The organism is Microcoleus sp. Pol11C2 (genome assembly GCF_036701505.1).
In the GTDB taxonomy this organism is placed as follows: Bacteria; Cyanobacteriota; Cyanobacteriia; order Cyanobacteriales; family Microcoleaceae; genus Microcoleus.
Window position 1 is genome coordinate 11,646 of the sequence record NZ_JAUBQX010000030.1, and the last position, 57,671, is coordinate 69,316.

Below are 57,671 nucleotides of genomic sequence, written 5' to 3' on the forward strand. Positions count from 1 at the left end.
ACTCCGACTTCGACAACAACTCCGACTTCGACAACAACTCCGACTTCGACAACAACTCCGACTTCGACAACAACTCCGACTCCGACTCCCACCCCAACTCCGACTCCAACGCCAACTCCGACTCCGACTCCCACCCCAACTCCAGATACTCCCGGTGTCATTATCATTCAACCACTTGGCAGTACCAACGTACTCGAAAGCTTGGGCAGCGATATATACAAAGTGCGACTAAATACTCAACCAACTGCTAATGTCACCGTCACCATTACCCCTGAAACTCAGGTTACTGTCAGCATACCTGCCCTTACTTTTACTCCCGCAAATTGGAATGTCGCCCAAACGGTAACGGTGACTGCGGTTGACGATGCGGTTGTTGAGGGCGATCGTGTAAGTTCAATTAGCCACGCCACTACCAGCAATGACACATTGTATAATAATCTCGTCGCCCCTCTCACAGTCAATATCAGCGATAACGATAACTTAGGCGATGTCAAAACCTTGTTGAACAAGTCAGTAATCGGTTTGACAGATAAGGACGATCGCGTCACAGGATCGGCATTAAACGACATTATCCACGCACGCCCCGGCAATGACTATCTTCATGGCAAAGCAGGAGATGACTTGCTTTACGGACAAAAAGGGGATGACGGCATCAGGGGCGGTGATGGCAATGACATTATTTTTGGCGGCCAAGGGAGTGAATTTATTCAGGGTGACGGCGGTATTGACTTGATTTACTCAGGTAAGGAAAACGATCGCATTTACAGTGGCGATGGCGACGATATATTGTTTGGCGACGGGGGCAATGACTACTTATTTGGAGAAATTGGTGCCGACACTCTCACAGGCGGATTGGGTTTTGATGTGTTTGCGATCGATACTGGTGGAACAGACTTAGCCGCTGCTGATGTGATTACTGATTTTACCCTCAATCAAGACAAAATTGATTTAATTAGCCCCCTGGCTTTTAACGAGTTAAATATTTTTCAAGGAACAGGCGCTTTTGTTAGCGATACTATCATTCAGTATCAGGTAACAGGGGAATATTTAGCTATTTTGAAAGGAGTCACTGCCAGCAGTATAGTTCAGGCAGTAACTTTTTAGACTTCGTATGTTGTTGCGCTAAAGCGCTTTAGCGCAACAACATACGTGCTCGATTTCGATCGCCTAGTTTGTAGGGTGCCTCAGCAGTCGATCGCACTTTTGCTTTGATTTTCAGGTATAGCAACCGCTTAATGTAAATTGTGTAGCCTGTCTTTGATTTTTGTGCGAGTCACCAATGCAGACTCACAGCGTTCCCAGTACATTTTAGCAACGCGATCGCCCGGATTCTGACGCCAACACTCGGAAAACAGCCGCGTCGCTTCAAATAACTTCCCTTCCGAGTAAAGTACCCTAGCTTCGGCAAACAATTCCAGCGTACCTAACTTGACCTGTTTAATTTCTGGCGGATCTGCATCAAACACCTCATAAATCGTCACAGCTTCGGATTTTCCCTTGACTTTTACCGTGTCTAGAGTACGGATTGTGTACTGAGATGGATTTTTCAGGCGCGCATAAGTTGGCTGAGTAATTAACAGCGAAACCCCATAGTTTTTTGTCAAACTTTCCACACGAGAAGCTAAATTCACTGCATCGCTGATTACCGTCCCGTCCATGCGATTTGGTCCCCCCACAGTTCCCAGCATCAAAGAACCCGTATTAATCCCAATCCCAATCTGAATCGGCGCACAGCCAGCGTTAGCGCAGTATTCATTGTATTCAGCGAGACGGTGCAGCATAGCAATTCCCGCTTTCACCGCATTATCCGCCTCACCACTAAATAGCGCCATAATCGCATCGCCAATATATTTGTCGATAAACCCCTTATTTTCATTAATGACGGGTTCCATGCGACTGAGATAAGAATTGATAAATTTGAAATTATCCTCCGGCGTCATAGTTTCCGAAAGCGTGGTGAAGTCGCGAATATCGGAAAACAACACCGACATTTCTAACTGCACTTGGTCGCCCAGTTCCACATCAATGATGCTTGATTTCTCTAAAAACTGGAGGAATTGATGGGGAACAAATCGCTCGTAAGCTTTGTTGAGTTGAGCCAGCCTGCTTTCATTTTCGCGTACTTCTGTATAAAGCTTAGAATTTTGAATCGAGATCGCCGCTTGTCCAGATAAAACTTTTAATATTTCCACTCTTTCTGGCGTAAAAGCTCCCGCTGTCAAATTATTTTCTAGGTAGACAATACTAATGATTTGAGATTGATTAATCAGCGGCACACATAAAATTGATTTGGGCTGATGCTTTCGGATGTGGCGGTCGTTGGTAAATTGTCCCGATCGCGCAGCATCATCTAATACCACGCTTTCTTGAGTGCGGCTCACATAATTGACAATTGCGGAGGAAAGGTCTTGACAGGTTTCAACGGGGATTGACTGCAACACGGTGACGAGTTCGTCATCGATTGTCCCTTCAGCTTCAATGAACAGTTGTCCCTGGCTTAACAAAATCAGATAGCCTCGTTGCGCCCCTGCATTTTCCATCAAAATTTTCATCAAGCTAGACAGTAGCTTATCTAGCATAATTTCTCCAGAAATCGCCTGAGAAGCCTTCATGACTGCGGTGATATCTAGGTGATTCCCCGAACCAGTCGTTGTCATTGCTACGGTAGTTTGAGTATTTTTCCTTCCCGGTTGAGTTACGGCGAATAATTGGGGATATCGCGTTTCTAAATCCGTTACCTTAGCAGTGGCTCCCCATTCAACATAACAATAATACGCCTCAAAGATGTAGGCTTGAGCCACTTTTGTTTTGCCCCATTCCCCGTAGAATTTGGCTGCTAGTTCGTTGGCCAGGGCTTCTTCATTAACATATTTGTTTTCTTGGGCTCCAGAAATAGCGCGATCGTACATTTCAATCGCCTCGGCTTTATTACCCAACACCCGTTGCCGTTCTGCTTCCACTAAATACCATTTATGCAGATTATTCATGGGAGCATTTTGCGCCCACTGTTGCAGCGTGCTTTGATGGCTTTTGACTAAGGCAATAATTTCAGTCTGCTCAATTGCTGGCTGTGCGGGAAAAATTGCCAGGTGCGTCAGGGCGGCATAAAAATGAAAAATTGGAACAAAAGCCGATCCAGATACTCCCATCAAATACTGTTTGACTTGGGAAATGTGGTCTAGGGCAGCCGTGTAATTGCCATAGCAGTAAGCAAGCAGCAGTTTGTAGATGCAGGCACAAGCGATCGCCGTGAATTCATTATCCTGATAGTGCTTGGGAATCATCACCGTTTCATCGTAGGCAGAGCCTATTAACAAATCCGGTCGAATACGGGTTTCCCTCAAGTTTTGCACCGTCTGCTGAATCATATCCAAATAAACCCGAGCAGAAGATTGTTTCAACTGCGCCATGACAGCCCTGTAACTTGGTATTTCTGGTTCCCAAGTGTCTAGTTCTACCCCAGCGAATAAATAAGTATAAAAACAAATATATATGTTGTAGCCAGCGTTTACAAAGTCGCCTGTTTCCATGCCCAACCTATAGCCCTCTTTCAGCGTTGGTATCGTTGCCAAAAGAGATTCTTGGCGATGCTGAATCCAGCCACCAAACAAAAGTAGAACTGTGGACTTGAATTCGGGTACATTGAACCTATCGAGCAATGAGAGTGCCAATTGCCCAAAGTCATAGCCCGTTTCCACCTCTTGTAAAAAGGCACAGAACACCATTCCGTGCATCGCATACCCCACCGTCGATGCGGGTGCATTCCCAAAAGAGAGCGATAAACTCACCATCGTGGAGCTCAGCAGGGGGAGCAAACCGGGCATTCCCTGGAAAATGGGTGGAAACAACATACCAGACAGTTGCATAGCTGCCTGAGTCTGTGGGTTTGTCATCACAGGTAGGTCAACCAATTCCTCAATCTTTCTGCCACTTAGTTGGCCCGCAAGACTTTGTAGCGCTTTGCCAATCTTGGCTTCATCAGGTTCGGCAGGGAGTTCAATCCCCAATTGTAAGAGTGCGTCTCTTGCTACTGCGATCGTTTCTAAAACTTTGCTCTGGGCTGTCTGAGCGGCAATTTGAATTTCGTAAATTTTAACTCGCTCTAAAATTGTTTGGGCTTCTTGCAAAACCAGTGCTGCCATCTGTTCCATACCATCAAAGTCACCATTTAAATAAGCAATTTCAGCAGCAGCAACATAAAGATTTAGCGCCAATTCATATTGAGTTTGCCAGCATTGAGGTGTCAGTAGGTCAATCCCTGTTTGTAGATAGATATTTGCCGCAGCGTAGGCGGTAGAATTTCTAGCCTTACATCCCGCTTCTAAGTTGAGTTGGGCTAAGGCTGAGCGTTCACTTAATTGAGGGATTAACTCAATTCCTTGATTTAAATGCCCGACAATATCAAAGAGTTTTTCCTCTCTTTCTATCTCGGAAGAACTTTGTAGCAGTAACTGTCCAATTTTGAGATGAGTGGCTTGTTTTTGGTCGTCAGGAATCAATGAATAAGCCGCTTGCTGGACGCGATCGTGCAAGAACTTATAAGTGGGATTAGCAACAGACTGATTGGGGGATTGAGCATCTGGTTGAATGAAGTTATAGCCTTCGGAAATCACTAAAATGAGTCCTTCTTGCAAGGCTTTCCACAGCGCTGATGCCGTTTGTTCTGGTAATTCTTCGCTGACTATTGCCAATGTCTCTAAATCAAACTGCGCCCCAATGCAGGCAGCAAGTTTGAGAACATCCTGAGTTTCGGCAGGCAACTTCTGCAATTGCGCCGCCATAAACTCCACCACATCCGAGGCGTCGGCAAATTTAACTCGATCGATATTGTACTGCCACCCCCCTTTGCTGCCGCCCTTACTAATAGGGGATTGAGGGGGGTTAAAAATAATTTGACCATCTTCATACAAGGCTTTGAGGAATTGAGTCGAGAAAAAGGGATTACCTTGGGTTTTTTGATAAACCAATTCTGTCAGGGGCCCGGCTAAAGATAAATCGCAAATCAGCGTATCTGCTACCAACTGATTGAGATCTCCTTGGCTCAACGGTTGCAGGGTAATCGTATTCACCGTGGCTCCCGACTTCACAATCTCATCCACCGTCAACATAAACGGATGAGCCGATGATACCTCATTATCCCGATAAGCACCCAATACTAACAGATGCCCCGTATCCTCCATCAACACTTGTAGCAATTTCAGCGATGCCGAATCTGCCCACTGCAAATCGTCCAGAAACATCACTAAGGGATGTTCTGCTTGGGTAAATACTTGCACAAATTTCTGCATTAGCAGATTGAAGCGATTTTGGGCGGCACTCCCCGACAATTCTAATGCAGCCGGTTGAGCGCCAATGATGTGTTCTAATTCAGGAATTACGTCAATCAAGACTTGTCCACTCTCGCCTACTGCGGTGAGAATCAGGGTTTTCCATCTGTGTAACTGAGCGTCACTTTCTGATAATAATTGTCCCATCAATTCCCGAAATGCTTGCACAAATGCACTGAAAGGGATATTGCGCTGGAATTGGTCATATTTGCCTTTGATAAAATAGCCGCGCTGTCGGGCGATCGGCTTATGTACTTCATTCACTACTGCGGTTTTACCAATGCCCGATAAGCCAGCTACTAGCATCATTTCGGCACTAGCATTACGAACTCTTTCAAAGGCCGTTAATAGATGAAAAACTTCTGTTTCTCTACCGTATAACTTTTCGGGAATCAGGAAATGGTCTGTAAGATCCAGCGTTCCCAAGTCAAATTCTTCTATGCTATCGGTTTCTTGTAATTGAACCAGACACATTTCTAAATCCTGCTTGAGACCCAATGCAGTTTGATAGCGATTTTCGGCGTTCTTCGCCATCAGCTTGCTGACAATTTGCGAGACAATTAGGGGAATTTCTGGCTTGATTTCGTGCGCGGGAACTGGTTGTCGGGCAATGTGGCAGTGAACTAGCTCTAAAGCGTCTTCTGTCTCAAAAGGCAGTTTTCCACTCAGCAATTCGTAGAAGGTGACGCCGAGGGAGTAAAAGTCAGTGCGGTAATCGATAGAGCGATTCATCCTGCCAGTTTGTTCCGGGGAGATGTAAGCGAGGGTTCCTTCTAAAACGTTGGGATTTTTCAGGGTTGGCATTTCTCGCGTTAGTTGAGTGGAAATGCCAAAGTCGATAATTTTAAGCTGTCCCGTTTCCGGGTTGTAAACAATATTTGAGGGGTTAATATCTTTGTGGATGATATTGGCGCTGTGAATTTGCCCTAAAGTTTCAGTGGCTGCGATCGCCAGGAGAAGAAACTCCTTGAGGCTAAACTTTCGCTGCTGCATCCATATTTTCAAGGATTCCCCGCCAAAGTCCTCCACAAAAATCACGAGGCTATTTTGGTATTTTTGCAAGTCATAAACTTGCACGACTCCCGCCTCTTTCAGCTCTCGGGTGATACGGTATTCGGTGCGGTAGCGTAGCAATTCTTGAGGTGTGGGGTAGCTTTCTTTGAGCAATTTGAGGATAAGTGGTTGGTGATCCGCTTCCCGGATGGCGCGGTATACCAGAGAGTTGGCACTTTCATAGAGAAGTGTCTGGACGGCAATGCCTGGAATGGAGAGCATATTTATTTTTTTTATAAAAATTAAAGCGAAGTCAAAACGCACCGGGTTCGTTGTGTCGAGAATAGCGCTTTAAAAAGGAACAAATTATGTTTTTATAACACACTCTTAGTTTTTCGGCAGCGAAGTGGCTTTCAGGTGGTCTGGCAGAGTAAGGGTAAGGAGTTATAGTGCGACGTATCTCAGCCTTGTTAATTCTCAACTCCATGAATTGTCCCCGTTTCGGTTCTCCAAACATCGTTAAAAATTGTCCCACCTCCAGCGCTAAGCAAAACTTTAAATGTATATAGTGTTATAGGCAGTTTCTTTAAAACCGCAGACATCAAAGGATTTGAGAGATCAGCTTTTATTAGAAAAAATATCTTGAGTCGCGATTATCAAAGTCACGAGGGTGTCTCCTCGCTGGTTCCAATACTATTTGTTTTTCAACAATTAGCATCAGTCCCCCGGAAAGTTCAAGTAAAGTCAAAAAAACAAGCCAAGCTAACGATCCAACATGATGAAATGTAGTCGTTTGTAGGCAATAAGGGGAAGCAGTGGAAAGAGCTGCCGATTGATGCCTTAACCCAAAAAATTTTCGGGGTGTATATAGGAAGTCGAGATGAAAGGGGTGCTAAAGGTTTTTGGGATTCCCTCCCAGTAGTTGACAGACAATGTGCCGTCTATTATACAGATTTTTGGGCAGGCTCTAAAAAAAATCCTTCCCCAGCGACACAAATCTCTGGGGAAAGATACTGGCAAAACTTCTGATATCGAAAGATTCAATAACACCCTTGTGCAGAGGATATCTCGTTTGATGAGAAGGAGTCAGAAGACAGAATTCTGAAGTCTGAATTCTGTCTTCTGAATACCCCATGCCTGAAGTCAGGGGTAACGGTCACGGAAAGAATTTTTTATGCTCCACAATTAAAAGTGGGGGCTTTAAACCTCAATTCTCCATCCTGTCGCACAGAATCCATTCTAGATTCTGGCTCATCTATCTATAAAGATATCCAATAATGGGGGTGCCTTCTGGTATTTTATCCATCATTACAACGCTTCTTTATCCCTAAGAGTGTTTAGGATTTTGCCTTGCTATGCAGAACTACCAGACTTTGTTCTCATGATTTTGGAGAGTCATTTATCTACTTCCCCTTACCCTTCCGGGCTACAAACTCCCGCAGCCGGAGTAAACTAGCCGTTTGCCCCAAATTCAGCGGCAACAACGACACTCCCTCCAACCGAGACTGCACCCAACCATCGCCCCAATACCACTCGTGAAATCCGTCAATTCCCTGACTCAATAACAGCCGCAGACAATTGTGCTCAGCAATATCAACGTGATGCTGAACTGCCACGGGGCCTAGCCAACTTGTAAAGGTCAAACCTTGAGCAAATTCTTCCGGCAAACCGGTAGACAACTGCTGCGGCCACAGCCACTGCTGCAATTGACTCGGACGCAACAAGCTGTCTCTAATCGCTGTTTCGGAAGCTTCAAGCTCAATCCGCAGGTTGCTTTGTTGAAAATTACCGAGCATAAGAATTTTAGATATAAGTGCAAGTAACTTTAATGTAACTTATTGGGCTGGTTCTAACCTCTTAGCGGCGGGCAAGATGCCCACCCCACAAGCAGAAAATTCATCTGTTGTGGAACAGGCCCGAAAGCTTGTTCAGCCTAGAAACCCACCCCACAAGCAGAAAATTCATCTGTTGTGGAACAAGCCCGAAAGCTTGTTCAGCCTAGAAACCCACCCCACAAGCAGAAAATTCATCTGTTGTGGAACAGGCCCGAAAGCTTGTTCTTAGAAGTTTGATCGCACACCAGGACACACTGCACATCAGGGCACTTCCGCGTTCATCTGCTGTTAAAGATTTAAGATCTTCGATCGCACCTACTGCCCGAAACCCGATTTTCGTATCGAACTGTTAAGCTCTGTTTCATTTCATTGAAATCTCCCCTGCTTCACCCCACCGCATCCAAACTCCGTGATACCATCACACCTGAGTAATGCCTATAGAAAAAAACTGGAGAGAAAAGCTTTGACACTAAGGGTTGCAGTAGTAGGTTCAGGCCCTGCGGGTTCTTCCGCCGCCGAAACATTGGTAAAAGCAGGCATCGAAACATACCTATTCGAGCGTAAATTAGACAACGCCAAACCCTGCGGTGGGGCGATTCCCCTGTGCATGGTCAGCGAATTTGACTTGCCGCAAAGTATTATTGACCGCCAAGTCAGAAAAATGAAAATGATCTCCCCCTCCAACGTCGAGGTGGACATCAATATTGAAAACGCACATGAATACATCGGTATGTGCCGCCGCGAAGTGCTCGACGGCTTCATGCGCGATCGGGCCGCTTCGTTGGGTGCAAAACTGATTAACGGCACCGTTCACAAATTAGAAATTCCCGGCAACAATACAGACCCCTATACTCTCCACTATGCCGACCACTCCGACGGCAGCGCAATGGGAATTCAGAAAACTCTGAAAGTCGATTTGGTAATCGGGGCTGACGGCGCTAACTCCCGCGTAGCAAAGGCGATCGACGCTGGCGACTACAATTATGCGATCGCCTTCCAAGAGCGCATCCGCCTGCCAGAAGATAAAATGGCTTACTACGAAGACTTAGCCGAAATGTACGTCGGCGACGACGTATCTACCGACTTCTACGCTTGGGTGTTCCCCAAATACGACCACGTAGCCGTCGGTACCGGCACGATGAAAGTCAATCAAGCCAGCATCAAAAAGCTGCAAGCAGGAGTCCGCGCCCGCGCTGCCAAAAAACTGATGGGCGGTGAGATTATCAAAGTGGAAGCTCACCCCATCCCGGAACATCCGCGCCCCCGCCGGGTTGTCGGCCGAGTTGCTCTCGTAGGCGATGCAGCAGGTTACGTTACCAAGTCTTCAGGCGAAGGTATCTATTTTGCCGCCAAGTCTGGCCGGATGTGCGCCGAAACTATTGTGGAGATTTCCAATAAAGGCGCGCGCATTCCGACTGAAGAGGAAATTAAGATTTACTTGAAGCGGTGGGATAAAGCCTACGGCATTACTTACAAAGTTCTCGACATTTTGCAGCGCGTGTTCTACCGTTCCGACGCTACTCGCGAAGCTTTTGTGGAAATGTGTGCCGATCGCGATGTGCAGAAACTCACATTCGATAGCTACTTGTATAAGACAGTAGTACCAGCAAATCCTTTCATCCAGATGAAGATTACTGCGAAAACTATTGGTAGCTTGTTGCGCGGCAATGCTTTAGCGCCTTAATTCCCTGCGGGTCAAACGCACTTTGTATAAAAAAAGCGGGCAGTCACAAAACTGCTCGCTTTTTTTTTGATCTAAGATAACGAACCCCGAAGGCGCGAAGGGCGCGAAGGAAGAGGAAGAAGAAGAATTGTTAGTTCAAGTTCAACTGCACTAAGGTATCGGGGGCGAGGAAGTGAGAAATGTGATAAGCCCGCTCTTCTGTTTTTAGCAGGATTTTTTCGTAGAGGTAGCGCGTAGCTCGATCGCCCAAACTTTCTGCTTGTCCTGCTTGACGCCGCAGCAAACCGAGGATAGCTTGCTCCGCAATTAAATCGTGTTCTAGCATTTGGCGGCAGGAATATACGCCGTCGGCTTCCGGCTCAAAACAGCACAGCTCGGCTAACTTGCTAAAGCTAGCTGCCGGTATGCCGCCCAACCCGTTTAACCGTTCGCCCAACTCGTGGACGCTATCTTGAGCTTCTCCGTAGCTTTCTTCAAAGAATTTGTGCAAGGAGTAAAATTCTGCCCCTTCCACCACAAAATGATGTTTTTGATATTGCAGGTATAGAGCCTGAAAACTGGCCAGCAGCGCGTTCATCCCTTCACAAATCGGTGCTGTGACTGAATGTTCCAGTAGAACTGGGTTTTCGGCTATGTGCCCAAACGGTCTCAATGCACTCTGAGTCTCAGCCATGTGTGTTCTCCTCTCAATAGGCAGTTTTGTTGCCAATAGAGTCAGTCTAGCACCGTAAATTTACCAGTCAAGCAGCGTCTGCCTCGATAGTAGAAGATTTTATAGAGTAGGAAATTTTTTTTGTAAACCTATTGAGAATTATTAGCAGTTGGGTTATGCTTGAACAAGATCCTCGTTCTAAAGGCTTCCTGAAAGTGGGGCGAACCTTCTGAAGGCAGAAGGCAGAGGACAAAAGGCAGAATTTTTTAGGAAGAGCTTTCGATCATCTTTGATGTTCTGCTCAAATCTGGCTTTTAACTTCTACCCGCTACCATTCAGGGTAAAAATTAATGCAAATTATTACTGTTGTTAAAAAATGAATCCAGCAGATCCAGAATTAGAAGTTTGTGACATTGTGCAAGTAAGTTGGCTAGATAGGTGGCAAGTTTACAAACGCTTGCAAGAACTAGAAATTCCCTGCTGGTGTGCGGTTGATCAACCTTTGCGGGCAAAAGTCAACACAGCTAAACAAGCGGCTCAGTTAATGAGCGTGTTGAGGCAAGTCAGTGCCCCTCGGGACGAACTGGTGGAATGGCTGGAGTGCTGCTGGCAACGGGGCTAAAGGTAGAACGAAGTTCGGCAACGAGCAATGTACAAGATGTAACGGATGTAACGGATTTAAAGGAGTCATAACAATGTATAAGTCTGGCAAGCAAGTTTCCGAATTCAGTTTAGAGGGAGAAATCCTCGGCCTGATTATTGAAGATGGCTGCAAACTTAAATATTTGCGAATTAGCAATGATCGGGGAGTAGAATATCTTGTTAAACTGTGCAAGGAATTGCGGTCATTTCTGTTACCTGTTTTGACGCCCGGTTTGAAAGTTGAAGTTGTAGGTGAGAAAGAAATCAACTTGAAAAACGGTAAAATAAAACTTAAAGCTCGCAGCCTCAAGCTGGCTCAAGGTCAAAATGATCGATCGCACGAACACCTTGACTCCACCAATGGGCCTGTTGCGGTATTGACATCCGACGATCGCGCGCTCGGCAAAAGCGAAGTCACCTCTCCCACAGCAGCTCAAACTGTAAAATCTCCGGCAAAAACCCAAACCAAAATATTAGTATGTCAAAAATCAGACTGCCTGAAGCGGGGCGCTGGAGGAGTCTGTAAAGCTTTAGAAAATGCTTTGAATGCGCGCGGTTTAGAAGACAAAGTGACAGTACAGGGAACCGGATGTCTCAAACAGTGTAAAGCGGGCCCAAATATAGTTGTGATGCCGGACAAAACTCGCTACAGCCGCATTGCGCCGGCAGAAGTTCCAGCAATCATTGACAAACATTGTGCAGTTGTTAAAGCTTAAGTGATCGCACGCATACCGAAACAGTGCGTTAGACCTCAGGAAAAATTATTTTGATAGGACTCGGTACCAAAAACTCACGTCTGTAGGGTGCTCACAGGCGCATCTTACGCCTGAATTTGAGTTCGGGTTGTAGTTCGATCGCGCCACTCGATTCAGAGGTTAGGGTCGCAAAAAACCGGAAAAATGCCAAAACTATCACTTAGGGGCTTCCTTCTGTAGAATCTCTAAGGATAGACTGTATCTGAGACCCTGTGAGTATTGGGATAAAAAGCCATGTCAGAAGCTGATCTTCGAGCCCATCAGCACCAACCGCACCCTGCTGTTCCATCCGATACCGAACCATTGCAGTCTGATTTTGCTGCTGCTGGGGGTTTTGAGCCGATCGCCCCCGATGCGACAGACCCTCCCGCAACGGTTCCCCAACAGCCAGAAGAAGACTGGCAAACAGTAGATTTTCCCAACGCCATCAGCGTAGATGCAATTCCCACAAAACCGGAAACAAAAAATTCGCTATCTCCGACACAGCCGGCGGAGGCGGGCTCGCCCCCGATTTCAGAGAATCTAAAAAATATGCTTGGGAATGCCGAACAGGCCAAGGGCAAAGGATCAACCCCAGTCACCCTCATGCAAGCGCTGCACGAATGCAACCGCGACCTTTTACAGCGCATCGCCCAGCTAGAAACAGCTCTTGAAGAGTCCCAAAAAACATTGCAGAATCGCGAAACTTTGCTAGAACAGCGGACTGCAGAACTCGAAAAGACTCAAGAACAATTGACGCGGCTGTTTGGCAAAGTGGAAGTTTCCCATCAAACCCTCCAAAGTCAAGAAATTTTAGTCGAAAATTTAAGAAGTCAGTTGGCAACCAGCCAAGTCAGGCTAGCGACTGTTGAGCGAGAATGTGCCTCTACTGTGCAGCGCTACAACGAACAGTTACACCAGTTAGTAGCCACAGAAAATATTTGCAGGGAATTGCGAGCCCGCTTGCACCGCCAGCAGCGCCACACTCTGCAATTCAAAGCTGCCTTGGAAAGAAGTTTGGACAGGCCGCAGGTAAAGTCGCCGAGGAACGAGCAGCCTGACAATAATCTGGACACCGCCAGCGCACAATTAGAATCTTTGCTCGCGGCGGTCAAAAGCTCTCAAGTTCCGCTGCCGCCAGCTTTCAACGCTTCCCCTGTCCAACCTTGGTCGGAACCAGAAGAGGTTCCAGAGGTAGCCCCTGCTGCCGAGGCGATCGAGCCTGAATCCCCAGCCCCTCTAGAACTCAACAAATTAGCCGAAGTATCCGGCATTCAATTGCAGGAGAGCGAAACCTACCAGCCTGATGAGCCGGCCACTGACTTGGCCGAACCGGTTGCGGAACCTGAACTGCCGGTGGCTGAGTCTGAGCCCGAAACAGCTACCAAAGTGGACGCCCAAGAATTGGCCAGGGCTTTTCAAATTTTGAACTCTGTTGAAACCTTTGGCATTCAAGAAGTGCGATCGAGTGTGGCAAAACCTACAGCAGTCGCCCAACCAGACTGGCTGAGCTTGATTGCCAGTCCGCTGCGGGCTTCTAAAAAACGCCGATCGCTAGCTGAAATTGAATTGCCGAGTTTTCGATAGCGAACTGAAGTTGCTAGTTTTGAGTTAAAACTCAAAACTCAACACTCAACACTCTTTTCTCCCCTTTCCCATGCCGTATGTGAGAGCATAGCTGGTAGCCAACAGCCACAGCCAAACAGCCGGATATCGGGGCTCCAACCAAGGTTGTACCCTGCGAGCGAAGCTGGGAAGCCATCCGAACAGCAAACTGGCCAAAGCCAGCAGAGTAAAATTCACGTAACTTCCCAGCCAGCGCCAAATATCCCTCAAGGTGACAAAATCTAAAATCCACAAGAGGAGAGAAGGATTTTTTCCGGCTGCTTCGAGCGCCAGTCGATTGAAAGTTAGCCAGTCGATTCTGTCTTTAATAAAAGTTTCGGCTACGGTGAGTTTTTGTGCTGCCAAAATACCGAAAAAAGTATTTAGAATTGAATTAATTCTTTGAGGTGGCAAACTGCTCCCGGTAGGAACCATCATGCCTTTAGAAAATAGCCAAGTTACGGAAACATTGCTCTGGTAGGCGCGAATTTGGTTTAAGTGATTTGCCGTCAACAAATTGTGCTTTAACGCTGTATCCAAAAGGTCTGTTAAGCGGAAAAGATTGCGGACAAGAGAGCCGAAACCTGTGAAAACGAGGGGAGATTGCAATGATGCTGCGTCGCCGATCGAGATTAGGCGATCGATCGCCACGGAGCGATCGCTGCTGTTGCTGCTAAAATGCCCCGGAATATAACCAAAGGTCGGTTTTTTCCACACCAATTTATCGACATCGCAGCGGCGGTATTCCGGTAAAATTGCGAAAAAATCCTCGTACATTTCCAGCAAAGAACCGGGATTCTCTGGATGTACTTGGTGGTAGTGAAATAGATAAACTGTCAGTTCTGTGCCGGCGCCGGGAAACAACTCCCAGATGAGCTGGCGCCCCCGGGAAATGTCCCCGTGAGTGTAGAGTACATCCCCGTAATCGGAATCCCATACTCCCGGCTCAAATCCTGCGTCGATGACTGCTCCCACTGTCGGACAAACGCTGTCAAAAGTCCGCCCTTCGTTCAATTGCCAAGCGATGGGAGAAGCCGAGCCCATTGCATCCACCAGCAGCCGTCCTAATGCAGTGCGATCGGCTTTTGTCGGCAAGTGGCGGCCCTGAAATACTACTTTTTCCGCTTCAACATCGGCTCTGATAAACTCAGTTTCGTCCCAGATTTCCCCACCAGCTTCTGTTAGCTTAACTCCCGCTAAATTTAGCAATTTCTCGCCGTCCAAAGCTACATTGAGTACCTTTGGTGTGTGCAGAACTGGCGCTTGAGCAACGGGCGGATTGTTAGCATCAAAAAACTTGTTGTAGCCATCTTTGTATTCTCTGGCAATCAAAGTTTCTATTTCTGCAGCAGTAAATAAACCCAAATCAATTAAGCTTTGAATTTCATCCCGCGAAATATTCCACTCGCGATTCATTCGCCCGAAAGGCATTCGTTCAACTAGCAGCACCCGGTAGCCCAATCTCGCCATGACTGCGGCGTGAATCACTCCCAAGGCCCCGCCAATATAAATTAAGTCATAAAAAGTATCGCCAGAATCAGACACCGAAATTGTGCCTTCTGCCTTCTCCCCTGTTCCCTCTTCCTTCTTCCCCCTTCCCTCTTCCTTCAAAAACACTACTTGTTTTGGCTTTTGAGGATTGCGAGTGCTTTCGCGCCAACGTTGCTCCCACCAGTAGACGCGCTTGAGGTCGTATTCGCCTTGAGGCATTTTTTGGAAGTATTTGACGGTCAGGGGGTAATAGGGGGCAAGAGCCTCAAAAATTGACTGTTTGGAGAGGTCTATGACAGGAGGTTCCGGGTAGCGATCGGGAAACTTGTTTTTCACAGCAAGATTCAGAGCTTCCAGGAACTTTCTTTCTCCTGCAGGCGCCTCTTCTAAACGAAAGACTTTTAAATAAGTGGTGCGTTGCAGTGACCAGACAAAGGTGGAAAGTTCTGTCGATCGCCAATTTTGGTTTCCTGAATTGGGGTCAGCCAAGGCGGGTTTTGGATTGGCATTTTGAGTTCCAGACTTGAGAACCTCGGCTGTTGTGGCTGGTGAAAGCAGGCGAAAGCCGTCAGCAGTAATAATTTTTTCTCCGATTCCGGGATCGAATTCGTGCTGCAACCAAGTGCAGACGGCTGCTGTATCCGGTGTCGGGACTTCTAGATAAAGAATTTCTTGCATGATTAGGGTGTCAATTCTGAATAAATTAATAAAGATGGGGGAGTTGACAAGGGAGCAAAGTAGGCTATACTCCCGAATACTTATTTAGTTTTAAATAAGTTTACAATGTTCTCAGATTTTTAGGTTTTCGATCGCTCTTGCTCTCGGTGGGGGCGCAACGGCTGAATATCTACTCCTTTCGGTATGCACTCTTATGAATTATCCCATTCCTACGAATCCTCAAGAAATGATTGCTTTGCGACAGCAGCCGCTGAATGAAGAATTGGTGGCGTCGGCGATCGCGGGTGTGATTCAAATAGCTCGATCGCGATCTCAGTCTTTGGATGAATTGAAGGCTGAGGTACTCGCCGACGACAATCTGCTCGATTTTGCTCAGAGGCTATGGCTGAGCGACATTGTGGCTCAAGCTTGGAACAATTTGCCTTAGACTAGACTGCGGCTAAAATATCTATCTAATTAAAGGTGAAGTTAAAATGGTTAAAACAACATTAAAACCTTTAAATTTAGAAGAGTTTCTCCAACTACCAGAAACCAAACCTGCCAGCGAATACATTGATAATCAAATTATTCAGAAACCACTGCCACAAGGAAAACACAGTGCGATTCAATGTGAACTAATTATTTTCATTGACTCTATATTAAAACCCAAAAAAGTTGCACGAGCTTTTCCAGAACTCCGGTGTACCTTGGACGGAAGGTCAACAGTGCCTGATGTTTCAGTATTTGTCTGGAACAGAATTCCCACAGATGATAACGGCGAAATTGCTAATGTCTTTCCCATAGCTCCTGATTGGACAATAGAGATTTTGTCGCCGGAACAAAGTCAAACTAAAGTTACTAAAAATATTCTCCACTGTTTAAATCATCAAAGTCAGATGGGCTGGCTGATCGATCCCGACGAACAATGCGTTTTTGTTTATGTTCCCCAGCAACAGACAGCAGTATTTGATGAACCAGAAATGCTGCTACCCGTGCCGTCCTTCGCTAGCGAACTGCGGTTGAGTGTCGGAGAATTATTTGGGTGGCTGTTGAAATAACCTTCGGAAGGAAGAAGGAAGAGAGTTATTTTGACACGGATACACGAATTAAATGCAGTCAACAGTCAACAGTCCACAGTCAACGGACTAACGCAACTCAACTTCTCGCTTAACTTCTGTTAAAACTCGATCGCCCCGCGTCAACCGATATTCGGCCCGCCAAACTCCGGGAGTCAGAGGAGAATTGGTACTGTTTCTTTTGCCGACATAACCCAACCAAGTGCGGCTGGGGGCTTTAATTTCATTGGTCTGGTCAGCGATGGTTGTGCCGTTGGGTGCAAATAATTTGTATTGTTCGCGATCGCCCTTGATCACTCCGTAACTTTGCACCCAAAACAACAAAGCTGGACTGTTTGCAGGGAGTTGAGTCTCGGAAAATTGTCCTTCCCAGACAGCGTTGATATCGGGTGGCTTATTAGCAAAACCGGCCCGAATTAAACCTGTGGAAATATAGTCTAGAGGCTTGTCCCAAATTGGATTGCGGGCGATGTTGCAGCCTAATTGGGCATCGGGGCCGACAAAGGGATCTACGGGCTTGCCTTGATAGCGATAAGTTACGTGTACGTGGGGGAAAGATGCCATCCCAGAGTTTCCCACCATGCCCAAAACAGTGCCTTTTTGTACCTGCGTACCCGGTTTGACGGCAACGCTGCCTTTGCGGAGGTGGCAGTATTGGGCTTCCCAGCCACCGCCGTGGTCGATTACCATGCCGTTGCCGCATTCTGTGCCTGCGATGCTGGCTTTGTCTGTATCGTTCTGTAAACGCCGATCGACTACACCATCTCGCGATCGCAAAACTTTGCCTGCTGCGGAGGCAATAACTGGCACTCCTTTTGCCATTGCTTTGGCGTCGGGAATCGCAAAATCTGTGCCGTCGTGGCCGTCGTAGGTTTGGCGCCCGCAGCCAAAATCGACGGCGGTGGGGCCGGGTTCTCGATCGAAATACAGCAATACAAAACAGTCTTTTCCTAGGGTACAGTCGATCGGCTGACCGAATTGCGGGTTGTTGGGCTTTTGGGCGACTGCGGTCGAGACGAGACGCTGGGCGATCGTGTTTGCTTCGGCGATAGGCGCATTGACTCCTGTTTTGTTATCACAGCTAGAAAGACTTGTCAACCCCAATGTCAACAAAATTGCAGAAATGTATTTTGTGGAGAGTATAGTCATTCGCCGATTGGATGTAAAAGCTGAGGTGGGTAGTGAAAAATCAATTAATCATTCAGAATATAGTTGCTCAAGAATCTAGACGATGGGTAAGGCGTTTTCGTTTCCGATAGTTGTGGTATTATTTTGAGTTGGAAATTTTAAAATTTTAATTAATTCAAGAATGGGTTCTAAAATTCGATCGCTCATTTCGATAATTCGGCTGGCCGGACTTGCTGTTGCGGCTTTGGCGATGTGGGGATTTGCCACTATTGCCGAAGACGTGTTGGAAAAAGAAAGTTACGCTTTCGATAGCTCTATTTTACTAGCTCTGAGGGAATTGCACACTCCGCTGCGCGATCAAATAATGCTGGGCTTTACCTTTTTGGGCGAGCCGAAGTTGCTGCTAGTGATTTGTCTGATTTTGGGTATTGTTTTGCTAGGGCGCAATCACCGCTCGGAAGCTGCAACTATTGCGTTCGCCGGTGGGGGAGCGATCGGTTTAAATTTACTGTTAAAAAAACTTTTTGCCCGTGATCGACCTCAACTTTGGGAACGCGTTGTTAATGTAACATTTTACAGTTTTCCTAGCGGACACGCAATGATTTCAATGGTTATTTACGGTTTACTAGGATATTTTTTGGGTGTACGCTTTCCCAAGCAGCGCTGGTCGATTTACGGCTTGACAGTTGTATTAATTGCTGCTATTGGTTTGAGCCGGCTTTACCTAGGAGTTCACTGGCCTACCGATGTTATTGCTGGTTATACTGCTGGTTTGGTGTGGCTGATTACCTGTATTATCACTTTGGAAATATGGAAGGAATTGCGTTCTTTGACTACGGCTTCTAAAGAGGAGTTTTTGTCACAGGGCAATTCTCGAGAATAATTTTGAAATTTTCACTCAATACTGACTATTTGCTTTTGGGTAAAACACATGGCAATTCCTTTTTCGTAGTAAGCAGCCTCGTTAATGAAAATGGGATAAACGGTTGATTTACCTTCATACAATACCGACTCACCATCAAAGGTCAAAAACATCGGTTCGCCTGGATTCAGGGCTTGATAATCTCTGGATTGCAGATGAGGATGAATCATTGCCTCAATTTCTCTGTTCTCGTTTCTGGGATAGTCGATCGCCCCAATGGTGTGATAAATAGTCAGGGGCTTCTTGGTAGCAGGCATTGTGCCTTGATTGTAGGCTTCTACGCAGTCTAAAATTCGGCACACAACTTGCTCAGTTTGCTGAAATAAAGACGCATCCAAGACGCCTTGCGGCACTGCACCAACTTCCAGCGTACCGCCTAATTCGGAAAGCGATCGCAGCAAAGGAATATCATGATTCTTGGTTGTAGAAGCGAGTACCTTGAGGTGGGGATACACAGAGGTTAAATAAGCGGCTAGTTGCAGGTTAAATGGATGATGGCTGGCGAGAATAAATGTTAGCCCCATGTTGGATGTCGTGCTGTGCAAATCGATAATTAACTTGGGCAGATGAGTATTTTTTAAACTAAAAATGTGGTAAATTTCTTTCGCCCGCTGCGCTTCATAGCTGGAGAGATGGGGATTTTCTAAATCTTGCTTTCTAAAGCAGCGGTTGAGGTCGATATCGATGTAGCGTGTCCCGATTTCGCAAGCTTTGGGATTGGCTAGCAGGGTGATAGTTTCAAAAGTCGATCGCCCAATTAACTCTGGCGCGCGATCGAATTTCTTCACCAGGTAAATTCCTGTGAGTTCGTTTCCGTGGGTTCCTCCCACTATGGCAACACGTTTAATTTGGTTCATAGACAAATAACTTCCTATTCCAAGCGTACCACCATTTGTCATCTGTTGGTAAAAAACATCAGATTGAGGTTTATTAAGTGTTTATATTTAGATTAGCTAAAGTTTAAGTATAGCCTTTCTCAAAAAGGTGAGGTACGATTTTTGACCTGGAAAGCTTGACAATACAGGGTTTTTGTATACCTCATTTATCTGAGAACCGCTATAAATAGGTATCCTACGCAGAACTGAGAAACCCGGTTTCTCTGGGTATTTATCGTCACTAAACCAAAAACTCATTACGATCGCCACCGCGAAGAAATCGATCGCATTCTAGTTTCTCATCAAACCGATGATTAAATGGATTAAGTTTAAGAAAACCAGTTTTCGATTGCCAAGTCTTGAAAGTTTGCATAATCAGCAACATTTCGTGTCACCAGAATCAGATTATTGACTTTAGCGATCGCTGCAATTTGCCCATCAGCATAAGACGGTGTAAGCCCGATCGGGATGAGTCTTGCTCGTTCTTTAGCGAACCACTCAGCGGCTTCTTGGGTGTAGGGCAAAATCGGTAATTTTACTTTCACTTCTTCCTGAAGATAAGCTTCGATCGCACTGCGACGCTTAGAATCTGGCATTCGATAACAGCCCAGCAGAACTTCATGCCAAACGATAGAGGCGATCGCAACTGTGGATTTTGCCTCAATTAGTTTAGTCATCACATTCGCATTCGGAACAGGACGAAGAGGTTCGGAGATAATGTTGGTATCGAGTAAATAACGCAGCGTCATTCAAAGATGACCTCGCGTCCTGCAAAAGTTCGATCGCGAACTTCTCCCCAAATTTCATCAGGATTTAAACCGAGTTCGTGCAGTTGATATTTTTCACGAAATGCACTGAGAGATTCTCCAAAGCTAAGTTCGAGATTCTGTGGCTGTTTGCGGCGTTGAATGTATTCGCGCAAGGCGATTTCAACTAGAGTCTCGCACTCAATTTCTCCCTCAAGTTCGATCGCCTCTTGCAGCAGTGCCGTATCCACATTCAGGCTCGTCACCATTGGCTTTCCTCTTTTAACCGTTATTTTATTATAGTTGTGATGCCTCGCTCAGAAACCGGGTTTTTGCCCAGAAGACGCATGACAGTGTAGAAACAAAAAAAAACCCGGTTTCTTTGATTGTGACGCGCGGGAAACTCCCCACCAAGCGAAAATTCCTGTCACAATAAAATCAATCCTACCGAGAGACAAAGGGCATGACGCGAGAGGAAGCAGTGCGGCGAATTGACCAAGCAGCCGAGGAAAAATTGACCCAACTGGATTTGGCGGGGCTGGAATTGGAGGAATTGCCGCCGGAGATTGGCAAGTGCACGCAGCTTGAGACGTTGGTGTTGGGGAAGTGGGAAAAATGGGAAATGGTTGATTGTCTATGGAATTCGCAACTAATCACCAATCAATTAAGCACACTGCCAGAGGAATTGCGCTCGCTGGGAAATTTGCGATCGATTAACCTTAGTGGCAATCCATTCGGAAGGATTCCAGAATTGCTGCTGGAAATGAAGCAATTAGAGAGTTTAGATTTAACCAGCATTGGTTTAAGAGAAATACCAGAGGATCTCGGCCAACTGTCCAACCTGAAAAAGCTTGACCTCAGTGACAATCAGATTACCGTCATCCCAGGAAATCTCGGCCAACTGTCAAATCTGACACGGCTTGACCTCAGTGACAATCAGATTACCGTCATCCCAGAGGATCTCGGCCAACTGTCCAACCTGAAAAAGCTTGACCTCAGTGACAATCAGATTACCGTCATCCCAGAGGATCTCGGGCAACTGTCAAATCTGACAGAGCTTGACCTGAGTCGCAATCAGATTACCTCCATCCCAGAGGATCTCGGGCAACTGTCGAATCTGACACAGCTTAACCTCATTAGCAATAAGATTACCTCCATCCCCGAAGTGATCGCTCAATTATCCAATCTGATAGGGCTTTTCCTCGGTGATAATCAGATTAGTCAAATCCCAGATGCGATCGGGCAACTTTCCAATTTGAGACAGCTTTCCCTGTTTAGAAATCAGATTAGCCAAATCCCAGAAGTGCTCGGCCAACTATCCAATCTAACAGGGCTTTTCCTCAGTAATAATCAAATTACCCAAATCCCTGATTCGATAGTTCAACTGCCCAATATGACACGCCTTTACCTTTGGGAAAATCAGATTACCCAAATTCCAGAGGCGATCGCCCAATTATCCAATCTGACAGAACTTAACCTCAGAAATAATCAGATTGAAAAGATTCCTGAATGCTTAGAAACACTGCCAAAACTTGAAAAACTCGACCTCCGCCACAATCCCCTACCCATTTCTCCAGAAATTCTAGGCAACAAAAACCCCGGTACTCCCGCCGCCATCTTCAACTACCTGCGCCAACTCCGCAGCGGCGAAGTCCTCCCCCTCAACGAAGCCAAAGTCCTCCTCGTCGGGCAAGGCAGCGTCGGCAAAACCTCCCTGATCAACCGCCTCACCGACAACAAATACAACCCCAACGAGCCCCAAACCGACGGACTCAACATCACAGACTGGAAAATTACAGTCAACACCAAACCCGTCAAACTCAACGTCTGGGACTTCGGCGGACAAGAAATCTACCACGCCACCCACCAATTTTTCCTTACCAAACGCAGCCTCTACCTCCTCGTGTGCAACTGCCGCACCAGCGAAGACGAAAACCGCCTCGAATACTGGCTGAAACTGATCGAAAGCTTCGGCGACGCATCCCCCGTCATCATCGTCGGCAACAAGTGCGACGAACAACCCCTGGATCTCAACCGCAAAGCCTTGCGCGACAAATATCCCAACATCAAAGCGATTCTCGAAACTTCTTGCGAAAGCGGAACCGGCATCGACGAACTCCGCAGCGCCATCCACACGGAAATCTCCGAACTCAAAGAAGTCTACGATCTTTTGCCGCTAAGCTGGTTCCAAGTCAAGCAGCGCCTGGAAAGCCTCGACAAAGACATCATCAGCATCAGCGAATACGCCACCATCTGCGCCAAAGAAAACATCTTTGAAGAAACCGACCAAACCCAACTGATCGGACTGCTGCACAACCTGGGCATTGTCCTCAACTTCCGCGAACACCCGATCCTGCAATCCACCAACATCCTCAATCCCCACTGGGTGACTGAAGGCATCTATGCCCTCCTCAGCGACGACGCACTCAAAGTCAAAACCAAAGGCATTCTCACCTACGCCGACATCAGCCGCATCCTCGACTCAAATAAATATCCCCGCCGCCGCTACCACTGCCTCACCGGCTTGATGGAGGAATTTGAACTCTGCTTCCCCGTCAGCCATTGTCCCGCGCCGACTTTCCTCATCCCCGGCATCTTGCCCAAAGAACAACCGCAAAACACCGAAGTCCAAGGCGACACCCTGGAATTTCAATATCACTACCGCATCCTCCCCGACAGCATCCTCTCGCGCTTCATCGTCCTCATGCACGAGAAAATCCACAACCGCACCCACTGGCGCACGGGGGTTATGCTGGAGTACAGGGAGGGCGCTGAGGTGTACAACATCGCCCGGATTAAATCTGACCCGGAAGATAAGAAAATCTTTATTGCCGTTAGCGGGCGGGAATCGACGCGGCGTTCTTTCCTCAGCATGATTCGCGATACGTTTACCAAAATCCACAAATCTTTTGCCAATCTGGAAATCAGTCAATGGGTGCCGGTTCCCGGTTATCCCGATGCCGATCCGCTGGATTATGATGAATTGCTAGGGCTGGAGGATATGGGCGAGAATACTGTGCGCGTCGGCAAACTCAAACTCAAACTCGATTTGCGGCAGTTGCTGGATGGCTATGAGTCGATCGAACTTCGGCGCAGAAACCAAATGGGCGATCGAGAAATGGGAAAATACGGAAGAGAATATGACGACCTTGTAGATATCGCTAAACTAGCTGTTAGTAGACCAATTATTAATAAAGCAGAAGCAAAAATGACTCAAAATTCTTCTGAAACCAACAACTTTCAAGGTGCTTTTCAAGGTGCTAACTTTTCCGGAAATATCGGCGGTTCGTCGAACAGTGCCGAAGTTAGTGGCAATCAATCCATCCAAAACAATAACACCAATACCGCCGAACTTCTGAAACTGATTTCATCGATGCGTGAAACCGTGACGCAGTTTCCTGAAGACATCCGCGAGGGGATAATTATCGATATTGAAGATGTCGAAGCTGAAATTAAGAAACCGGAAAACGAACGGAATAAAGCCAGATTAAAGAAAAGCATTACTGCAATGATTGGGGCGGCCACTGCGATCGCTATTCCGATCGCAGGCATGACTGATTTTGCTAATACGGCGATCGATGTCGGTCAAAAGCTGGGTATCGAACTCAAGTTACCGTCAGCACACTAAATCATTTAAAATTAAGGTGACTGGGGCGATATTCGCCCCAATAGCCCCAAAAACCTCGGTGTTGCCATGCGAAAAATTGTACTATACATTGCATCTAGTTTGGACGGTTATATCGCGCGATCGAATGGCGATATTGACTGGCTGTTTACAGACCAAAATTACGGTTATACTAAATTCTTAGATAGCATCGATACGGTTCTCATGGGTCGCAAAACTTACGAACAAGTTCTAACTTTTGGCGAGTATCCGTACCAGGAAAAAAAGAGTTATGTTTTTACGAAAAATCTAGATTTTCAAGCAACTTCTGATGTCGAAGTGGTAACCGACTTAGAGAACTTTGTCAAGGATTTACGCTTGCTTGAGGGCAAAAATATTTGGTTAGTGGGAGGTGCTCTGCTGATTCGCGATTTCCTCAACCAAAATTCTGTCAACGAGGTTATTCTCTCGGTTCATCCGCTTATTTTGGGCGAGGGCATCCCTTTATTTGTTAATCCCATAAATACTACAGCTTTGCAGCTAACTGGATGTCAGACATACAGTTCTGGTATGGTTCAGCTATCTTATGATGTCGCCACTTGAGGGCGCGCCCAATTGCTAAGTCGCTTGCAAAATACTGTCCCTTGATTATCAAAAAACGTAAGATAAAACTTAGTAATTTGGCTGATGATGAAATATCTTTGCTGCTTGTTGCTATTAATATCTTTTTTGTGGGTTGCGCTTCCTGCTGAGGCATCTGTATGCCGCAATGATCGAGGGCGCGAGATTTGCATTGTCGATATCAAACGCAGTGCGAAAAACTATTGGGAATACAGGGTAATTGTGAGTGTTGATGGAGTTAAACAGCCTCTGGAAGTCTACAATTGCCGCGATCGCACTACAGTTAAGAAAGATGGAACTGTTTTGGCGTTTGGACAAAACAACCCTGGTGAAATTGTCTGCCGTTTTTTTAATCGGCAATAAGCAAATGAAGTTATTGTAAGGTGCGCTTCGGGCTGAATGTGGCTACCACAAACTAAAGAATTTTTCCCGAAGCGCAGCCTACGTTAGAATTTGCCGTCTACTGCTGACACGCAGCGTTCGCAAATTAGCGGATGTTCGATCGACTCGCTGACGTGAGTCGAGTAATTCCAGCAACGATCGCACTTTTCCCCGTCTGCTTTCACTACACCAATCGCCAACTCGGGAGACTGATAGCTGTACGGCAATTCTTGCAGGATTTCATTCGATTCTACCAGTTCCACTTCCGAAGTAATGAACAAATACCGCAGTTCGTCTACACCCTTGCCGGTCATTGTAGAATCGTGCCCTGCCGCTATGGAAGCAGGAATTTCTGGTTTGGACTCGATGGCAACTAATTCTGGTTCCGGGATTTGGGGTGTTTCTACAAGCGCCGTTTCTAATGGGGCTGTTTGTACGATCGCCGCCTGTGTTTCTTCTACAAGCACAAGCGCTGTCTCTAGTGGCGGTGCGAGTACGATCGCCTTTGTTTCTGCAAGCACAAGCCCGCTTGTCCGGCCCACCACATCTGCTGTCATAAAATCAATCTTTTGAGCCAGTTGTTGACGGTTGGCGGCAAACAGCAAGTGACGGAAAGCAAACCAGATTGTAAATAAGATGCCGATGACTTCCAATAAGCCTCCCAAAAGCGGAATCTGATTCATCGTATCCAAAATCGCCAGCGTTACTCTGCCCGTTATCACCACAGAGGCTAACAGCCCCAGTGTGACCAGCACTTTTTGGTATTCTGTGACAAAGTTGCCCGCGTATTCAGGCAAATTAGCCACAAATTGGAGCGCTTGATCTAAGATTGGCTGCGAATCTGAAGCCGACAGTTCAGGGGCGGAATACTCTACTATCTGAGAAGATCGATCGCTCTTTTGTGCGATCGTTTCCGCTTTCACATGGATTGTGTTTTCTGTCAATACTTTGGCAACTTTTGCTGCTTGTTCTTCCTGTCGATCTTGTGCTGCTTTTGCTTTCTCCTCTGCCGCTAACTCTATGACTGAATTTTGCGATCGCACATAATCCACCAATCCTTCGCTGCTGGGATTCAAAGCTTGCAATTGCTGTCTTTTTTCCACATCGGGAACATACACCAAAACCTTAGCTTCCAAAGAAGAACCTATCGCCTTTTCCATCCGGGCTTTTTCCAAAACCTTGTTAACTTCGCCGCGCACTTGTCGCAAATACTGCCAGCGAGTAGCCAATTCTGGATTGTGCCATGAAGCATCAATTTGCACCCAGCCGGCTTCAAATACTGACTTGTACGGAGTCGGATAGGGAAGGTACTGCCAAATATCCTCAGCCATGTGACACAAAACAGGTGCGATCGCCCTTGCTAAATTCTCCACAGCAATTGCAATCACCGTCTGACAACTGCGGCGGCGAAGGGTATCTGTCGCGCTGATGTAAAGTCTGTCTTTGGCAATATCCAAGTAAAAGTTCGATAGATCTACCGTGCAGAAATTCTGCACAGTTTGGAAGAATCGGGAAAATTGGAAGCTTTCAAAAGCATCTTGAACTTCCGCAAATACTTCGCACATTCTGTGCAGCATATAGCGGTCTAGTTCCGGCAATTCCTCGTAAGCAACGGCATCTTTTGCGGGGTCGAAGTCGTGCAAATTGCCCAGCAAAAACTTAGCTGTGTTGCGAATTTTGCGGTACACATCCGATTGCTGTTTGAGAATGTTTTTGCCCAAAGGCACGTCTGCCGAGTAGTCTACCGAAGACACCCACAACCGCAAAACATCGGCTCCATATTCCTTAATTACGGCTGCTGGATCGACGACATTGCCTTCAGATTTGCTCATCTTGCGGCCTTTTTCATCCAGCACAAAACCGTGAGTCAAAACTGTTTTGTAAGGAGCGACGCCGTTTGTTGCTACACTGGTCAGCAAACTCGATTGAAACCAGCCGCGGTGTTGGTCTGAACCTTCCAAATAGATATCAGCAGGATAGTTTAATTCCGATCGCCCTTGGGCAACTGCGGCCCAAGAAGAACCCGAGTCAAACCACACATCCATCGTGTCGGTTCCCTTGCGGTAAGTGCGGCCGTTATTGCGGTAAGATTCCGGCAGCAATTCGGCGATCGACAATTCCCACCAAGCATCGGAACCTTTCTCGGCAAAGATGGCCTGCACATGGGCGATCGTTTCTTCATTTAACAGCGGTTCGTTGGTTTCTTCGTCGTAGAATACGGGAATGGGAACGCCCCAAGTCCGCTGGCGAGAAATACACCAATCCGATCGATCGCCCACCATTGCAGTAATCCGATTTTCCCCTTGGGCGGGAATCCAATTCACATCCGCGATCGCTTTTAAGGCTTCATCTCGGAACCCTTCAACGGAGGCAAACCACTGTTCCGTCGCCCGAAAAATGGTCGGCTTTTTCGTGCGCCAATCGTAAGGATAAGAGTGAGCGTAACTTTCCTCTTTAATCAAACAATTTGCTTCTGCAAGGGCATCAATGACTGCGGCATTGCCGTTTCCGAGGACATTTAAACCTGCAAACTGTCCTGCTTCTGCGGTGAAATTTCCGTTCTCGTCTACGGGGGTTAAAACTGGCAAACCGCAGCGTTTTCCGACGATAAAGTCTTCTTGTCCGTGTCCCGGTGCGGTGTGCACCAATCCGGTTCCTGAATCAGCAGTAATGTAGTCACCGCCGACAACAATTGGACTTTCGCGATCGAACAGCGGGTGTTTGTAGCTGCAACCTTCTAATTCTTTGCCTTTGAAGGTTGCCAGTATTTTTAATTCAGTGTTGAAAGTTGCCGATAGCCGATCGACCGCATCGACAGCTACTAACATAAATTGTTGTGCGATGTGGGAATTTGCCGGCGGTTCCACCACCGCATAAGTCAGTTCGGGATTGACTGCGATCGCCAAGTTTGCCGGAATCGTCCAGGGGGTAGTCGTCCAAATCGCCGCCCAGAGGCTCGGCATATAGCGCTTGAGCTTCGTCTGCAAGGATTTTGACAATTTTCTCACATGAAAGCCGACGTAGATGCTGCGCGACGTGTGGCCTTCGGGATATTCCAATTCCGCTTCGGCGAGGGCTGTTTTCGAGCTCGGACTCCAGTGAACAGGTTTGAAGCCCCGGTAGATGTAGCCTTTGAGCACCATTTGACCGAAAACGCCGATTTGAGCGGCTTCGTATTCGGGTTTCATGGTTAAATACGGGTGTTTCCAGTCGCCCCAAACGCCGTAGCGCTGGAAGGATTCGCGCTGCTGTTCCATTGTTTGCTGCGCGAAGGTGGCGGCTTTGTGGCGGAGTTCGATCGGGGTAAGATTTAGCCGATCGTCCGATTTCATGTTTTGCAATACTTTAAGTTCGATCGGCAATCCGTGACAATCCCAACCGGGCACGTAGCGGACTTTTTTGCCGCGCAGCATTTGGTAGCGGTTGATAAAGTCTTTGAGGATTTTATTGAGGGCGTGGCCGATGTGAAGTTGTCCGTTGGCGTAGGGGGGCCCGTCGTGGAGGATGAACAAATCGCCTGGGTTATTTTCCGAAAGGCGATCGTAGATTTCTTGATCTGCCCAAAATTGTTGCAATTCTGGTTCCCGTTTGACGGCGTTGGCGCGCATATCAAACTTGGTTTTGGGCAGGTTTACCGTGTCTTTGTAAGATTTAGCTTCCATTTTTGAGAAACGTTTTATGTAGTTAGTTGTTAGTAGTTAGCGGTTATTTGAGAGATGATATCAAGCCCGGTTAAATAATCATAATTAAGTTTGTAGTGACAACTTTAGTCATCTCTCGTCATTGAAGAGCTGACAACCAGATATTTTAGTATAAGCGATCGACCGCACATTAGATCGAACCAAATCCGTAGATACCTCTCTTCTCTTCCTCTGCGCCCTCTGCGCCCTCTGCGGTTAAATCATTCATAAATCGAGGTGGCGCTACTGAGTCAGCCAACTGAACATTTCACCAACGGTGAGATTGAAGGATTCGGCAAAGGTTGGAACGGGGATGCGATCGCCCGGTTCTTCAAAAACTGCTATGGTGCGATCGGCAAAATAGACAAATACCACTTCTTCTTCCGGGTCAATCAGCCAGCCCATCTGAGTCCCGTGGGCGAGACTGTGGAGAATGTTGCGGACGACTTTAGTTTGACTTTGGTCGGGGGAAAGAATTTCGATTGTCCAGTCGGGGGCGATGGCGAAAGTGTCGGCTACTTCGCCGTTTTCGTCGCGGGGGATGCGTTCCCAGGTAAAGACTGCAAGATCGGGTACTGTCGATCGACCACCAAAGGTACAGCGCAATTCAGGATAAGCGCGGGCGATGCGTTGGGGTTTGAGTACCCGGTTGATGTCAGCGCCCAAATCGCTTTGAATTGTGCTGTGTTTTCCTTGGGGCATAGGTTTCTCGATAATTTGACCGTCGATGAATTCGCTAGCGGGTTTGGTTTCCGACAGTTGCAGAAATTCATCGAGACTCAAACGTTGAGAAGCGGTTTGAACCATTATTTTTATTTGATTTAAGTTTAATTTGTATTAGTTAAGCGATGGTGCATTTAATTTATATTCACATCTTGCACCATTTTTAAGAACAGGCAAGATGCCTGTTTCACAAAAAAGAGTAAATTTTCTTATGGGATTCTACGAGAAAAAAAACAAGCCCCAGTCCTCTTTCAGAGGACTTTCGCTATGAGACAGGGAATTCATTCCCTGTCGGACTCTAGCAAGAAAAGGTTATAGAAATACTCCCAACCCGCGGCTAACGGCATTTCCCATGCGATCGCACAATGACGCCGCCGGCACTCCCTGTCCTTCCTGTTCCCATTTTTCCACGAGTTGGCGGCCCAGGGGCGTGAGGCGAAAACTGTCGGTAATCCCTTGTCCGTCTACTTCTCGCCGCAACACGCCGACTTGGATCAGCCACAGCAGGGAGTTTTCGGCTACGAGTTCGGATACGGGCGATCGGGTGTAGCCGCTTTCGACACCGGAATTTGAGGCGATGGCAGTTAGGAAAACACTGTTATCGCGGATGGTCTGGAAGAAGTGTAATTGAAAAGGGCTGCACCGGACGGCGCGATCGGCTCTTTTTACGGTGCGATCGGGATAACTAATAGATTTAAACGCTTCGGATGGGATAAAAGTCATTGAGAGAACTTTTGAGTAGCTACTACTTTTATCATCACCTATTTATAGTCAAGAGAGTAGATTTCTCACAAATTTACCTAAATTATGATAGAGGCTCAACAGAGTCCCAACTGGCGTATGATGAATACTCAGGTTGCAAGTGCTTATCGTCGCTGGGCGATCGCCTATTTTTACAAATACTCCAAATGATTGTTCATTTCTTCAGCATTCAGTACCTCCCAAATTAATACTAATCCTTGCAAAATTTCCCCAATTGATTTACTGGTTTGCGGACAGTAAACAATACCCGCGTGAGACAAACCTGCATGATGCAGTCTTAAAAAATCCGTATCTTGGGTAAAAATTACTCGCTCTTGAGACAGGGCAAAGGCTAATTGTTGTTCGTCGGATTGCCCGATCATTCCTTGTTCTGGAGTTGTGGTGACATCAATTCCACGTCTTCGCAATCCATTTCCTATTGCAAGAGTTATATTTTCGTCAATATGAAATTTTATCTTAGCCATGTTGACGATTTTTTAATTTTTGTTGCAATAGCGATGGGGTTTGAGCTTTCAATTGGCTGGCAAATTCTGCATCTGCTTCGATTGCGGAGCGAATTTCATCTCGACGATCGTGATAATAGGCTAAAGCTGCATAGATATCAGATAAAGTAATACTCGGATAGTGATACAGAATTTCGTCTGGTGACATTCCCATTTGTTCGTGCCAAACAACTATATCCTGAACTCGGATGCGATGTCCGGCGATACGGGGTTTTCCCCCACAGATTCCTGGGGTGATTTCGATATGTTCTTGAATGACGGCAATCGACATGGTAGGCAATTAATATAGGATATGTCTTCTATTTTAGGACAGGTTAGACGAGTTTGGCTGTAAAAACCATTTTAGGCGATCGGTTTTCTGAGTGGCAAAGATGACTACTCCCAATGTTGAAACCGCCAAGCAGGGAGCATATTAATGCGGACTTAACTAATCATCCCTTCAATTTCTGGATCGGTAAACCCAAATTGCCTGAAAATCCGCACCGCATAAGCTGGTGACATTTCCCCAGCACCGATATCCATCGGAACAATCCTTTTTCCGCCTTCAATTCACGCATATACAAACGATGATCTTCTTTCCCCTCTAGGTAAAACTGACATCCGTTTTCTTCTCAAATCTTAATTAATGCTTTAGGTTTTAAAGATGGAAGGTTTTTAGGCATAAACTTTTCTTACTTCATAAGTGTTTGAAAATCTTGCATCTTCTAAAGTCAGAAATTCGTGTAATCTATTAATAGAAAGAGGGCAGAAATAAACATCATACTCTGCTTCATATACTTCGGAAAATGACTCAATAGCTTGTTTAAGTTTATCAATAGATTGTTCGGGAGTATTGCCTTGTCCCACCCAGCCATTTTCTAAACACAAAGAAATCCAATAATCAGCACTTTTCCGGAGAAGCACAGTTTAGAAATCAATCATGTTTTATTGAAAAATTAGTTTTAATTGAATCACCAAATTTTGAAAAAACACTAATAATTTAACACAAAATCGCCAATCTGAGAATAACCTCCGCAGAAACACCTGGGCCCCATAAAGGTATAGAATACTTAGGATAGAACAATCAATTTACCCACTATGACAGAAGACAAAACATTGACAACCGCTAGCGGAATTCCGGTTGCAGATAACCAGAATTCCTTGACTGCTGGTGAACGCGGGCCTATCCTCATGCAGGATTTTCACCTGATGGAAAAACTGGCTCACTTCAACCGGGAACGCATTCCTGAGCGCGTTGTCCATGCAAAAGGAGCCGCTGCATTTGGCACGTTTACCGTCACCAATGACATTACTCGCTACACCAAAGCTCAGCTATTCTCAGAAGTTGGCAAAGAAACTCAGGTTCTCCTCCGTTTCTCTACAGTAGGCGGCGAACAAGGTTCAGCGGATGCCGAACGTGACCCCAGAGGTTTTTCGATGAAGTTCTACACCGAAGAAGGCAACTGGGATTTAGTAGGCAATAACACGCCTGTTTTCTTCATCCGCGATCCGCTCAAATTCCCTGATTTGATCCACACCCAAAAGCGCCATCCCCAAACGCATCTCAAAGATGCTGACGCGAAGTGGGATTTCTGGTCGCTAAGTCCAGAAGCTTTGCATCAAATAACTATTCTGTTTTCCGATCGCGGTACGCCGAAAAGCCACCGCCACATGGACGGTTTTGGCAGCCATACCTTCAGCCTAATAAATGCTCAAGGCGAACGGGTTTGGTGCAAATTCCACTTCAAAACCATGCAAGGTATTGATAATTTCACCGCCGAAGAAGCGACGCAGATCAAAGGCAAAGACCCCGATCATGCGACTCGCGATTTGTTTGAGGCGATCGAGCAAGGTAATTATCCCAAATGGCGGTTTTGCATTCAAGTAATGACCGAGGCCCAAGCCGCAGAGTATCGCGAAAACCCTTTTGACTTGACAAAAGTGTGGAAGCACTCAGAGTTTCCGTTAATTGACGTGGGAATTCTTGAACTCAATCGCAATCCACAAAACTTTTTTGCTGAGGTGGAACAGGCGGCATTTTCTCCTTCTAATGTCGTTCCAGGTATTAGCTTCTCTCCCGACAAAGTGCTGCAATCTCGCATCATGTCTTATCCAGATGCTCAACGCTACCGTCTGGGTGCAAACTATCAGCAATTGCCTGTCAATCAACCAAAGTGTCCGGTGATGCACTATCAACGGGATGGCGCAATGGCACCGGGTAACAACGGTGGTAGCGGGCCCAACTACGAACCCAACAGCCACGAGGATGCGCCGAAGCAAAACTGTGTTTATGCTGACCCAGCTTGGGACTTAGGAAATGTCAAAGTCGATCGCTACGATCACCGTCAGGGAAATGACGATTACACCCAAGCAGGAGACCTCTATCGCTTGATGAAACCCGACGCACAGCAGCGGCTGATCGCTAACATTGTGGAAAGTTTGAGTGCAGCAAAATCGGAGATTCAGATGCGCCAATTGTGCCATTTTTTCCGCGCCGATCCGAATTACGGCCGCCAAGTTGCAGAAGGTTTGGGAATTGCGATCGATCCGTCTATGATGCCCGCTGCTGGTCAACCGGTTGGTGTGTAAGCTGCTACGCATCTAATTTGACAGTCAGTTTGTCCGATCGGATTGTCGGATGGGTAAGAAAGCCCCTCTTTCTATTCAATTTAGATGCGTAATAGCTTAGAATCTGAGAACATTTAATAGACATCTGCTTAAAAGCAGATGTCTATTGAAACTATGCGTGTAATAGGCACTCTTAGCCCGCGTCTTAGGTGCAAGCTAAATGCAGTAAAGCTTAACGTCATGGAGTTGGGGGCGATCGTGATTTTTTACAAAGGTCTCTTGCAAAGCGACAGAACCAACTAAAATAAGTTGAGGAACTGCAAGAAAAACCAAACAAGGGAAACAAAACTATGACATTACCAGTTGGGTGCGCTGCCCCTCAATTTACCGCCAAAGACACTAATGGCAACACAGTCTCCCTGTCCCAATTCGCAGGTAAAACCGTAATCTTGTATTTCTACCCGAAAGATGACACCCCCGGTTGCACAAGACAAGCCCAAAGCTTTAAAGCAGCTTATGAAGAATACAAGGGCAAAGATCTTGTAGTTCTCGGTGTCAGCCGAGACAACGAAGAGTCGCACCAAAAGTTCACAGAGAAATACGGTTTACCTTTTCAGCTATTAGCAGATGTTGATGGCACGATTACCAAAGCTTACGATGTCGAGAAAGGCGATTATGCCAAGCGCGTTACTTTCGTCATCGACGGTACTGGCAAAATCATTCAAGTTTATGAGGGCGAAACCATGAAAGTTGACACTCACGCTCAAGATATTCTTGTCACCATAGTTTAGTCGAAGTTTAGCCGATCGCACTAACACTCCTACACGCACCAAACGGCTAAAAACCCGGTTTCTTCCTAGATGCGTCGTTGCTATAGGCAATATTGTCCTAGGAACCGGGTTTTTTTCGTAAGTCCTGACTCAGGAAGTGAGGGGTCAAAGGTACATGGGGAAGCAACTTACTCGAACTAAATTCCTTCCCTCAAAACTTGCACCACAAATCCTCTCAACCAGGCATATATTCGGTTAAGGTGTTCATTGTACGCCTAAAGTTAGATTTGTGGCGCCACTCCCGCCAATAATTAAAAACTTATGCTGGAAAAGGCATTAACCGCCCGTAGGGTAAATCTAGGGGCGATTTTGTCCTGGTTCAGGTCATTGTGTTTAATAAAATCAGAAGTTATCCTTGCTTTAGCTGAATAATTAAGTAGGTAGGGGGATATATAATGACAAACAGCAACATTATTTTAAGTTACTTAGGCCCGCGAGAAATTGAGGTCAATAGAGCCGCGGTCTTAGTTGGCACTTTTGACAAAAATCTAGTGGCAGCGATTTCAGCAACAGAAGGCTCCAATGCCCTGAATGTAGGGATAAATCCCTCTAGAGGCATTTGGAACATCAGTTTAGAAAAAGGATTCGATAGCGCAGGAACTCGCACACTGCAGGTGAGGGCAAGTGATAAGACAGGCAAAGTTATCGGCCAACAAACAATTAACATCAAAGTTAATCCTGCTTCTCAGTCACCCGCTCAATTTTTCACGTTAATTACTCTCACAGATACCAAATTTAAAGCCGGAACGCTGCCCGCTACCAATCTCAACGAGCTGCAAAAAGCGGACATACCATCAGGGAAAATTTATCAAGTTAGCGACTACGAGTTAGAAGATGGACATCTGAATGTTCAACTAAATAATCCAATTTATCCGGTGGGAAATTCCGGCTTTTTCTACGAAAAACACGTACTCATAACCAACGGCGCAACAATTCTCATATTCGATCGCGCCGAGTTGCCGACCCCGCCGCCGGGAATGCAGTTACTGTGGGTTATCAAAAAGACCTGGTTAAAGTTCACCCCCGCAGATTCTGGAACTTTAGGATCAACTCAGAAATTACAATTTAACGCGGGAGAAACTTTTAATCTTCTCGGCTACGCTTGCGTGGAAAACCATTTCCGAGTCGCTTTTGCTCGGGCAGTTCCTAACTTAGGAACTTCGGGATTCGTGTACTGGCTGCACGTCCAAATTTTGCGAGACGGCAGGGGAATTGAGTATGATAGAAATGCAGTTACGATGACAATCATCAAAACCACTGTGTTGAAAAAGCGCCCGCTAAATGCCGCTAGCCTGCCACCCCAAGAAAAAATTACCTTGCCGGCGGGAATGATTTACGGAATTGCCGGATTCTTGATCGAACAAAGCCACATTAAGGTCTCACTGACCGAGAATTTGCCACAATTTGGCAATACAGGTTTCATTTATCCCGATTTTGTGCAATTCAGCCGCGGTGGCAAATCTTTTAATCCCGCTGTGAATTTAACTTATCAAGGGCCGTCAGAAGTTTTAGTCAATCAGCCGATCGTCCTTCGGGGTACTTTTGATCGGCAACAAGCAGCAAAAATTGACGTGATAGCTGAGGATACATTTCCCCTAACCGTCACTCTAAACCTAGAGACCAGCACTTGGCAAGTTAATTTGTCTAAAGGATTTAGCGTAGCGGGAGCTCGGTGGCTCAGGTTGCGAGCCACTGACAGCAAAGGCAACGTTACTGGCAGCCAAATAATTTACATTGCCGTAACTTCCGATCCGCTAACTGTCGGACGAAGTTTGACCTTAAAGATAGTTTCTGACACTTTGTTTAAGGTAGCTCCCCTTGATTCTTCCCGGCTCAACAGTCAGCAAAAAGTTTTTGTTAAAGCAGGCCAGACGTTGGCCGTTAGCAAATACGGATTTATTGACGGGCATCTCAAGGTGGTTCTGGATTCAGCAATTTGGCCTGTCGGCACTTTTGGCTATTTTTATGAACCCGACGTTCAGTTGGCCAAAGGTACTCAAATCCTAAAATTTAACCTGGCTGACGTACCGAATAGCAACGTCAGCGCTCAACTTTTGGTAACTCAAACAACTCAGATTAAAGCTAAACCAGAAGATTCATCGAAACTGCTGGCTGATCAAATGGCTGACCTACTTTTAGGCACTACCTATGCCATTACTGGTTATGCCTGCATTTTGGGGCATTTCCGAGTAACTCTTGCCGAATCTATTCCCGGTTTCGGCAATATCGGATTTATTTATTGGCAGGACGTTAAAATTAAAAAAGACGGCAAAGAAGTTCCCTTTGACCCGGACGCTTTGACGATGACAATCCTGCAAGCAACTGTCTTTAAAAAACGGCCGCTAGATGCTGCTAGCCTGAGCAGTACCGAGAAAACTACGCTGCCTTTAGGTCGAGTTTACGGCGTGAACAGCTACGGTGCGGAAGGATCTCACCTAAAAGTTTCCCTGACTGAAGAACTGCCGAATTTTGGCAATACAGGTTATGTTTTTTCTAGTTTTGTTCAGTTCAAGCGGGGAGATAAGATTTTCGATCCGGTTCCGAACAATGTGGAATTGAACGTGCCCTATTTTTCGCAGCGGGACAATCCGCGTTTTGACTGGTCTACTTGCAACGTAACTTCGATCGCCATGGTGCTTTATTATTATGGCCTTCGTTCTGAGTGGGGCGGACAGTTGGAGGATGAGTTGTTGCAGTGGTGTTTCGATTATGCCGGCCAGGGTTCTCAAACGGATCACAGTGTGCTTTCGGCGCTGATTCAAGCTTACGGGTTTAAAACGAGTTTTAGTACGACTCGCCAATGGGCCGATGTGCGATCGGAATTGCTGAATCGGCGGCCAGTAGTTTTAGCCGGAGATTTTACTGCTGCCGGTCACATTCTTACTGTAATTGGCTACAATTCTCAGGGTTATATCGTGCAAGATCCTTGGGGAGATGCACTCACTGGTTACAGCGATACAGAGGGGAGAAAGTTGATGTATCCCTACAGTTACGTCAATCAAGTTGCTGGGCCAGATGGGAATGTGTGGGCGCATTTTATCTATCCATAATCTACTCTACGGTTTGCAATTTGTGTGGCACTACGCCTATTCGTAAGGTGTGCATAACAGCTATTCGTAAGGTACTTAATGCACACCCTACCTAACTTAGGAAATCTTGCGCTTACTTTTGCGTTTTGCAGCGCCAATACCTAAAAAGCTCAATCCTACTAAAGTACCAAACCAAGTAGAAGGTTCGGGTACAGCCTCAAACGATCCTTGAATAGCGATCGCATCGTTAGCGCACTCGGCAAAAAAGTTAGCAATATAGTTCCCCGAAGGCATAGAGGATTTATTGAAACTGAATCCAATAGTTTGAGAACCTACTGCATTAAACTGAGCGAAATTAAGACCGAGGACGCTTAAAGTTGCTGGCGTTAAAAAATTGATTTCTCCTACTTTTGTACCCGTAGCTATTGAGTTGAGAATAGTCGAGTTTCCTGTTTGTTGAAAATAGGGGTCTGTGGCAGCTAAATCGCCCATTGATGGGGTTCCGCCTTGAGATGCCACTACCGTATTGAATTGATTTAAATTGGTAAATCCAGAGTTAATTTGGGTGACGTTTTTAGCAGTAACGTTACTGTAAATGCCAGTCGTGGCTACGCCTGAGTCATTTCCTTCGGCAAAGCGGATACCAAACAAGCTGCCGTTTGCGTTAGCTGTATTGAAGTTTTGCCCGGAAAAATTGAAGAATAAATCGCCGTAGTTGATGTTGCCTCTTTGAGCTAGTGGGTCGGCATATCCTGCTAAACTTAGATTGGAGTTGATGGCGATGAAAGCTGTATCTGATGTTTCTTTGATGGCGATGCCGTAAAATTCAAATTCCCCGCCGCCGATTTGTGACCCTGTCACGCCGTCGTTGAAGGAATCGATCGCATAATTCCAGCCGTTAGATAGCGTTGCTGCTGTAGCTTTTTGTTGCTGTAGTGCGAAAATGGCACAGAAAATAGCCACGGAGTAAGTCCAGTGGATGCTGTTTTTAGCAATGGATTTCATAAAATGCTCCCTGGGAATCATTGTTAAATTGTCAAGTCTGCTCGATCGACTATTTTTAATTTTCAGTAAATCATATATTCCGGCTGAATATATTAAAATTTTGCTAAAGATTTGGTCGGGCGATCGCGTAATAAGTAAATCCACCTGATTAAACATAAAATATGGCTCGATCAAAAGCTGGCTGTGTATGTTTTCTTCCTTGTTACTTCTTGTTTCTTCATTCTACTAACGATTCACCCATAATTTGAATAAATACAGTTCTATTTCGCGGCCCGTCTAAATCGAAAAATAAAACAGATTGCCAAGTCCCCAGTGCTAATTTACCTTCAACAATTGGAATTACTTCGCTGGTATTGAGCGTCATTGCCATCAAGTGAGAGTGAGCGTTGATCGGTTCATCTGGCGGAACTATTCTTAAATGCAAGTCGTTGTGCAGGTATTTGTCGCCAGGAGGCGCTAATTTTTGCAGGTATACTTTAATATCTGTTACCAATCTTTCTTCATCTTCATTGATTGCTAAAGCTGTAGTTGTGTGTCGGGAAAATACTAGCAATTGTCCATTTTTGACCGCACTGCTGTCAAGAAAATCGACAATTTGGGGCGTGATGTTGTAGATACCGATTCCTGAATCTGTTAGTATTTCGATTGTTTGATTAATAATTTTCATAAGTTGCCTGTCATCTCCAGCCCGGTTCAATAATGATAATTATGTTTGTATAGCAACCGCCACATAGGTTAGGACATAAATAATGTCATGAATAGATCCTATGACCCTTTAGCATAAACGGTTTAATGCTCGTAGTATGTAACTGTCAACTGTCAACTGTCAACTGTCAACTGCTATAGTGAGGACTTCAGTCTTCAAAGTCCTAAAATGCCGATCGCCCAAAATTCTATTATAGGCGATCGACCGCACCGACTCGCTCGCCGCTCGACACTCACTGTGGAGCAACACTTTTTCTGTAAGTGGCGCACTTGTTGCCAGAATTGGATAATCCGAAAATTTTTTGACCCCGCCCAAAAATGGAGCCAAGCCCCCGACTGCTGTAGTGGAGGGAGAAAAACTTGAGACCCTTCGACTCTTGGGCAGGTGAACGGGTAACGCTCTTGTTCAAGATCCCACATTCATCTGTAGACTTGCATTGGATTCATTCAGAAACTATCTTGAAAAGCATCAGCGTTCATCTCTGTTTATCTGCTTTTCATCTGCGGTCAATTTATCGATCAAAGATTGATGCAATGCAAGTCTTGTAGAGTAAATCGAAAATCGACTGACGGCGAGGAGCGATCGCAAGTTTTTAGAACACCCAAGAAACTTCCGGCCCTACATCCGCTGCACCCATCGTGGGTTCCTTCTAACTCGGCCGGTGGTTTCTGCACTTGCAGCGGTGCATAAATCAATCAAATTTTTAAATGCTGTTAATATATCGCCGACAGTTCGTTGACTATCTTGACTCTTCCCTTAATCACAGAACGCAGCAGGCGGTTGATCGAATGTCTGTATTCCTCGTCGAGAGAGTCATCCAAAACAGCGGCCATCAAGCCGTAGCGGTCGGCTAAAGTCAAACAACCTGTATCCGTAACAGAAGCAAGCATTTCGGAAATAGCGCCGGGGATAAGTTGAACTGAAAACATGAGACGTTCCCTGAATTCGATACTTATATCATCTCTCGTTCTCCGAAAATTAATAGTGACGCTGGCATAGCACATAACGTGATGTTTTGAGGCAAACTGTGTGACAGCGACCGCTCTAATGTTGTGACGATCTCGTTTTAAGTCTGCGATCGCACTCACAACATTAATCTTAGATATTCCAATTTCCCCCTCTTCCGTCGTAAATCTAAAGATTTAAAGAGATTTTTCGGTTTTGTGGGCGTCTTTACCCATTTCCCATGTATAAAACGCATCGACCCTATGCGAAATATTCATAAAACTCAATATTTTGTAAAAATAGCTACGAATATTTACAATCGTGGGCTTTACATTAGCTCATAACAAAGGTGCATCGAAACGCAGCGATCGACCGAATCATCGGTAGCAACTATAACCATAAATAGTTTGGCGACGTTCGAGCCAGCGCCCAGTCAAACTGAAGTTTACAGAAGACCAACCATGCTTAAAAGAAATTCGATCTAGTAACTAAATATACAGTTTTTAATTCATACAGTCACTAAGGTTAGCAGGAAACACACACTTTATGCTCCAAGTCAATACCTCCCCACACAAGCCAGCAGCGAGGGTAAACCGATGACCCAAACAATAGAACCCAAAGCCCAAGCGAGCCTGAACAAGTTTGAAAAACTCAAAGCAGAAAAAGATGGCTTAGCATTAAAAGGCGAACTCGACCACTTCGCCGCCATCGGCTGGGAAGCAATGGACGAAATCGATCGCGAGCACCGCCTCAAATGGCTCGGCATCTTCTTTCGGCCAGTAACTCCCGGCAAATTCATGATGCGGCTGCGCTTGCCCAACGGCATCATTACTAGCAATCAAACCAGAACGCTAGCAGAAATCGTCCAACGCTACGGGGACGACGGCAGCGCCGACATCACCACCAGACAAAACCTGCAATTGCGCGGAATTCGCATCGAAGACGTACCCGACATCTTCCGCCGCCTCAAAGAAGCGGGCATGACCAGCATCCAGTCTGGCATGGACAATGTACGCAACATCACGGGTTCCCCAGTCGCGGGCCTGGACGCCGACGAACTGATTGATACGCGGGAACTGGCGAACCAAGTCCAAGATTTGATTACGAACAGCGGCGAAGGCAACCCCGCGTTTTCAAATTTGCCGAGAAAGTTTAATATTGCGATCGCAGGCTGCCGCGACAACTCAGTCCACGCAGAAATCAACGACATCGCCTTCGTACCAGCCTACAAAGACGGCAACATCGGCTTTAACGTTTTAGTCGGCGGTTTCTTCTCCGCCAAACGCTGCGAAGCTGCAATTCCTCTCAACGCATGGGCAAGTCCCAGCGACGTTGTAGATTTGTGCAAAGCAATTTTAACAGTGTTTCGCGATCGAGGCCCGAGAGCAAACCGCCAAAAATCGCGGCTGATGTGGCTGATTGACGAACTAGGAATCGAACAATTCCGAGCCGAAGTCGAACAAGAATTAGGTCGCACTTTGCCCGCCGCCGCGCCCAAAGATGAAATCACCTGGGACAAACGCGACCACATCGGCATCTACCCCCAAAAACAATCAGGGCTCAACTATGTAGGGCTGCACGTTCCAGTCGGACGGCTGCAGGCATCGGATTTGTTCGATTTGGCCAGAATCGCCGAGGTTTACGGCAGCGGGGAGCTCAGGCTCACTGTGGAAGAAAACGTGATTATTCCCAACGTTCCCGACTCGCGGATTGAATCGCTAGTCAAAGAACCGCTGTTGCAGCGTTTTTCGATCGACCCCGCACCGCTGATGCGAGCATTGGTTTCCTGCACCGGCGCCAAGTTTTGCAACTTCGCCCTCATCGAAACCAAAAGCCGATCCGTGGCAATGATTGAGGAACTCGATGTCGAACTTTCACTTCCCAAACCTGTGAGAATTCACTGGACGGGTTGCCCCAATTCCTGCGGTCAACCCCAAGTAGCAGACATCGGTTTGATGGGAACCAAAGTTCGCAAGAACGGCAAAACCCTCGAAGGTGTAGACATTTACATGGGAGGCACAGTCGGAAAAGACGCTCATTTGGGTACTTGCGTCCAAAAAAGCATCCCTTGCGAAGACCTCAAACCAGTGCTGCATCAATTGTTAGTCGAGCAGTTTGGGGCAGTTCCCAAAGAGATTACAGGGGATGTAGCTGTGCTGAACCGGCAACTGCAACTGACGGTTGACAGGGACGAAACGGCAGTCCAGGCAGCCAAACCTCAGACATCTACTGTCATTTTCGCTCGATCGGGCAAAGAAGTTGCTTGCAGCGAAGATGAGTTCATTCTCGATGTTGCCGAACGGGCCGGAGTCGAACTTGACAGCAATTGCCGGTCGGGAAGCTGTGGCACTTGCCAGCAAAAACTCCTAGAAGGCCAAACAGTCTACGACAGCCAACCCGACGCGGCCCGAGACTTAGAACCAGGGTTCATTTTAACTTGCAGCGCGCGGGCGATCGGCAAAGTGTCGATCGACGCCTAATCTCACAATGTGAGATGCGATGCGAAGGTCCCGAATCAATCTCACATCTCACATTTCCACGATCTCAAAGTACAACAACAATTCAAGACAAATGAGCAACCTTTCCAGAAGAAAATTCATCATCACCGCTGGAGCAACAGCAGCCGGCACCCTTCTCGCCCACGGTTGCAGTTCCGCTTCCACTTCCACCACATCTAGCGCAACTCCCAGCGGCGCATCACCCAGCGCCGCGCCAGCAGTCAACATCAACCCCGCCGACGCGCCAGAAGTTACCGCAGCCAAACTCGGATTCATCGCCCTCACCGACTCAGCACCCTTAATCATCGCCCAAGAAAAAGGGTTATTTGCCAAGTACGGCATGAAAGACGTAAAAGTTGAGAAACAAGCATCTTGGCCAGTTACTCGCGACAACTTAGAACTCGGTTCCGAAAAAGGTGGCATTGACGGAGCCCACATTTTATCCCCGATGCCTTACCAATTGACATTAGGCACAATTACCAAAGGCAATCAGCCAGTGCCGATGAACATTGTTGCCCGGTTAAATACTAACGGTCAAGCAATTTCCATCAGCAAAAAATACCTAGATTTAAAAGTAGGTACTGACAGCAAACCTCTCAAAGAAGCCCTCGCCAATCAAAAAATTGCTATAACTTTTCCCGGCGGCACCCACGACTTGTGGATGCGCTACTGGCTAGCAGCCGGCGGTATTAATCCAGATACAGATGTTTCCGTGATTCCCATACCGCCGCCCCAAATGGTAGCGAACATGAAATCTGGCAGCATGGAAGCCTTTTGCGTAGGCGAACCTTGGAATGCTCAGCTAGTTACTCAAAAGGTAGGATACACCGCCTTAGTAACCGGAGAACTTTGGAAAGACCACCCAGAAAAAGCTTTCGCTTTAAGAGGAGATTGGGTTGAGAAAAACCCCAAAGCTGCTAAAGCAATAACAATGGCCGTACTGGAAGCCCAGCAGTGGTGCGACAAGGCAGAAAATCACGATGAGATGTGCCAAATAATCTCTCAAGATAAGTGGTTAAAAGTTCCAGTAGCAGATATTATCGGTCGCTCTAAGGGTCAAATTGACTACGGTACCGGCCGCATTGAAACTGCTAGCCCAGTGGCGATGAAATTCTGGGCTGATAATGCTTCTTATCCCTACAAGAGCCATGATACTTGGTTCTTAACTGAAAATATTCGTTGGGGTTATATGCCGGCAACTACCGACATCAAAGCCACGGTTGATAAAGTTAACCGCGAAGATATTTGGAAAGCAGCAGCGACAGCACTTGGCGTTCCCGCCGCCCAAATTCCTACTACCACTTCTCGCGGTGTTGAAACCTTCTTTGACGGCGTGAAGTTTGACCCAGAAAAACCAGAAGAATATCTAAAGGGTCTGGCAATCAAAAAAGCATAATTAGTTTGTTAACTGTTGACTGTTGACTGTTAACAGTTGACAAACCCCTAAAATTGATTGATGGTGTTGGGTTCAGTGAAACAGAGGGTTGGTTCCACGAAGCCAACCTGCTGAATTCTCTTCAAAGTATCTACAAATAATCGATTATTCACAATACGGCAAAAACAAAAATGGCAACAAACCTCGCTGTTACTAAAAGCAAAAATCCAGTAAATTTCGTTCTGGATCAGGTTCAAAAAAACCGCCGAAAAATCATCCGCCCGCTGGTAGCAATTACAGTTCTACTGATAATATGGCAAATCCTCTGCCACGATGCATCATCCACCTTGCCGGGGCCAATCAAAGCTGTCCAAGAAAGCTGGAATCTGATTATTAATCCTTTCTTCGACAACGGCGGTACAGACAAAGGCTTGTTCTGGCAAATTTTGGCTAGCTTGCAGCGGGTGGCGATAGGCTTTACTTTGGCAGCAGTTCTGGGCATCAGTTTAGGTATCCTGATCGGCACAAACTCCTTAATGTTCGATGCTTTAGACCCGCTGTTTCAAGTATTTAGAACTATCCCGCCCCTAGCTTGGCTGCCGATCGCCCTAGCAGTATTTCAACAGTTCAATCCCTTTGAAGGCATGGGGGTGAAAGCTAACGAAGTTTCAGCACTATTCGTAATCTTAATTACAGCAATTTGGCCGATTCTCATTAACACCACAGTAGGCGTTCAACAAATACCCCAAGACTACAGAAACGTCGCCCGCGTCTTGCGCCTCCCTAACCAAAAATACTTCTGGAAAATCCTGCTCCCCTCTTCAGTTCCTTACATCTTCACTGGCTTGAGAATTGGTATCGGTTTGTCTTGGCTGGCGATCGTAGCTGCGGAAATGTTAGTCGGCGGCGTCGGCATCGGCTTCTTCATCTGGGACGCTTACAACAGTTCTCGACTCAGCGCAGTGATTCTAGCAGTGCTTTATGTAGGAATCGTCGGTTTGATTTTAGACAGAATCGTTGGTTTCATCGCTTCCAAAGTTGTTCCTGAAGAACAGAAATAGAATTTGGGCATCGGGCATCGGGCATCGGGCATCGGTCATGGCGAATGGGGAATGCGGAATGGTTGCCAACTACAAACTGGTAGAAATTAGTTGTAAATTAATGCCCAATGACCAATGCCCAATGGCCAATTAATAATCAGCATCATACAAATTACAAACTAACCTAAAATTACCATGTCAGTATTTGTTGAAGTAGACCACGTTGACCGCGTATTTAACTTGCCCAATGGAGAGCAATACATCGCTCTTAAAAATATCGAACTGAAAATTAAAAAAGGAGAATTCATCACCTTAATCGGCCACTCGGGCTGCGGCAAATCTACGCTGCTAAATATCATCGCCGGTCTCGACAAAGCAAGTCAGGGCGGGATTACTTTAGAAGGGCGCGAAGTCCGCGATCCAGGCCCGGATAGAATGGTGGTGTTTCAAAACTACTCGCTGCTACCTTGGCTGACGGTGCGCGAAAATATTGCCCTAGCAGTAGAGGAAATTTACAGCGGTAACTCGAAAGAAGATCGCGAGTTGGTGATCGAACACCACATTAAATTGGTCGGACTCGGGCACGCCGCGGACAAACGCCCAGGCGAAATTTCTGGGGGGATGAAACAAAGAGTTGCGATCGCCCGCGCCCTGGCGATTCGCCCGAAATTGCTGCTGCTAGACGAACCCTTCGGCGCCCTCGATGCCTTAACTCGCGGCGGTTTGCAAGACCAGTTGATGAAAATTTGCGAGGAAAGCAAAGTCACCAGCGTGATGGTAACTCACGACGTGGATGAGGCTTTATTACTGAGCGATCGCATTGTGATGCTAACCAACGGCCCGGAAGCGCAAATCGGGCAAATCCTCGAAGTGAACATTCCCCGCCCCCGCAAGCGCATGGAAGTTGTCAACCATCCGAGTTACTACGCGCTGCGTAACGAAATGGTTTACTTCCTCAACCAGCAAAAGCGGGTCAAACAGCGCCGGGCAAAACAACAGCCGCCTGTCATCGCCCGCAACGGCCTGGAAAAAATCAACCTCGACATCGGCTTTATTCCCCTCACCGACTGCGCCCCCTTAGTTGTAGCCAAAGAAAAAGGATTTTTCAAAGCCCACGGCTTGGAAGAAGTTACTCTTAGCCGCGAACCTGGCTGGAAAGCGATCGCCAAAGGAGTCGCCGAAGGACGGCTGGACGCGGCGCAAATGGTCGCAGGAATGCCGATCGGTATGCTGTTGGGGCTCGACGGTGAAGTCCCTGTGCCCGTCTGTAGCGCCCTCACGCTGTCTCGCAACGGCAATTCGATTATTTTCAGCAAAGACCTTTACAAACAAGGCATTCGGACATTAGAGGATTTCAAAGCTGCGATCGCCAAGAGTCCCGATAAAGTTCACACATTGGGCATGGTACACTCCGCCTCCATGCACAATCTGCTGTTCCGCTACTGGCTGGCCGCCGGCGGCATCGACCCCGACCTCGACGTGGGCTTGACCGTGATTCCGCCCCCGCAGATGGTAGCGAATTTAAAAGCAGGCAACATTGACGGCTACTGTTCAGGCGACCCCTGGAACTCCCACGCAGTCAACAGCGGTACGGGTTTTGTCATGGCCCGTTCCCTCGATATTCTGCCCGGACACATCGAAAAAGTTCTCGGTGTTACCGAAGATTGGGCTCAGAAATATCCTCAAACCCACCTCGCCCTCGTCAAAGCGCTTTTGGAAGCCTGCGACTACTGCGACGACCGCCGCAACCGCGAAGAAGTCCTAGCATTGATTAGCCAAGAACAATACATCGGCGCCGATCCGAAAGACATCCGTCCGGGGTTCCTCGATCCGTACAACTCCGGTACGGAGGCAGAACCCGAAATGCTTTACAACTTCAACCAGTTCTACGTTGACAAAACCAATTGTCCAGACCGCCTAGAAATGGTGTGGGTGATGGCGCAGATGGCTCGCTGGGGGCTGATCCCGTTCCCGAAAAACTGGGTGGAAGTGGTCGATAGAGTTTTGCGGCCCGATGTTTTCGGTCAAGCAGTGCGCGAATTGGGCTTGCCGGATATCGCCAGAGATCGCCGGACGATCGAGCTATTTGACGGCACTGTGTTTAATCTAGACGACCCGATCGACTATCTTCAGAATGTCAAAATCAAACGCGGCCTCCGCATTGAAGAAATTTTAATTGAACAAATAGGCAGTCAATGTTCCATCAAACTGCCAGCATAATCATCAAATAGGAAGAGGGAATGAGGAGCAAGAAATCAGGAAACAAGACTCCCCATTTTCCCCTTCCTAAATCCCTAATTTCAAATTCTCAATCGAAAGTTGTCATGTCTAATTCCCCGACCCAAAATCCCAATCCTGAAAATATGCAAACTCTAAAAACCCCCCAAACAACCACACTTCAAACGCCCAAGCAAGACTTTCTTACTATTAAAGACGTATCGAAAGTCTACGAAACTCCTAAAGGCCCTTACGTCGTTCTCGACGGTGTAAACCTAACTATTAATGAAGGCGAATTTATTTGTTTGATCGGTCACTCGGGCTGCGGCAAATCAACTTTGCTGAATATGATTGCGGGATTCAACGGGCCGACAAACGGAGAAGTAGCCCTGGAAGGTTCGCAGATTACTGAACCAGGCCCCGACAGAATGGTGGTGTTTCAAAACTACTCGCTGCTACCGTGGCTGACTGCTACTGAAAACATTCACCTCGGCGTTGAAAATGTTTACCCGGAAAAGTCTGCAGACGAACACCATACGATCGTCAAGGAACACTTGGAATTAGTGGGGCTGACCGAAGCTTGTAACAAAAGACCGGGCCAATTGTCCGGGGGGATGAAACAGCGGGTGGCGATCGCCCGAGCTCTGGCAACTCGTCCCAAACTGTTGATTTTGGACGAACCTTTCGGAGCTCTAGACCCGATTACCCGGGAAGAGTTGCAGGAAGAATTGCTGAAAATTTGGCGGAAGGAAAAAATTACCGTCATTATGATTACTCACGATATTGATGAGGCTTTGTTTTTGGCCGATCGCATCGTGATGATGACCAACGGGCCTGCAGCTTCCATCGGCGAAGATATGCACGTTCCGTTCAGCCGTCCCCGCAACCGGGCGCGGATTATGGAAGACCCGAAATACTACGAACTTCGCAACTTTGCTTTGGAGTTCCTGTTTTCTCGCTACGCGCACCACGAAGAAGGTGAAGCAACGGACTCAGAGACAGAAGCCGTCGCGCTACCGATGCCATTACCTGCTAGCAAAAAGCCTGCGGTTGCTGACAGGCCGATCGCACCTGCACCTTTTGTGTCTCACGCTGCCGAACCCCCAGAAGGTTCGCCGATCAAACGCGGCATCCTGGCAGCCTCGTGGTTCGTAGCAATGGTTACTTTAGCTGCCGTCAATATGTCTGTTGTTTCCAGCCAGCTAAAGCAAGCGAAACTAGAAGAAACTGCACCGCAGGCGGCGACTGCGGCGGTTGTGAGTTCTCCCCCCAGCCCGCAAATCGCAGCAAGTTCGATCGCACCGACTGCTAGCCCTGCACCCATCGCTGCTGCTGCAAGTCCTGCACCGAATGCCAGCTCTGCAGCCATCGCTGCTGCAAGTCCTGCACCGAATGCCAGCCCTGCAGCCATCGCTGCTGCTAACAGCGCCGTCGCGCCCAATGCAGCAGCCAGTGCCACATCAGAGATTTCTGACCAAGCCGAACTCGATGCGATCGGACAGAAGTTGTATGCACAAATCGACCAAAAGTGGAGAACAATTCCAACGTTTACCGAAAGTTTGACTTATCGGGTCAAAGTAAAACAAAACGGCGATATTCTACAGTTCGATCCCACAAATAAAGCAGCTAAAGATTTCGTCAAAGAAACTCCTCTGCCTGTTTTGCAAACTCCTGCCGGTGCCACAGCAGGCGCTGAAAAAACTGCTGAGTTCCAAGTAACTTTTAGCCCCACCAACGGTGGCGTATTTGAAGTTAAATCAGGGAAGTAGGCGACATAATACTCCCGCACTAAATCTCACATTGCTATCAACAACTAGGTCAAAAGTATTACCTGGGCGCTTTTTGAACTAGACAAAAATTCCTCCTATCCCCCATTCTTGGGGGTGACAAGAGTTAGGTTGGAATTTCCTCGGTTTGAGGAAGATTTAGTAGCAGCCAGAAGCTGACTACAAGCGAGATCAAGCGCGATTTTTAGTAAGATAGCGGGTAATTTTAAATCAGGGTATTGTCCGTTTCTGGGAAGCATATATGCGGAAATTTAGTAATGATTGACACGTTATTTGCAGGAGCCCTCAGTTCCGGCTATAATGACAAATTACGAATTACCCATTAGCTTTCAAAAATTAGCATCTAAAATCACCAGATGGAAACTATAAAAACTCTTTGCCCATACTGCGGTGTAGGTTGCGGTCTAGAAGTTGTAGCCGACAAAAAACAAAGTTGGAAAGTCCGGGGCGATCGCAATCACCCATCGAGTCAAGGCATGGTTTGTATTAAGGGAGCAACCGTAACAGAGTCCATTCGGAGCGATCGGCTACTGTATCCAATGATGCGAGATACTCTCGACCAACCGTTCCGCCGCGCTAGCTGGGACGAAGCTTTCGATGCAATTGTTAATCGCATCAAAACAATTCGCAGCACCAGCGGCCCCGATGCTTTGTGCGTTTACGGTTCGGGTCAATTCGCCACAGAAGATTATTATATTGCCCAGAAACTAATGAAAGGTTGTCTGGGTACTAATAATTTTGATGCTAATTCTCGCCTGTGTATGTCTTCAGCAGTCTCTGGATACGTTCAAAGCTTTGGCTCGGACGGGCCACCTTGCTGTTACGACGATTTAGAATTAACAGATTGCGCTTTTATTATCGGCAGCAATACAGCGGAATGCCATCCGATCGTATTCAATAGATTAGCAAAATACCACAAAAAGCATCCAAATGTCAAGATGATTGTGGTAGATCCAAGGCGGACTCCGACTGCTGAAGCGGCGGATTTGCACTTAGCAATTAAACCAGGTACGGATATAGATTTGCTTAACGGAATTGCATATTTGCTGTTACGCAGGCAAGCAATAGATGCTGAGTTTATTGAAGAATGCACGGCGAATTTTTCAGCTTTTGCTGAGGTTATTAGTAGCTACACGCCGGAGTTTGTAGCCTCGCGCTGCGACATTACTGTCAGCGAGTTAGAAACGGCGGCAAACTACTGGGAACAGTCGCAGCGGGTTTTGTCGCTGTGGTCGATGGGGATGAATCAGTCGTCGGAAGGCACGGCAAAAGTGCGATCGCTGATTAATTTGCACTTGATGACCGGTCAAATCGGCAAACCGGGAAGCGGCCCGTTTTCCCTCACCGGCCAGCCAAACGCGATGGGAGGGCGGGAAGCCGGAGGACTGTCTCATTTGCTCCCAGGCTACCGTTTTGTGAAAAATGCTGAACACAGAACCCAAGTCGAGGAGTTTTGGGGACTCGCACCGGGAAGTATTTCCCCGAATCCGGGCCGCACAGCTTGGGAGATGATTACCGGTTTGGAAACTGGCGAAGTCGAGTTGCTGTGGATTGCAGCTACGAATCCGGTGGTTAGTATGCCGGATTTGGAACGCACTAAAGCCGCTTTGCTGCGATCGCCCTTTACTATTTATCAAGAAGCTTACTATCCCACTGAAACCTCCGCCTACGCTCACATCCTGCTGCCGGCAACGCAGTGGAGCGAAAAAACCGGAGTAATGACGAATTCCGAACGCCGCGTTACCTTTTGTCCCGGTTTCGACACTCCCTCCGGGGAAGCCCGCGACGACTGGAGCATTTTCGCTGAAGTCGGCCGGCGGTTGGGTTTTGCCGAACACTTTGCTTTCGAGAACAGTGCGGAGGTTTTTAAAGAGTACGCGCAGTTGACGCGGGGCCAGCCTTGCGACATGACCGGCCTCAGCCACGAATACATCCGCCAAGAAGGCCCGCAGCAGTGGCCTTGCCGGGAAAATGAGCCTGTGCATCCAGCGAACGAAGCGAAACGGCTGTATACTGACAGGCGTTTTCACACTCCTGACGCGCGGGCGAGATTTTCGGCCTATCACTCCCGGGGACTGGCAGAACCTCCGGATCCGAACTATCCGTTTGTGTTGACGACAGGGAGACTTTACGGACACTGGCACACGATGACGCGGACGGGTAGAACCGAGAAAATTAATCAATTGCACCCCGATCCGTTTTTGGAAATTCACCCCCGCGATGCTGCCAAATTGCAGATTAAGGAGGGGGATTTGCTGGAAGTTCGATCGCGCCGCGGCAAGGCGCAGTTTCCGGCAAAAGTCACAAAGGCGATCGCCCCAGGTACGCTATTTGTACCGATGCACTGGGGTTCTCTGTGGGCCGAAGCGGCTGAAGCCAATGCCATGACTCATTCTGCAAGCTGTCCAGATTCCAAACAGCCTGAGTTAAAAGCTTGTGCGGTGCAGTTGGTGCTGGTTGGGGCAGAAACAGCAGCAGAAGTTGCCGCAGAAGTTGGGGAATTTAATTGGGCAAAATCCACTCTGGCCGTCACTTCTTGAGCTGCCGCCCAACTACTGGATGTTACAAATCACCGCAGAACGAGCGGGAAGCCGCGGGCGATCGACATGGGGAGGAACGTGGTTGACTTTCGGCGAGACGTTCGGCGAGCGCTCAGTCGAACTATTGGAGATTTACTCCAAAGATGAATCTGGGCTCTTGAACAAGACTCTAAAATTTTGCACTCTTCGCGACAGGAGTCCGGGGCTTGTATCCGTTTTTGGGGTAACAACCTCTCTCGATCGAGCAATTTTGAACCCGGACATACCCTACACATAAATCTTAAATCCCAAATCCCAGATCTAAAAGCTAAAATCGTTATGCCATTACGCAGCCTAAAAACTGCGTTTCCCCGCCAGAGCTCGGAAACAAGGAAAATTAAATTTATTTATTCTGAGTTGTTCCTTCTTGATGGGGGGTTTTTCCTTCGGGAGAATGTCTTCTGGTGGATGCCTTGTGCGTTCTTTTTAATTAATTGAGTCAGACAATTGCAGTTTGCACCTATAGGTGCTATAATCGTTTTACAAGGCTTTATTTTCGGCAGTACAGTTCGTTCGATCGGCGTTCCTCCGGATTTAAATCTCTACACCCTCTGATTCTGGAGAATGTTCAATGTCAATCTATGTCGGCAATTTATCCTACGAAGTAACGCAGGAGCACCTCAACCAAACTTTTGGAGAGTACGGAACAGTAAAGCGCGTTCAGTTGCCTGCTGACCGGGAAACAGGTCGGATGCGGGGCTTCGCTTTTGTAGAAATGTCTACTGAAGCCGAAGAAGCTGCAGCCATTGAGGCTCTTGACGGTGCTGAGTGGATGGGTCGCGACCTCAAGGTCAATAAGGCAAAACCCCGCGAAGAACGTGGTTCTTCTAACAGCGGTAACTGGGGTAACAACGATCGCGGTGGCAATTCTCGTCGCTACTAAACCACCCGAGCTAAATTTTTAGCTCACTTGTGTATTCCGTCGGAGTAAGCTGGGATTCAACAATCATTCTCTGTTGAGAATAGATAATTAGCTCAGTGATAGCACCGCGCCTTAAAAGCCTCAAAATATTGCTAGACAATAGTTTGAGGTTTTTTTATGGCAAAAAATATTAATCAGGAGGTCGATGGCGTGCGATCGATTGCTAGCTGACCCGAACTATAAAATATAACAGGCAGAGAGAGCCTCCTTCCCCAGTACCCGGTTCCCGCTGTGCAACCACGCACTCGCAGAGTTTGGCGCTTGCAAAGTGTACCGAACAATGACAAAATCATCAAGAATGATGATTAAATCACTGGTATGCTGAAAAAAATATTTAGGCAAATTTTTAACTTAGGCAATGAGGAACAATTTCTGCATTTTACAGAAAGTGTAGAAGTAATAATATCGAAAATTTTATCACTCGCGATGATTTGGGTAATTCTCCTCAGCGTTTGCGATTTGCTGATTTTTTTAGCAAAAGAATGGGTAAACCACAGTGATGATTTGTTAAAAGACACGTTGTTTGTCATATTTGGGTTGTTTTTAAATGTTTTAATTGCTCTGGAAATATTGGAAAATATTACAGCTTATCTGAAAAAGCACGTAATTCAAGTAGAGCTAGTTATTGTAACTTCTTTGATAGCAGTATCTAGAAAAATCATCATTCTTGACCTGGAAAAGAAAACCGCAGCCGACTTGATTGGTTTGGCGATTGCAATTTTCGCGCTTTCCATCAGTTACTTGATAGTGCGGTCCACAAATAGAGGAAACGATAATAGTGGGCATTAGGAATGGGGGTTTGGGAATTGTTAATAACTAATATCATGTCCGGTCGATCAACCGGACATGATATTATTCCAACAAACCAGGAGGAGGCACAATTTCAATTCTGCCTTGTTCTAAGTCAACAATTGGCACAATCTCTTCCACAAAAGGAATCAAAATTTTTGTGGATTTAGGCTCTTTAACGCGAATTTTCCGTGGTTTGCGGGTATTTCTGGGGTCAGCGTTAGCTTGTGGAGTTTCAGGCTGTTTTGGCTTTTCTAATTCTGCGGCGACAGTTTCCGGCGCCGTTAGATTCGTTTCTACTTCTAAAAGGTCGTTACCTGCGGGAATAATATCACTTACCTTGCCTAGGATTTCCCCGGTTAACTGGTTAAAAACTTCCATACCGATCAAATCTTGGACGTAAAACTCATCAGATTCGAGGTAAGGTCGATCAGTCTTTTCAACAAACAACTTACAGCCCCGCAGCGCCTCAGCACTATCGCGGTCTTCCACACCCTCTACCTCTACAGCATACAGCCCTTTGCCCGGAATGTAGCGACCGCCCAAAAACTCGATCGGTTCCGGTTCACTTTTGTTAGGGCGCAAAATCCACCGCTTCCCGGGTTCGATAAACCTTTCCGGGAAATCCGAATCGGGATAGACTCGCACTTCCCCGTCCAAACCTTGAGCTGCTACAATTTTACCGATTTCTATCCACTCAGACATACATTATATCACTCAAATTGCTAGTAATTGATAATTGGTAATTGGAAATTGCTAATTGGTAATTGGTAATTAGGAATTGGTAACTAAGAATTATTCAATCGAACCTCTTGCGGATTGCCGTTAAATCCGTTAAACAATCTGTTGCCCAACTTCCATCTTCCATCAACATCCATCCGCTACATCCGTTAACTCCGTTAAAAAATCCGTTGCCGAACTTCCTTCTTTACACCAATCCTGTTCTCAGTGCTACAACTGCTGCTTGCACGCGGTCATCCACTGCCAACTTATTCATAATACCGCGAACGTGAGTTTTAATAGTATTTGGACTCAAGTAAAGCGCCGCTGCTATCTCTGGATTGCTGTTACCTTCCACCATTAATTTTAACACCTCCAATTCCCGCTGCGACAACTGGCCAAAAGTAGTTGTAGAGGCAGGTATCGGGGGTTTCAGGTGTTCGATGACAGTCCGGGCAATTTGAGGGTCAAGATATGTAGCGCCCTCTGCTGCGGCTGCAATCGCTGCTAACAGCCTGTCTACGGAAGCACCTTTAATACAATAAGCATCAGCCCCGCTAGAAAGGGCAGCAATAATTTCAGTTTCTGCCGTGTGAGAAGTTAACATTACTACTCGAACTTCTGGCAGTTGTGCTTTAATTTGCTGCGTCGCTGCTATGCCGTCGAGCCGCGGCAAACCGATATCCATTACAATAATATCAGGTTTGAGTTTCAGTGCGGCTGCTACGCCTAAATAGCCGTCTTCTGCTTGTCCTACTATTTCTATTTCTGGGGAATCGGCTAAAACTTGCTCTAATCCCAGTTGCATCATCGGGTCATCTTCAACAATTAAAATTTTCATAATACGGAGGAAGAAGGAAGAAGGAAGAAGGAAGAAGGAAGGAAGAATATTACTTAGTTATTAATATTTTACATCAACTTACACCGAACCAATAACAACTAACAAATAACTACTGACTACTGACTAACTTTTAAAACCTCCACGAATTCGCCCGGTACAATCCAGGTGTCCCCCGGTGGCAAAACTGCTAAACCACTTGTATTGGCGAGATTAATTAAATTTGCTGAATTTTGGCTGCCGCTAGCAGGTTCAAATTCCCACACTCCCATAACTAAATGTAGTTTACCCCAAACATAAGTTTCGCGCTTGCCGGGGGATGGCAATTCAGAATTACACCTAGCTTTGACAAACTCCGGCCCCCAAGCATCCGCGGCAAGCCCAGAAATTTTTCTCAAAGCAGGCACAACAAAACGCCAACAGCAGACTAAAGCCGAAACCGGATTTCCCGGCAAACCAAAATAGAGACAATCCGAACTCAAACTCGGCGAATCATCATTTTTTTCACCTCGTTTAAACGCAGCAACCGTTAAAGGTTTCCCCGGCTTAATCGCCACAGAACTAATGTGAACTTTTCCTCCCAAATCTGCCAAAATTTTCTCGACATAATCGTAGTCTCCTACCGAGACGCCCCCCGTAGAAAGCACCACATCCCCCGTCGCAACAGCCCGGGATATCGCCTTATTTAACGCATCTTCATTATCAGGAACAATCCCCAATCGAATCGGTTCAAATCCCATCTGTGCCAACAAAACCGTCAAAGCATACTGATTCGAGTCTACCAGTTTCCCCGGTGCCAAAGGTTCGTCAGGCGATACCAATTCGTCACCCGTAGAAAAAATTGCCACCCGCAGCCGCCGATAAACGGGAACTTGAATGCACTGGGCAGTTGCTAACACCGCCATTTCAGGGGCATTGATAACTGTACCGGGAGTTAGCAAAGTTGTTCCTGCTTGATAAAAAGCGCCTTTGTGCCTGACAAATGCTTGCGGTTTTTCAGGAGAAACTAAGATAAAAATACGATCGCCCTCACGCCTCGTTTCTTCCTGCATTACCACCGTATCAGCACCCGCAGGCATCACCCCACCCGTAAAAATTCGCGCCGCTTGCCCGGATTGGACGGTATTTTGAGGCTGATATCCGGCTGGAATCTCTTCAACTACTTCGAGTACCACGGGTTTTTCGGCACTACATTTTTCCACATCCGCAAACCGCACCGCGTACCCATCCATTGCTGAATTATCCCAATAAGGAAAGTCCAGGGAACCAGTGACTGGTGCAGCCAAAATGCGCCCCGATGCTGCCAGCAAGTCTACAGTTTCTACATCCCGCTGACTGTCGAGGGGTTGCGCCAAATTTAGAACGATCGATTCTGCTTCTTTCACTGACAGCATCACTGTCTCCTTGTTTTGATAATACTCATGATTAAGTTTAGCAAAATATCCAGAGATATTGGTGATATAATTTTTTTGTATTTGGGCAGTAAACCTAATTGTGGGTATTAATTGCTTATGACTATTTCGCGCTTTGTTGTCAGACTAAATTGTTTATCCTTATTAGTGGTTGCGCTACTGATATTTTTCACTCAACTTTCAGGGTTAAAAATCAGCGATTTATTTTTTCAGCCTTATTTTTCTCCCCATCCCAATGTCGCCTTGTTAACTCGGACTTTCCAAATTTTATGTTCTGTACCAGTCGTTGTTTGTACTTTCACCTATGGATTAGCTAAAACTCTTAAACCGTGTCCAAAACAAAATAGATTTATTTTATTTTCCGCTCTTTTAACAGGTGGATTTCTGCTGAATCAAATTTACAGAATTCATATATATATGATACCCGTAGGAATTCCCAAGCTAGGAGTAAGTCTTTTGTACGCCCTTCTTTTGTCTTCCTACGGATGGTTTTTTAGGCGAGAACTACAGTTAACTCCCTACCAAATATTGTTAGCTGGTTTGGGCTTGTTGTTTTGTGCGATCGGCGTGGATTCCCTGCATTTAAAAAATAAAATATTCTCCAGTTTACTAGAGGGAGTACCTAAATTGCTTAGCGAAATAAACATTGCATTTTATTATTGGTATGTCTGTAAGTCTTTCCTCCAAAAAGCTTTATATAAAAATATAAACAGCTCGTTATAAGTAGGTGATATAATGAGCAAAAGTGCAGAAAAAAAATATTCCTAAAATTCTCTTTATCTATCACTAATATTTACAGCATCGGCATCGCTCGGCATTGAGCCGCATTCATATACATTATCTGGCTTAAAAATCCCAACGCATCCTGATAAAATACCATGATAGCAGTTACCATCAACTTCAACTCGATCGCCAAAATAACCGACGACCAATTTTATCAACTGTGCCGCGAAAACCCCGATGTCAAATTTGAACGCAACGCCCAAGGAGAAATAATCGTTATGTCACCCACAGGAGGAGAAACCGGAAATTACAATTCAGAAATTAATGCGGATTTTGTGATTTGGAACAGACAAAGTAAACTAGGAGTTTGTTTCGATTCTTCAACTTGCTTCCAACTGCCCAGCGGTGCCAATCGTTCTCCCGATGTCTCTTGGATTCAAAAATCAAGGTGGGAGGCACTAACTCCCGAACAAAAACAAAAATTTCCACCGATTGCCCCGGATTTTGTCTTAGAGTTAATGTCGCCCACCGATAGTCTAAAAGACACTCAAGACAAAATGCAAGAATACATGAATAACCAAGTAAAATTAGGCTGGTTAATCAACCGCAAAACCCGCCGAGTCGAAATCTATCGCCAAAGACAAGAAATAGAAGTTTTGGAATGTCCAACAGAACTTTCAGGAGAAGATGTTTTGCCCGGTTTCGTGCTAAACTTGAAAACACTATGGCAATAACTAGACATCCTGCATCTATCAGCGTTTATTTGCATTCATCTGCAGTTTAACAAAATCTAATGGAAACCAATACAGAAACCACTGCAACCACTGGCTTAACAGCGGAACAACACAAACAGAAAATGCAGCGCCGCCAAGAAGTGCAATCACAGCGAATCGCTAACTCCTCCAAAGAAAAAGGTTTAATTATAGTTAATACGGGTAACGGTAAAGGTAAAACTACAGCCGCTTTGGGAATGGTTGTGCGATCGCTCGGTCACGGATACCGCGTCGCTATAGTACAATTTATTAAGGGAGCTTGGGAACCAGCAGAAAAAGCCGTTTTTCAACTCTG

At 46.5% G+C, this 57,671-nt stretch carries 45 protein-coding genes and 1 pseudogene (1 of these 46 only partly in view); 26 read left to right on the plus strand and 20 right to left on the minus strand.

The window, feature by feature from the left end; all coding sequences use genetic code 11:
- Window positions 1–1,104: calcium-binding protein (locus tag QUA42_RS17480; RefSeq protein ID WP_445301330.1), on the plus strand; the 1,104-nt coding region annotated here is incomplete at its 5' end.
- Between the two features lie 128 nt (window positions 1,105–1,232).
- Here QUA42_RS17480 and QUA42_RS17485 read toward each other — a convergent pair.
- Window positions 1,233–6,602, minus strand: a complete 5,370-nt coding sequence (locus tag QUA42_RS17485) for an AAA family ATPase (protein WP_333138610.1) — start codon at window positions 6,600–6,602, stop codon at window positions 1,233–1,235.
- Window positions 6,603–7,723: 1,121 nt separating this feature from the next.
- Window positions 7,724–8,116 carry a hypothetical protein gene (locus QUA42_RS17490; RefSeq protein ID WP_333138612.1) on the minus strand — a complete coding sequence of 131 codons (393 nt, stop codon included), beginning with the start codon at window positions 8,114–8,116 and terminating at the stop codon, window positions 7,724–7,726.
- A gap of 502 nt (window positions 8,117–8,618) precedes the next feature.
- On the opposite strand from QUA42_RS17490, the gene chlP reads away from it, so the two are divergent.
- The gene (gene chlP, locus QUA42_RS17495) at window positions 8,619–9,839 is read left to right on the plus strand and encodes a geranylgeranyl reductase (protein ID WP_242723505.1); all 1,221 of its coding nucleotides are present in this window, start codon (window positions 8,619–8,621) and stop codon (window positions 9,837–9,839) included.
- 130 nt (window positions 9,840–9,969) lie between these two features.
- On the opposite strand, the gene QUA42_RS17500 is transcribed toward chlP, so the two are convergent.
- A complete protein-coding gene (locus tag QUA42_RS17500; RefSeq protein WP_006632871.1) occupies window positions 9,970–10,512 on the minus strand; it encodes a Dps family protein in 543 nt (180 codons plus the stop codon).
- Window positions 10,513–10,867: 355 nt separating this feature from the next.
- Between QUA42_RS17500 and QUA42_RS17505 the strand changes: the two genes are divergently transcribed.
- From QUA42_RS17505 to QUA42_RS17515, 3 genes are all read left to right on the plus strand, one after another.
- Window positions 10,868–11,113: an Asr1405/Asl0597 family protein gene (locus tag QUA42_RS17505; RefSeq protein ID WP_333138614.1), complete on the plus strand. Its 246-nt coding sequence runs from the start codon at window positions 10,868–10,870 to the stop codon at window positions 11,111–11,113.
- A gap of 73 nt (window positions 11,114–11,186) precedes the next feature.
- Window positions 11,187–11,849 (plus strand): (2Fe-2S) ferredoxin domain-containing protein, encoded by a 663-nt coding sequence (locus QUA42_RS17510; protein WP_333138615.1) that lies wholly within the window; start codon window positions 11,187–11,189, stop codon window positions 11,847–11,849.
- A gap of 273 nt (window positions 11,850–12,122) precedes the next feature.
- Entirely contained in the window at window positions 12,123–13,454 is a 1,332-nt protein-coding gene (locus QUA42_RS17515; protein ID WP_333138617.1) for a hypothetical protein, read from the plus strand.
- A 45-nt stretch (window positions 13,455–13,499) separates the two neighbouring features.
- Here the strand turns inward: QUA42_RS17515 and QUA42_RS17520 are convergent, their stop codons facing one another.
- Entirely contained in the window at window positions 13,500–15,641 is a 2,142-nt protein-coding gene (locus tag QUA42_RS17520; RefSeq protein ID WP_333138619.1) for a flavin-dependent dehydrogenase, read from the minus strand.
- A gap of 193 nt (window positions 15,642–15,834) precedes the next feature.
- Here QUA42_RS17520 and QUA42_RS17525 point away from each other — a divergent pair, with 193 nt between their 5' ends.
- Together QUA42_RS17525 and QUA42_RS17530 are read left to right on the plus strand one after the other, a co-directional pair.
- Window positions 15,835–16,068, plus strand: a complete 234-nt coding sequence (locus QUA42_RS17525) for a hypothetical protein (protein ID WP_190662685.1) — start codon at window positions 15,835–15,837, stop codon at window positions 16,066–16,068.
- A gap of 46 nt (window positions 16,069–16,114) precedes the next feature.
- Complete coding sequence (locus QUA42_RS17530; protein ID WP_333138621.1) at window positions 16,115–16,678, plus strand: Uma2 family endonuclease; 564 nt, start codon at window positions 16,115–16,117, stop codon at window positions 16,676–16,678.
- 87 nt (window positions 16,679–16,765) lie between these two features.
- On the opposite strand, the gene QUA42_RS17535 is transcribed toward QUA42_RS17530, so the two are convergent.
- Window positions 16,766–17,845 carry a M23 family metallopeptidase gene (locus tag QUA42_RS17535; RefSeq protein WP_333138623.1) on the minus strand — a complete coding sequence of 360 codons (1,080 nt, stop codon included), beginning with the start codon at window positions 17,843–17,845 and terminating at the stop codon, window positions 16,766–16,768.
- 160 nt (window positions 17,846–18,005) lie between these two features.
- On the opposite strand from QUA42_RS17535, the gene QUA42_RS17540 reads away from it, so the two are divergent.
- On the plus strand, window positions 18,006–18,707 hold the full coding sequence (locus QUA42_RS17540; RefSeq protein WP_333138625.1) for a phosphatase PAP2 family protein: 702 nt from the start codon (window positions 18,006–18,008) through the stop codon (window positions 18,705–18,707).
- A gap of 11 nt (window positions 18,708–18,718) precedes the next feature.
- On the opposite strand, the gene QUA42_RS17545 is transcribed toward QUA42_RS17540, so the two are convergent.
- The 3 genes from QUA42_RS17545 to QUA42_RS17555 all read right to left on the minus strand — a co-directional run bounded on the left by QUA42_RS17545 (window position 18,719) and on the right by QUA42_RS17555 (window position 20,636).
- On the minus strand, window positions 18,719–19,603 hold the full coding sequence (locus QUA42_RS17545; protein ID WP_333138627.1) for an aspartoacylase: 885 nt from the start codon (window positions 19,601–19,603) through the stop codon (window positions 18,719–18,721).
- A 347-nt stretch (window positions 19,604–19,950) separates the two neighbouring features.
- Window positions 19,951–20,370 (minus strand): type II toxin-antitoxin system VapC family toxin, encoded by a 420-nt coding sequence (locus QUA42_RS17550; protein WP_333138629.1) that lies wholly within the window; start codon window positions 20,368–20,370, stop codon window positions 19,951–19,953.
- Window positions 20,367–20,636 (minus strand): type II toxin-antitoxin system VapB family antitoxin, encoded by a 270-nt coding sequence (locus QUA42_RS17555; protein ID WP_333138631.1) that lies wholly within the window; start codon window positions 20,634–20,636, stop codon window positions 20,367–20,369. The genes QUA42_RS17550 and QUA42_RS17555 overlap by 4 nt, the downstream gene beginning before the upstream one ends.
- Window positions 20,637–20,830: 194 nt before the next feature.
- Here QUA42_RS17555 and QUA42_RS17560 point away from each other — a divergent pair, with 194 nt between their 5' ends.
- The 3 genes from QUA42_RS17560 (at window position 20,831) to QUA42_RS17570 (ending at window position 24,955) form a co-directional block, all read left to right on the plus strand.
- A complete protein-coding gene (locus QUA42_RS17560) occupies window positions 20,831–23,995 on the plus strand; it encodes a leucine-rich repeat domain-containing protein (RefSeq protein ID WP_333138633.1) in 3,165 nt (1,054 codons plus the stop codon).
- Window positions 23,996–24,061: 66 nt separating this feature from the next.
- On the plus strand, window positions 24,062–24,574 hold the full coding sequence (locus QUA42_RS17565) for a dihydrofolate reductase family protein (RefSeq protein WP_333138635.1): 513 nt from the start codon (window positions 24,062–24,064) through the stop codon (window positions 24,572–24,574).
- Between the two features lie 84 nt (window positions 24,575–24,658).
- Window positions 24,659–24,955: a hypothetical protein gene (locus QUA42_RS17570; protein WP_333138637.1), complete on the plus strand. Its 297-nt coding sequence runs from the start codon at window positions 24,659–24,661 to the stop codon at window positions 24,953–24,955.
- Window positions 24,956–25,038: 83 nt separating this feature from the next.
- Here QUA42_RS17570 and ileS read toward each other — a convergent pair whose 3' ends face one another.
- From ileS to QUA42_RS17600, 6 genes are all read right to left on the minus strand, one after another.
- Window positions 25,039–28,635 carry an isoleucine--tRNA ligase gene (ileS, locus tag QUA42_RS17575; RefSeq protein ID WP_333138639.1) on the minus strand — a complete coding sequence of 1,199 codons (3,597 nt, stop codon included), beginning with the start codon at window positions 28,633–28,635 and terminating at the stop codon, window positions 25,039–25,041.
- A 261-nt stretch (window positions 28,636–28,896) separates the two neighbouring features.
- Complete coding sequence (locus tag QUA42_RS17580) at window positions 28,897–29,460, minus strand: Uma2 family endonuclease (protein WP_333138641.1); 564 nt, start codon at window positions 29,458–29,460, stop codon at window positions 28,897–28,899.
- Window positions 29,461–29,688: 228 nt separating this feature from the next.
- Window positions 29,689–30,099 (minus strand): Npun_F0494 family protein, encoded by a 411-nt coding sequence (locus QUA42_RS17585; RefSeq protein WP_190732852.1) that lies wholly within the window; start codon window positions 30,097–30,099, stop codon window positions 29,689–29,691.
- A 170-nt stretch (window positions 30,100–30,269) separates the two neighbouring features.
- Window positions 30,270–30,602 (minus strand): DUF5615 family PIN-like protein, encoded by a 333-nt coding sequence (locus tag QUA42_RS17590; RefSeq protein ID WP_333138644.1) that lies wholly within the window; start codon window positions 30,600–30,602, stop codon window positions 30,270–30,272.
- Window positions 30,595–30,912, minus strand: a complete 318-nt coding sequence (locus tag QUA42_RS17595) for a DUF433 domain-containing protein (RefSeq protein WP_333138646.1) — start codon at window positions 30,910–30,912, stop codon at window positions 30,595–30,597. The genes QUA42_RS17590 and QUA42_RS17595 overlap by 8 nt, the downstream gene beginning before the upstream one ends.
- A 383-nt stretch (window positions 30,913–31,295) precedes the next feature.
- Window positions 31,296–31,544, minus strand: coding sequence for a hypothetical protein (locus QUA42_RS17600; protein ID WP_333138648.1), 249 nt, complete (start codon window positions 31,542–31,544; stop codon window positions 31,296–31,298).
- 174 nt (window positions 31,545–31,718) lie between these two features.
- Between QUA42_RS17600 and QUA42_RS17605 the strand changes: the two genes are divergently transcribed.
- From QUA42_RS17605 to QUA42_RS17615, 3 genes are all read left to right on the plus strand, one after another.
- Window positions 31,719–33,209 carry a catalase gene (locus QUA42_RS17605; protein ID WP_333138649.1) on the plus strand — a complete coding sequence of 497 codons (1,491 nt, stop codon included), beginning with the start codon at window positions 31,719–31,721 and terminating at the stop codon, window positions 33,207–33,209.
- Window positions 33,210–33,538: 329 nt separating this feature from the next.
- Window positions 33,539–33,979: a peroxiredoxin gene (locus tag QUA42_RS17610; protein WP_333062778.1), complete on the plus strand. Its 441-nt coding sequence runs from the start codon at window positions 33,539–33,541 to the stop codon at window positions 33,977–33,979.
- Between the two features lie 434 nt (window positions 33,980–34,413).
- Window positions 34,414–37,068 carry a C39 family peptidase gene (locus tag QUA42_RS17615; RefSeq protein WP_333138651.1) on the plus strand — a complete coding sequence of 885 codons (2,655 nt, stop codon included), beginning with the start codon at window positions 34,414–34,416 and terminating at the stop codon, window positions 37,066–37,068.
- Between the two features lie 96 nt (window positions 37,069–37,164).
- Here the strand turns inward: QUA42_RS17615 and QUA42_RS17620 are convergent, their stop codons facing one another.
- The 3 genes from QUA42_RS17620 to QUA42_RS17630 all read right to left on the minus strand — a co-directional run bounded on the left by QUA42_RS17620 (window position 37,165) and on the right by QUA42_RS17630 (window position 39,687).
- Complete coding sequence (locus QUA42_RS17620; RefSeq protein WP_333138653.1) at window positions 37,165–38,052, minus strand: PEP-CTERM sorting domain-containing protein; 888 nt, start codon at window positions 38,050–38,052, stop codon at window positions 37,165–37,167.
- A gap of 217 nt (window positions 38,053–38,269) precedes the next feature.
- Window positions 38,270–38,719 (minus strand): secondary thiamine-phosphate synthase enzyme YjbQ, encoded by a 450-nt coding sequence (locus QUA42_RS17625; RefSeq protein ID WP_333138655.1) that lies wholly within the window; start codon window positions 38,717–38,719, stop codon window positions 38,270–38,272.
- Between the two features lie 752 nt (window positions 38,720–39,471).
- A complete protein-coding gene (locus QUA42_RS17630) occupies window positions 39,472–39,687 on the minus strand; it encodes a hypothetical protein (protein WP_333138658.1) in 216 nt (71 codons plus the stop codon).
- 612 nt (window positions 39,688–40,299) lie between these two features.
- On the opposite strand from QUA42_RS17630, the pseudogene QUA42_RS17635 reads away from it, so the two are divergent.
- The 9 genes and pseudogenes from QUA42_RS17635 to QUA42_RS17675 all read left to right on the plus strand — a co-directional run.
- Window positions 40,300–41,838: pseudogene (locus tag QUA42_RS17635) on the plus strand (ferredoxin--nitrite reductase); the annotation flags it as partial.
- A gap of 18 nt (window positions 41,839–41,856) precedes the next feature.
- Entirely contained in the window at window positions 41,857–42,183 is a 327-nt protein-coding gene (locus QUA42_RS17640) for a 2Fe-2S iron-sulfur cluster-binding protein (protein WP_333138695.1), read from the plus strand.
- A gap of 91 nt (window positions 42,184–42,274) precedes the next feature.
- The gene (locus tag QUA42_RS17645; protein WP_333138660.1) at window positions 42,275–43,597 is read left to right on the plus strand and encodes a CmpA/NrtA family ABC transporter substrate-binding protein; all 1,323 of its coding nucleotides are present in this window, start codon (window positions 42,275–42,277) and stop codon (window positions 43,595–43,597) included.
- Window positions 43,598–43,767: 170 nt separating this feature from the next.
- On the plus strand, window positions 43,768–44,637 hold the full coding sequence (ntrB, locus tag QUA42_RS17650) for a nitrate ABC transporter permease (protein WP_333035909.1): 870 nt from the start codon (window positions 43,768–43,770) through the stop codon (window positions 44,635–44,637).
- 174 nt (window positions 44,638–44,811) lie between these two features.
- A complete protein-coding gene (locus QUA42_RS17655) occupies window positions 44,812–46,836 on the plus strand; it encodes a nitrate ABC transporter ATP-binding protein (RefSeq protein WP_333138662.1) in 2,025 nt (674 codons plus the stop codon).
- 104 nt (window positions 46,837–46,940) lie between these two features.
- A complete protein-coding gene (locus QUA42_RS17660) occupies window positions 46,941–48,602 on the plus strand; it encodes a nitrate ABC transporter ATP-binding protein (protein ID WP_333138664.1) in 1,662 nt (553 codons plus the stop codon).
- Window positions 48,603–48,976: 374 nt separating this feature from the next.
- Window positions 48,977–51,160, plus strand: a complete 2,184-nt coding sequence (locus QUA42_RS17665) for a nitrate reductase (protein ID WP_333138665.1) — start codon at window positions 48,977–48,979, stop codon at window positions 51,158–51,160.
- A 610-nt stretch (window positions 51,161–51,770) separates the two neighbouring features.
- Window positions 51,771–52,082: an RNA recognition motif domain-containing protein gene (locus QUA42_RS17670; protein WP_332948676.1), complete on the plus strand. Its 312-nt coding sequence runs from the start codon at window positions 51,771–51,773 to the stop codon at window positions 52,080–52,082.
- A 357-nt stretch (window positions 52,083–52,439) separates the two neighbouring features.
- On the plus strand, window positions 52,440–52,910 hold the full coding sequence (locus tag QUA42_RS17675) for a phosphate-starvation-inducible PsiE family protein (protein ID WP_333138667.1): 471 nt from the start codon (window positions 52,440–52,442) through the stop codon (window positions 52,908–52,910).
- Window positions 52,911–52,973: 63 nt separating this feature from the next.
- On the opposite strand, the gene rimM is transcribed toward QUA42_RS17675, so the two are convergent.
- The 3 genes from rimM to QUA42_RS17690 form a co-directional block, all read right to left on the minus strand.
- Window positions 52,974–53,615: a ribosome maturation factor RimM gene (rimM, locus tag QUA42_RS17680; RefSeq protein WP_333138669.1), complete on the minus strand. Its 642-nt coding sequence runs from the start codon at window positions 53,613–53,615 to the stop codon at window positions 52,974–52,976.
- A 223-nt stretch (window positions 53,616–53,838) separates the two neighbouring features.
- Complete coding sequence (locus tag QUA42_RS17685; RefSeq protein ID WP_015179099.1) at window positions 53,839–54,471, minus strand: response regulator; 633 nt, start codon at window positions 54,469–54,471, stop codon at window positions 53,839–53,841.
- A gap of 116 nt (window positions 54,472–54,587) precedes the next feature.
- The gene (locus QUA42_RS17690; RefSeq protein WP_333138671.1) at window positions 54,588–55,862 is read right to left on the minus strand and encodes a molybdopterin-binding protein; all 1,275 of its coding nucleotides are present in this window, start codon (window positions 55,860–55,862) and stop codon (window positions 54,588–54,590) included.
- Between the two features lie 117 nt (window positions 55,863–55,979).
- Between QUA42_RS17690 and QUA42_RS17695 the strand changes: the two genes are divergently transcribed.
- The 3 genes from QUA42_RS17695 to cobO all read left to right on the plus strand — a co-directional run.
- Window positions 55,980–56,603, plus strand: coding sequence for a hypothetical protein (locus QUA42_RS17695; protein ID WP_333138673.1), 624 nt, complete (start codon window positions 55,980–55,982; stop codon window positions 56,601–56,603).
- A gap of 155 nt (window positions 56,604–56,758) precedes the next feature.
- On the plus strand, window positions 56,759–57,337 hold the full coding sequence (locus QUA42_RS17700) for a Uma2 family endonuclease (protein WP_333138674.1): 579 nt from the start codon (window positions 56,759–56,761) through the stop codon (window positions 57,335–57,337).
- A gap of 59 nt (window positions 57,338–57,396) precedes the next feature.
- Window positions 57,397–57,671 carry the 5' portion of a cob(I)yrinic acid a,c-diamide adenosyltransferase gene (gene cobO, locus QUA42_RS17705; RefSeq protein ID WP_333138677.1) on the plus strand. 361 nt of this gene lie beyond the right edge of the window, so the window shows 275 of its 636 coding nt (coding positions 1–275); its start codon is at window positions 57,397–57,399; its stop codon lies beyond the right edge, outside the window.

What these genes read in the sequence shown, in the direction of transcription:
- QUA42_RS17560 (WP_333138633.1), top strand. Translation starts at nt 20,831, where the DNA reads ATGACGCGAGAGGAAGCAGTGCGGCGAATTGACCAAGCAGCCGAGGAA.
- QUA42_RS17570 (WP_333138637.1), top strand. Translation starts at nt 24,659, where the DNA reads ATGATGAAATATCTTTGCTGCTTGTTGCTATTAATATCTTTTTTGTGG.
- ntrB (WP_333035909.1), top strand. Translation starts at nt 43,768, where the DNA reads ATGGCAACAAACCTCGCTGTTACTAAAAGCAAAAATCCAGTAAATTTC.
- QUA42_RS17540 (WP_333138625.1), top strand. Translation starts at nt 18,006, where the DNA reads ATGGGTTCTAAAATTCGATCGCTCATTTCGATAATTCGGCTGGCCGGA.
- QUA42_RS17525 (WP_190662685.1), top strand. Translation starts at nt 15,835, where the DNA reads ATGAATTATCCCATTCCTACGAATCCTCAAGAAATGATTGCTTTGCGA.
- QUA42_RS17590 (WP_333138644.1), bottom strand. Translation starts at nt 30,602, where the DNA reads ATGGCTAAGATAAAATTTCATATTGACGAAAATATAACTCTTGCAATA.
- QUA42_RS17500 (WP_006632871.1), bottom strand. Translation starts at nt 10,512, where the DNA reads ATGGCTGAGACTCAGAGTGCATTGAGACCGTTTGGGCACATAGCCGAA.
- QUA42_RS17510 (WP_333138615.1), top strand. Translation starts at nt 11,187, where the DNA reads ATGTATAAGTCTGGCAAGCAAGTTTCCGAATTCAGTTTAGAGGGAGAA.
- rimM (WP_333138669.1), bottom strand. Translation starts at nt 53,615, where the DNA reads ATGTCTGAGTGGATAGAAATCGGTAAAATTGTAGCAGCTCAAGGTTTG.
- QUA42_RS17555 (WP_333138631.1), bottom strand. Translation starts at nt 20,636, where the DNA reads ATGGTGACGAGCCTGAATGTGGATACGGCACTGCTGCAAGAGGCGATC.
- QUA42_RS17615 (WP_333138651.1), top strand. Translation starts at nt 34,414, where the DNA reads ATGACAAACAGCAACATTATTTTAAGTTACTTAGGCCCGCGAGAAATT.
- QUA42_RS17625 (WP_333138655.1), bottom strand. Translation starts at nt 38,719, where the DNA reads ATGAAAATTATTAATCAAACAATCGAAATACTAACAGATTCAGGAATC.
- QUA42_RS17515 (WP_333138617.1), top strand. Translation starts at nt 12,123, where the DNA reads ATGTCAGAAGCTGATCTTCGAGCCCATCAGCACCAACCGCACCCTGCT.
- QUA42_RS17685 (WP_015179099.1), bottom strand. Translation starts at nt 54,471, where the DNA reads ATGAAAATTTTAATTGTTGAAGATGACCCGATGATGCAACTGGGATTA.
- QUA42_RS17660 (WP_333138664.1), top strand. Translation starts at nt 46,941, where the DNA reads ATGTCTAATTCCCCGACCCAAAATCCCAATCCTGAAAATATGCAAACT.
- QUA42_RS17565 (WP_333138635.1), top strand. Translation starts at nt 24,062, where the DNA reads ATGCGAAAAATTGTACTATACATTGCATCTAGTTTGGACGGTTATATC.
- QUA42_RS17645 (WP_333138660.1), top strand. Translation starts at nt 42,275, where the DNA reads ATGAGCAACCTTTCCAGAAGAAAATTCATCATCACCGCTGGAGCAACA.
- QUA42_RS17490 (WP_333138612.1), bottom strand. Translation starts at nt 8,116, where the DNA reads ATGCTCGGTAATTTTCAACAAAGCAACCTGCGGATTGAGCTTGAAGCT.
- QUA42_RS17545 (WP_333138627.1), bottom strand. Translation starts at nt 19,603, where the DNA reads ATGAACCAAATTAAACGTGTTGCCATAGTGGGAGGAACCCACGGAAAC.
- QUA42_RS17505 (WP_333138614.1), top strand. Translation starts at nt 10,868, where the DNA reads ATGAATCCAGCAGATCCAGAATTAGAAGTTTGTGACATTGTGCAAGTA.
- QUA42_RS17665 (WP_333138665.1), top strand. Translation starts at nt 48,977, where the DNA reads ATGGAAACTATAAAAACTCTTTGCCCATACTGCGGTGTAGGTTGCGGT.
- QUA42_RS17620 (WP_333138653.1), bottom strand. Translation starts at nt 38,052, where the DNA reads ATGAAATCCATTGCTAAAAACAGCATCCACTGGACTTACTCCGTGGCT.
- QUA42_RS17605 (WP_333138649.1), top strand. Translation starts at nt 31,719, where the DNA reads ATGACAGAAGACAAAACATTGACAACCGCTAGCGGAATTCCGGTTGCA.
- QUA42_RS17670 (WP_332948676.1), top strand. Translation starts at nt 51,771, where the DNA reads ATGTCAATCTATGTCGGCAATTTATCCTACGAAGTAACGCAGGAGCAC.
- QUA42_RS17580 (WP_333138641.1), bottom strand. Translation starts at nt 29,460, where the DNA reads ATGGTTCAAACCGCTTCTCAACGTTTGAGTCTCGATGAATTTCTGCAA.
- QUA42_RS17595 (WP_333138646.1), bottom strand. Translation starts at nt 30,912, where the DNA reads ATGTCGATTGCCGTCATTCAAGAACATATCGAAATCACCCCAGGAATC.
- QUA42_RS17610 (WP_333062778.1), top strand. Translation starts at nt 33,539, where the DNA reads ATGACATTACCAGTTGGGTGCGCTGCCCCTCAATTTACCGCCAAAGAC.
- QUA42_RS17485 (WP_333138610.1), bottom strand. Translation starts at nt 6,602, where the DNA reads ATGCTCTCCATTCCAGGCATTGCCGTCCAGACACTTCTCTATGAAAGT.
- QUA42_RS17535 (WP_333138623.1), bottom strand. Translation starts at nt 17,845, where the DNA reads ATGACTATACTCTCCACAAAATACATTTCTGCAATTTTGTTGACATTG.
- ileS (WP_333138639.1), bottom strand. Translation starts at nt 28,635, where the DNA reads ATGGAAGCTAAATCTTACAAAGACACGGTAAACCTGCCCAAAACCAAG.
- QUA42_RS17655 (WP_333138662.1), top strand. Translation starts at nt 44,812, where the DNA reads ATGTCAGTATTTGTTGAAGTAGACCACGTTGACCGCGTATTTAACTTG.
- QUA42_RS17530 (WP_333138621.1), top strand. Translation starts at nt 16,115, where the DNA reads ATGGTTAAAACAACATTAAAACCTTTAAATTTAGAAGAGTTTCTCCAA.
- QUA42_RS17585 (WP_190732852.1), bottom strand. Translation starts at nt 30,099, where the DNA reads ATGACTTTTATCCCATCCGAAGCGTTTAAATCTATTAGTTATCCCGAT.
- QUA42_RS17630 (WP_333138658.1), bottom strand. Translation starts at nt 39,687, where the DNA reads ATGTTTTCAGTTCAACTTATCCCCGGCGCTATTTCCGAAATGCTTGCT.
- QUA42_RS17690 (WP_333138671.1), bottom strand. Translation starts at nt 55,862, where the DNA reads ATGCTGTCAGTGAAAGAAGCAGAATCGATCGTTCTAAATTTGGCGCAA.
- QUA42_RS17550 (WP_333138629.1), bottom strand. Translation starts at nt 20,370, where the DNA reads ATGACGCTGCGTTATTTACTCGATACCAACATTATCTCCGAACCTCTT.
- QUA42_RS17675 (WP_333138667.1), top strand. Translation starts at nt 52,440, where the DNA reads ATGCTGAAAAAAATATTTAGGCAAATTTTTAACTTAGGCAATGAGGAA.
- QUA42_RS17520 (WP_333138619.1), bottom strand. Translation starts at nt 15,641, where the DNA reads ATGCAAGAAATTCTTTATCTAGAAGTCCCGACACCGGATACAGCAGCC.
- QUA42_RS17695 (WP_333138673.1), top strand. Translation starts at nt 55,980, where the DNA reads ATGACTATTTCGCGCTTTGTTGTCAGACTAAATTGTTTATCCTTATTA.
- QUA42_RS17700 (WP_333138674.1), top strand. Translation starts at nt 56,759, where the DNA reads ATGATAGCAGTTACCATCAACTTCAACTCGATCGCCAAAATAACCGAC.